47 protein-coding genes and 2 pseudogenes (1 of these 49 running past the window's edge) are annotated in these 57,671 nt (G+C 70.2%); 27 read left to right on the forward strand and 22 right to left on the reverse strand.

From position 1 onward, the window contains the following. Positions 1–105: 105 nt before the first annotated feature. The 4 genes from GWK61_RS08400 (at position 106) to GWK61_RS08415 (ending at position 2,621) form a co-directional block, all read left to right on the forward strand. Positions 106–783 carry a Crp/Fnr family transcriptional regulator gene (locus GWK61_RS08400; RefSeq protein WP_194906774.1) on the forward strand — a complete coding sequence of 226 codons (678 nt, stop codon included), beginning with the start codon at positions 106–108 and terminating at the stop codon, positions 781–783. Positions 784–1,190: 407 nt separating this feature from the next. Further along, positions 1,191–2,021, forward strand: a complete 831-nt coding sequence (locus GWK61_RS08405) for a hypothetical protein (protein ID WP_194906776.1) — start codon at positions 1,191–1,193, stop codon at positions 2,019–2,021. After that, positions 2,005–2,361 carry a PadR family transcriptional regulator gene (locus GWK61_RS08410; protein WP_194906778.1) on the forward strand — a complete coding sequence of 119 codons (357 nt, stop codon included), beginning with the start codon at positions 2,005–2,007 and terminating at the stop codon, positions 2,359–2,361. Before GWK61_RS08405 ends, GWK61_RS08410 begins: the two co-directional genes overlap by 17 nt. Next, a complete protein-coding gene (locus GWK61_RS08415; protein WP_194906780.1) occupies positions 2,358–2,621 on the forward strand; it encodes a hypothetical protein in 264 nt (87 codons plus the stop codon). The genes GWK61_RS08410 and GWK61_RS08415 overlap by 4 nt, the downstream gene beginning before the upstream one ends. A 111-nt stretch (positions 2,622–2,732) precedes the next feature. Here the strand turns inward: GWK61_RS08415 and GWK61_RS08420 are convergent, their stop codons facing one another. From GWK61_RS08420 to GWK61_RS08430, 3 genes are all read right to left on the reverse strand, one after another. Then, a complete protein-coding gene (locus GWK61_RS08420; protein ID WP_194906782.1) occupies positions 2,733–3,947 on the reverse strand; it encodes a DUF5667 domain-containing protein in 1,215 nt (404 codons plus the stop codon). Positions 3,948–4,202: 255 nt separating this feature from the next. Next, positions 4,203–4,949 carry an ECF subfamily RNA polymerase sigma factor, BldN family gene (locus tag GWK61_RS59365; protein ID WP_194906866.1) on the reverse strand — a complete coding sequence of 249 codons (747 nt, stop codon included), beginning with the start codon at positions 4,947–4,949 and terminating at the stop codon, positions 4,203–4,205. A 434-nt stretch (positions 4,950–5,383) separates the two neighbouring features. Beyond that, positions 5,384–6,181 (reverse strand): HAD family hydrolase, encoded by a 798-nt coding sequence (locus GWK61_RS08430; protein WP_194906784.1) that lies wholly within the window; start codon positions 6,179–6,181, stop codon positions 5,384–5,386. A 70-nt stretch (positions 6,182–6,251) separates the two neighbouring features. Here GWK61_RS08430 and GWK61_RS08435 point away from each other — a divergent pair, with 70 nt between their 5' ends. The 15 genes from GWK61_RS08435 to GWK61_RS08505 all read left to right on the forward strand — a co-directional run bounded on the left by GWK61_RS08435 (position 6,252) and on the right by GWK61_RS08505 (position 26,037). Then, positions 6,252–6,539 (forward strand): glutaredoxin family protein, encoded by a 288-nt coding sequence (locus tag GWK61_RS08435; RefSeq protein ID WP_194906867.1) that lies wholly within the window; start codon positions 6,252–6,254, stop codon positions 6,537–6,539. Positions 6,540–6,872: 333 nt separating this feature from the next. Further along, the gene (locus GWK61_RS08440) at positions 6,873–7,715 is read left to right on the forward strand and encodes a redox-sensing transcriptional repressor Rex (RefSeq protein ID WP_194906785.1); all 843 of its coding nucleotides are present in this window, start codon (positions 6,873–6,875) and stop codon (positions 7,713–7,715) included. Continuing rightward, complete coding sequence (locus tag GWK61_RS08445) at positions 7,712–9,034, forward strand: glutamyl-tRNA reductase (protein ID WP_194906786.1); 1,323 nt, start codon at positions 7,712–7,714, stop codon at positions 9,032–9,034. The genes GWK61_RS08440 and GWK61_RS08445 overlap by 4 nt, the downstream gene beginning before the upstream one ends. Beyond that, positions 9,031–9,984 carry a hydroxymethylbilane synthase gene (gene hemC, locus GWK61_RS08450; RefSeq protein ID WP_194906788.1) on the forward strand — a complete coding sequence of 318 codons (954 nt, stop codon included), beginning with the start codon at positions 9,031–9,033 and terminating at the stop codon, positions 9,982–9,984. The genes GWK61_RS08445 and hemC overlap by 4 nt, the downstream gene beginning before the upstream one ends. After that, positions 9,981–11,768 (forward strand): uroporphyrinogen-III synthase, encoded by a 1,788-nt coding sequence (locus tag GWK61_RS08455; RefSeq protein ID WP_323747467.1) that lies wholly within the window; start codon positions 9,981–9,983, stop codon positions 11,766–11,768. The genes hemC and GWK61_RS08455 overlap by 4 nt, the downstream gene beginning before the upstream one ends. Before the next feature lie 76 nt (positions 11,769–11,844). Further along, positions 11,845–12,303 carry a DUF5709 domain-containing protein gene (locus tag GWK61_RS08460; RefSeq protein ID WP_194906790.1) on the forward strand — a complete coding sequence of 153 codons (459 nt, stop codon included), beginning with the start codon at positions 11,845–11,847 and terminating at the stop codon, positions 12,301–12,303. A 147-nt stretch (positions 12,304–12,450) separates the two neighbouring features. Next, positions 12,451–13,422: a porphobilinogen synthase gene (hemB, locus tag GWK61_RS08465; protein WP_194906792.1), complete on the forward strand. Its 972-nt coding sequence runs from the start codon at positions 12,451–12,453 to the stop codon at positions 13,420–13,422. Between the two features lie 494 nt (positions 13,423–13,916). Beyond that, positions 13,917–15,815, forward strand: a complete 1,899-nt coding sequence (locus GWK61_RS08470; RefSeq protein ID WP_194906794.1) for an ABC transporter substrate-binding protein — start codon at positions 13,917–13,919, stop codon at positions 15,813–15,815. Positions 15,816–15,858: 43 nt separating this feature from the next. Then, positions 15,859–16,806, forward strand: coding sequence for an ABC transporter permease (locus tag GWK61_RS59370; protein WP_194906797.1), 948 nt, complete (start codon positions 15,859–15,861; stop codon positions 16,804–16,806). Beyond that, positions 16,806–17,741 carry an ABC transporter permease gene (locus GWK61_RS08480; protein WP_194906799.1) on the forward strand — a complete coding sequence of 312 codons (936 nt, stop codon included), beginning with the start codon at positions 16,806–16,808 and terminating at the stop codon, positions 17,739–17,741. The genes GWK61_RS59370 and GWK61_RS08480 overlap by 1 nt, the downstream gene beginning before the upstream one ends. A 7-nt stretch (positions 17,742–17,748) precedes the next feature. Further along, the gene (locus GWK61_RS08485) at positions 17,749–19,773 is read left to right on the forward strand and encodes an ABC transporter ATP-binding protein (protein ID WP_194906801.1); all 2,025 of its coding nucleotides are present in this window, start codon (positions 17,749–17,751) and stop codon (positions 19,771–19,773) included. A gap of 323 nt (positions 19,774–20,096) precedes the next feature. Next, entirely contained in the window at positions 20,097–21,080 is a 984-nt protein-coding gene (locus GWK61_RS08490) for an ABC transporter permease (protein ID WP_194906803.1), read from the forward strand. Between the two features lie 58 nt (positions 21,081–21,138). Continuing rightward, positions 21,139–22,065: an ABC transporter permease gene (locus GWK61_RS08495; RefSeq protein ID WP_194906805.1), complete on the forward strand. Its 927-nt coding sequence runs from the start codon at positions 21,139–21,141 to the stop codon at positions 22,063–22,065. Beyond that, positions 22,062–24,233 (forward strand): ABC transporter ATP-binding protein, encoded by a 2,172-nt coding sequence (locus GWK61_RS08500; RefSeq protein ID WP_194906807.1) that lies wholly within the window; start codon positions 22,062–22,064, stop codon positions 24,231–24,233. The genes GWK61_RS08495 and GWK61_RS08500 overlap by 4 nt, the downstream gene beginning before the upstream one ends. 76 nt (positions 24,234–24,309) lie before the next feature. Next, on the forward strand, positions 24,310–26,037 hold the full coding sequence (locus GWK61_RS08505) for an ABC transporter family substrate-binding protein (RefSeq protein ID WP_194906809.1): 1,728 nt from the start codon (positions 24,310–24,312) through the stop codon (positions 26,035–26,037). Positions 26,038–26,201: 164 nt separating this feature from the next. Here the strand turns inward: GWK61_RS08505 and GWK61_RS08510 are convergent, their stop codons facing one another. The 7 genes from GWK61_RS08510 to GWK61_RS08540 all read right to left on the reverse strand — a co-directional run bounded on the left by GWK61_RS08510 (position 26,202) and on the right by GWK61_RS08540 (position 34,592). After that, a complete protein-coding gene (locus GWK61_RS08510) occupies positions 26,202–26,594 on the reverse strand; it encodes a hypothetical protein (RefSeq protein WP_194906811.1) in 393 nt (130 codons plus the stop codon). Between the two features lie 88 nt (positions 26,595–26,682). Beyond that, entirely contained in the window at positions 26,683–28,404 is a 1,722-nt protein-coding gene (locus GWK61_RS08515) for a choice-of-anchor P family protein (RefSeq protein ID WP_194906813.1), read from the reverse strand. 101 nt (positions 28,405–28,505) lie between these two features. Continuing rightward, the gene (locus GWK61_RS08520; protein ID WP_194906814.1) at positions 28,506–29,216 is read right to left on the reverse strand and encodes an ABC transporter ATP-binding protein; all 711 of its coding nucleotides are present in this window, start codon (positions 29,214–29,216) and stop codon (positions 28,506–28,508) included. Beyond that, positions 29,216–30,112 carry an ABC transporter ATP-binding protein gene (locus tag GWK61_RS08525; protein WP_194906816.1) on the reverse strand — a complete coding sequence of 299 codons (897 nt, stop codon included), beginning with the start codon at positions 30,110–30,112 and terminating at the stop codon, positions 29,216–29,218. Before GWK61_RS08525 ends, GWK61_RS08520 begins: the two co-directional genes overlap by 1 nt. Then, positions 30,109–32,103, reverse strand: coding sequence for a branched-chain amino acid ABC transporter permease (locus GWK61_RS08530; RefSeq protein WP_194906817.1), 1,995 nt, complete (start codon positions 32,101–32,103; stop codon positions 30,109–30,111). The genes GWK61_RS08525 and GWK61_RS08530 overlap by 4 nt, the downstream gene beginning before the upstream one ends. A 15-nt stretch (positions 32,104–32,118) precedes the next feature. Further along, the gene (locus tag GWK61_RS08535; protein ID WP_194906819.1) at positions 32,119–33,789 is read right to left on the reverse strand and encodes an ABC transporter substrate-binding protein; all 1,671 of its coding nucleotides are present in this window, start codon (positions 33,787–33,789) and stop codon (positions 32,119–32,121) included. Between the two features lie 269 nt (positions 33,790–34,058). Further along, positions 34,059–34,592 carry an RNA polymerase sigma factor gene (locus tag GWK61_RS08540; protein WP_194906869.1) on the reverse strand — a complete coding sequence of 178 codons (534 nt, stop codon included), beginning with the start codon at positions 34,590–34,592 and terminating at the stop codon, positions 34,059–34,061. Between the two features lie 454 nt (positions 34,593–35,046). Here GWK61_RS08540 and GWK61_RS08545 point away from each other — a divergent pair, with 454 nt between their 5' ends. Next, positions 35,047–35,415 (forward strand): type II toxin-antitoxin system RelE/ParE family toxin, encoded by a 369-nt coding sequence (locus tag GWK61_RS08545; RefSeq protein ID WP_194906821.1) that lies wholly within the window; start codon positions 35,047–35,049, stop codon positions 35,413–35,415. Further along, complete coding sequence (locus GWK61_RS08550; RefSeq protein ID WP_194906823.1) at positions 35,412–35,735, forward strand: helix-turn-helix domain-containing protein; 324 nt, start codon at positions 35,412–35,414, stop codon at positions 35,733–35,735. The genes GWK61_RS08545 and GWK61_RS08550 overlap by 4 nt, the downstream gene beginning before the upstream one ends. Positions 35,736–35,857: 122 nt before the next feature. Here GWK61_RS08550 and GWK61_RS08555 read toward each other — a convergent pair whose 3' ends face one another. From GWK61_RS08555 to GWK61_RS08565, 3 genes are all read right to left on the reverse strand, one after another. After that, the gene (locus GWK61_RS08555) at positions 35,858–37,444 is read right to left on the reverse strand and encodes an ATP-binding SpoIIE family protein phosphatase (protein ID WP_194906825.1); all 1,587 of its coding nucleotides are present in this window, start codon (positions 37,442–37,444) and stop codon (positions 35,858–35,860) included. A gap of 193 nt (positions 37,445–37,637) precedes the next feature. Next, positions 37,638–40,805 (reverse strand): helix-turn-helix transcriptional regulator, encoded by a 3,168-nt coding sequence (locus GWK61_RS59375; RefSeq protein WP_194906827.1) that lies wholly within the window; start codon positions 40,803–40,805, stop codon positions 37,638–37,640. A gap of 34 nt (positions 40,806–40,839) precedes the next feature. Then, on the reverse strand, positions 40,840–41,013 hold the full coding sequence (locus GWK61_RS08565) for a hypothetical protein (RefSeq protein ID WP_194906829.1): 174 nt from the start codon (positions 41,011–41,013) through the stop codon (positions 40,840–40,842). A 322-nt stretch (positions 41,014–41,335) separates the two neighbouring features. Here GWK61_RS08565 and GWK61_RS08570 point away from each other — a divergent pair, with 322 nt between their 5' ends. After that, complete coding sequence (locus GWK61_RS08570; RefSeq protein WP_194906831.1) at positions 41,336–41,530, forward strand: hypothetical protein; 195 nt, start codon at positions 41,336–41,338, stop codon at positions 41,528–41,530. Between the two features lie 402 nt (positions 41,531–41,932). Here GWK61_RS08570 and GWK61_RS08575 read toward each other — a convergent pair. From GWK61_RS08575 to GWK61_RS08595, 5 genes and pseudogenes are all read right to left on the reverse strand, one after another. Then, positions 41,933–43,324: pseudogene (locus GWK61_RS08575) on the reverse strand (ATP-binding protein); the annotation flags it as partial. 16 nt (positions 43,325–43,340) lie between these two features. Further along, entirely contained in the window at positions 43,341–44,870 is a 1,530-nt protein-coding gene (locus GWK61_RS08580; RefSeq protein WP_194906833.1) for an SCO6880 family protein, read from the reverse strand. A 252-nt stretch (positions 44,871–45,122) separates the two neighbouring features. Continuing rightward, complete coding sequence (locus GWK61_RS08585) at positions 45,123–46,457, reverse strand: hypothetical protein (protein ID WP_228561966.1); 1,335 nt, start codon at positions 46,455–46,457, stop codon at positions 45,123–45,125. Between the two features lie 7 nt (positions 46,458–46,464). Further along, positions 46,465–47,370: a DUF8175 domain-containg protein gene (locus GWK61_RS08590; protein WP_194906836.1), complete on the reverse strand. Its 906-nt coding sequence runs from the start codon at positions 47,368–47,370 to the stop codon at positions 46,465–46,467. Positions 47,371–47,553: 183 nt separating this feature from the next. Continuing rightward, on the reverse strand, positions 47,554–47,889 hold the full coding sequence (locus tag GWK61_RS08595; RefSeq protein ID WP_194906871.1) for a DUF8827 family protein: 336 nt from the start codon (positions 47,887–47,889) through the stop codon (positions 47,554–47,556). Between the two features lie 250 nt (positions 47,890–48,139). Here GWK61_RS08595 and GWK61_RS08600 point away from each other — a divergent pair, with 250 nt between their 5' ends. After that, positions 48,140–49,303 carry a C40 family peptidase gene (locus GWK61_RS08600; RefSeq protein ID WP_194906838.1) on the forward strand — a complete coding sequence of 388 codons (1,164 nt, stop codon included), beginning with the start codon at positions 48,140–48,142 and terminating at the stop codon, positions 49,301–49,303. A gap of 138 nt (positions 49,304–49,441) precedes the next feature. Here GWK61_RS08600 and GWK61_RS08605 read toward each other — a convergent pair whose 3' ends face one another. Next, complete coding sequence (locus tag GWK61_RS08605) at positions 49,442–49,807, reverse strand: nuclear transport factor 2 family protein (RefSeq protein ID WP_194906840.1); 366 nt, start codon at positions 49,805–49,807, stop codon at positions 49,442–49,444. Between the two features lie 130 nt (positions 49,808–49,937). On the opposite strand from GWK61_RS08605, the gene GWK61_RS08610 reads away from it, so the two are divergent. Further along, the gene (locus GWK61_RS08610; RefSeq protein WP_228561967.1) at positions 49,938–51,455 is read left to right on the forward strand and encodes an MFS transporter; all 1,518 of its coding nucleotides are present in this window, start codon (positions 49,938–49,940) and stop codon (positions 51,453–51,455) included. Positions 51,456–51,523: 68 nt separating this feature from the next. Here GWK61_RS08610 and GWK61_RS08615 read toward each other — a convergent pair whose 3' ends face one another. The 3 genes from GWK61_RS08615 to GWK61_RS08625 form a co-directional block, all read right to left on the reverse strand. After that, entirely contained in the window at positions 51,524–53,380 is a 1,857-nt protein-coding gene (locus tag GWK61_RS08615; RefSeq protein ID WP_194906842.1) for a cell wall-binding repeat-containing protein, read from the reverse strand. Between the two features lie 88 nt (positions 53,381–53,468). Continuing rightward, the gene (locus GWK61_RS08620; RefSeq protein WP_194906844.1) at positions 53,469–54,629 is read right to left on the reverse strand and encodes a sensor histidine kinase; all 1,161 of its coding nucleotides are present in this window, start codon (positions 54,627–54,629) and stop codon (positions 53,469–53,471) included. Further along, positions 54,622–55,431, reverse strand: coding sequence for a response regulator transcription factor (locus tag GWK61_RS08625; protein ID WP_438939760.1), 810 nt, complete (start codon positions 55,429–55,431; stop codon positions 54,622–54,624). The genes GWK61_RS08620 and GWK61_RS08625 overlap by 8 nt, the downstream gene beginning before the upstream one ends. 397 nt (positions 55,432–55,828) lie before the next feature. Here GWK61_RS08625 and GWK61_RS60640 point away from each other — a divergent pair. The 3 genes and pseudogenes from GWK61_RS60640 to GWK61_RS08635 form a co-directional block, all read left to right on the forward strand. Then, positions 55,829–56,710: pseudogene (locus tag GWK61_RS60640) on the forward strand (glycosyltransferase 87 family protein); the annotation flags it as partial. A gap of 273 nt (positions 56,711–56,983) precedes the next feature. Further along, entirely contained in the window at positions 56,984–57,661 is a 678-nt protein-coding gene (locus GWK61_RS60645; RefSeq protein WP_369125569.1) for a glycosyltransferase family 2 protein, read from the forward strand. After that, positions 57,658–57,671, forward strand: the start of a protein-coding gene (locus GWK61_RS08635) for a TIGR04282 family arsenosugar biosynthesis glycosyltransferase (RefSeq protein WP_194906848.1). 679 nt of this gene lie beyond the right edge of the window; the window shows 14 of its 693 coding nt (coding positions 1–14); it begins with the start codon at positions 57,658–57,660; the stop codon falls past the right edge of the window. The genes GWK61_RS60645 and GWK61_RS08635 overlap by 4 nt, the downstream gene beginning before the upstream one ends.

Here is a 57,671-nt window from a genome sequence, read left to right on the forward strand (position 1 = left end):
GCCGGGGGGATACACGGGGTCACGGGGGCACAATCGTACGCGGCGGAGGCGCCATTCCTCAGGCCGAGCTTTGCCTGCGGGCCGGGCTCGGCTAGTTTGCGGGGAATGGCGCGCGACGAAGACGGCTGCAGGTTCTGGGATCTCCTCGACGCTTTGGCGGCCGAGGAGATCCGTGCACGGACCGTCTACCAGGTGTTCCGGACCGGCGATTCGCTGACCGGCGAGGGGGAGGACACACATCGCGTGTTCTTCATCCAGTCCGGGTGGGTCTCGGTGATCCAGCACAGCACCGTCGGGGCCACCCGGATCCTCGCGGTCCGCGGCCCCGGGGACGTGGTGGGGGAGCTGGCCAGCCTGTCCGACCGGCCGCGCAGCGCCACCGTCCGGGCCCGCAGCACCGTCGAGGCGCGCGGGATGAGCGGCGAGGCCTTCATCGACCTCGCCGAACGCACCCCCTCCATAGCCCGGGCGCTCTTCCGCATCCTCGCCGACCGGCTCCACGACGCCGACCGCCACCGCACCCAGCTGCACGGCTCCGTGGCCCTCGGCGCGGTCGCCGACAAGCTCCTGGAGATCCACTCCTACGCCGGCAGCGGTCAGGACCGGCCGGTGTTCACCCAGGAGGAGATCGCCTGCTGGGCCGGGGTCAGCGTGCCGGCCCTCGCACGCTCCCTGCGCACGCTCCGGGAAGCCGGCGTCATCCGCAGCGCCCGGCAGCGCATCATCGTGCTCGACGAAAAAGCGCTGGGCGTGGTCGCACAAAACGGTCGAGTCGCTGACTGATAACTATCCAGCAACGCTCTGCGGGCATCCGCGGGGACGTTCGCCTCTCGCCCGCCTCGGGCACAGTTCGCGGCGCGTACTTGTGACTTCGTGAAACCGCATGTGCGGGTCCTGGGAAGCCCGGGTTTGTCAGTGCCGACCGATAGCTTTATTTCCGAACGGATCCGTTTCCGCACTAGTGAAAACACCGGTGCGGAGATCTTGCGCATCGGAGTATCTTGCGATACATGTCGGGGGGCTCGGAGGGTCGTCATCAAGGGCCTGTTCTCATGAATCCGTCGCTGGAACCGCGTAGTCGCGCTGGTAGGACGCCGCGCAGCTTCCACGGGCGGTATGCGCAACCGATCAGCCACCAACCACTTCCCCAAGCCGTCGCCAATCTCCCCACCCACCGGTCGATCGTCGTCGTGGACGTGGTCTCGTTCACGCGGCCGGACAGGGACAACGTCGATCAGTTGGCTATTCGCGCCGCGCTTTACGACACGCTGCGCGACGCATTCGAGGATTCCGGAATCCCGTGGCGGCAGACCGTCCGGGAGGACCGCGGCGACGGCGTGCTCATCTTCGTCTCCGCCGAGGTCTCCAAGGTCCTGCTGCTCGGCCCGATGCCGGCGCGGCTGGCCGAACTGCTCGAGCGCGGCAACACCGGGCGCACCACGCGCCAGCGGTTCCGGCTGCGGGTGGCGGTGCACGCCGGAGAGGTGCACCACGACGCGCACGGCTACGCCGGGTACGACGTCAACCTGGCCTTCCGCCTGGTCGACGCCCGGCCGCTGCGCGAGGCGATGGAGCACAGCGCGGCGGCCGTGGGGCTGGTCGTGTCCGAGGGCGTGCACGACGGGGTGCTGCGCCACGGCTACGGCGGCCTGGACGCCGCGGCTTTCGAGCAGGTCCGGGTACAGGTGAAGTCCGCCGACGTGCCCGGCTGGATCCAGCTGTTCGCCAGCGGTGCGGTGCTGCCGGTGCCGCGCCAGGTGGCGCGGTCGGTTCCGGGGACGGAGCCGGACGGCGGGAGCGGGAACGGAGACGGACTGGGAGGTGGGCTCGGGAGCGGGATCGGACGCGGCGACGAGGGACCGGTGGCGGTCCTGCTCGCCGACGAGGCCTCGCTGCTGGACGAACTGGCCGGGCTCGGGGTGCGCACCGTGGTCCTGGTCGGCGGGGCGGCCGGACTGGCGGCCGGGCTTGCCCCGATAGTTCGACAGCCGATATATGTCGACCATGAGTTCATCGAGTAGCCGGACGGAGCAGACGTTCCAGATCCTCACCGCGCTCGTCGACGGACCCCTGCACGGTTACGGGATCATCCAGGAAGTGGGCCGCTTGTCGGACGGCCGGACCAGGTTGCGCGTGGGCACGCTCTACGGCGCCCTGGACCGGCTGTCCGGCGAGGGTCTGCTGGTCCTGGACCGCGAGGAGACGGTCTCCGGGCGTCTGCGGCGCTACTACCGCCTCACCGACGCCGGTGCGCAGGTGCTCGCCGAGGAGGCGGAGCGGATGGCTCGGCAGGCTGCGGTGGCGCTCGGACGGCTGAAGAGGCGGGGGACGCCCCGTGCGTCCCTGGGAGGGACGGCATGAGCGGCGGGCAGGAAGACCGGGGCGGGCAAGGCGAACACAGCGACAGCGAACACAGCGAAGGGCTTGAGCGGCGCTATAGAAGGCTTCTGCGCATACTGCCGAAGCCCTATAGGGAGGCGCGCGCAGAGGAACTCCTCAGCGTGCTGATGGAAACCTCCGCGCAGAGGCGCCGGTGGCCCGAGGTCCGAGAGGCGTTGAGGGCCGTGATCAAGGAGTGGCTCACCGAGCGTGGCGGGCGGCCGCCGGTTCCGATCGGCTGACCGCCGCGGAAGAACGGGGGGCCGGAGGGACCGGGTGCTGCCGCACCCGGTCCCTCCGGCATCGTGGCTCGCTTCTCGGGCCAGGCCTCAGCCCGGCCCTCGGGCCAGGCCTCAGTTCGGGTTCGGGTCCGTGTTCGGCGTCCCGGTGGTCGTCGGCCCGGTGGCCGGCGCCGTGTTCCCGAGCGTGATCCCGATCGGCGGCAGCCCGCTGATCAGCGGCGGCACCGTGACCGTGGTGTCGGTGGAGCCGATCGGGACCTGCAGGTGCACGCTCGACGGGTCGCTGGACGGGGTGCCGCTCGGCGTCGTGGCGGGGCCGCCGGAGTCGGTGCCGGTCGGGCCGGCGGAGCTCGGCGTGTGCGGGCCCGGCGCGGCGTGCGAGGGCGACGGCGTGCCGGTCGGCGTCGGGCTGGTCGACGGGCTCCCGCGGTGCGAGGTGGAGTCCGCGCTGGTCGGGTGCTGCTCGGCCGCGCGCTGCTTGTCCAGGTTCGCCTGCGCGACCACCAGCCGGGAGTGCAGCCCGTCCATCAGCGCCACCAGGCGGCGCGCCTCGTCCTGGGTGTCCGGGGCCAGCAGCGTCTCCAGGTCCTGGACCTGCGGCTCGTAGGTGTCCAGGAAGTTCTGCAGGTTGGCCAGCGCCTCGGCGTTCCCGGACTCGGCCAGCGGCGCCAGCAGCTGGCCGGCGCTGTCCACGTCCTTGTACAGGTTGTCCGTGGTCTCGGCGATGAGCTTGCTGGTGTCCGAGCCGTCCACGTTCGAGTCGTGCCGGCCCAGCAGCTTGTGGATCTCCTCCAGGCGGGTCTTGGCCTGCCCGAGGTACTGCTCGCCGCGCTCCAGGTCGGAACCGGAGACCGAGACCCGCATGTTCTCCAGACCGCGCTTGACGCCGTACAGCGGATCGCCCGGCAGCGCGCTGGACGCCGCCCACGCCACTCCGCCCAGGCCCCCGGACAGCACGCCGACCGCGACCCCGCCGCCGATCAGCCGCCGCCGCCACGGTCCCCGGCCCCGGGCCAGCACGTCGCCGTCGCCCGGCCCGCCGTCCACGTCGGCGTTGAACAGGACCTGGAAGTCGCGGTGCAGACGCGCCCCGAGCTGCTCGCGGAACTCCGGCCGCGCCGTCGGGGCGTGGAGCCGGCCCTCGTCGATGACGCTCTCGACCACCCGCAGCATCGCCGTGAGCTCCGGATCGCCCTTCAGGACTGCTGACCTAGGCGGCGGGATCAGCGTGGCGACACCCGAGCCGCCGTCCCGCGAGCCGTCGAGGCCGTCGAGCAGCGTGGCGAACTGCTCGGCCCGCTGGCGCTCGCCGAATGCTGCGGCCATGTGTCTTCCTTCCTGTCCCGTACGCAGGGAAGCCCCAACCGTCGCCCACCGCCGCCCAGCCGTCAGGTGACGATGCTCGCCGCAGTGTTAGACACCGACAGACGACAAAGGTTGTGCCCCCGGCTTCCACCGGCATGTCTTTCGGCCCTTCATTCACCCTTCAGAGTGAGTTGTTGGACCGCTACCGGGAAAACGACCGTCCCAGTTTGATGGTTACGGCGTGTCCCGCATACGGGTGGTCCGCGTTTAGGAGTATTAGAGGGCTTCCGCGGGCAGCAATCGCGCTAACGTACGAACAGCGCGGTACTGGAGCGTCTTGATCGCCCCCTCGTTCTTCCCCATGATGTCGGCCGTTTCCGCCACCGACAGCCCCTGCAGGAAACGCAGCGTGACGCATTCGCGCTGCTGGTCGTTGAGCCGGTGGACGGCGTCCAGCAGCGCCTCGTTCGACAGGTGCTCCAGCACCGAGTCCTCCGGGGAGGCCTCGACCTCGTTGGAGTCGAGCATCTCGCCGGTGGAGACCTCCATGCGGTGCCGGCTGGACTTGAAGTGGTCGGCGACCAGGTTGCGGGCGATGGTCACCAGCCAGGCCCCGAAGTCCCGGCCCTGCCAGCTGAAGGTGGTGATGCGGCGCAGCGCGCGGACGAAGGTCTCGCTGGTCAGGTCCTCGGCCAGGGCCCGGGTGGAGACGCGGTAGTAGATGTACCGGAAGACGGTGTCGCAGTAGATGCGGTAGAGCTCGCCGAAGGCGTCGGCGCTGCCCTCCTGCGCCTGGTGGACCAGGTGGACCATGGCCTCGGACTCGCCGTCGCCGGCGACCGGTCCGCCGGGCCGGTCCGCGGCGCCGGACCCGGAGCCGCCGCCGTGCCGCGCGCCGCCGGAGCGGGTGCCGGCCGCGTGCGCGCCGCGCCCGCCGCCCTCTCCGGCCACGACCCGGATCGCCTCGCGCAGCATGAGCAGGCCGCGCTCCTGGCGGTCCAGCAGGGGTGCCGGCACCGGCATCGGCACATGCGTGGACAGCACCTGCGTGGACAGCGCGCCGGTGCCGGCGAACGGGTCGCCCCCCACCTTCGTGCTGTAGCCGTTGAGTCCGAAGTTGTCCCGGTACACGTGTCTCCCGTGGCTCGGTTCTTTAGCGGGCCTGGTTCGCTCTTTGAGAAGCCTCTTAGTAGCAGAGTGTTCCGCCTCGATCACCGATCGTAGGGTTCACCATCGTACGTAATGAGGGTGGACCCGTGCGGGTGATTCCGGCTATTACACCCACAGGAAACACCCTCCTGTACAGGAAGTCCGGTTTAGGTCCGCTCACTGGACCACGTGTGTCCGCAGGACTTTAGAGGACTTCGAGGGGTCCTGTGCAAGGGTTGCGCAGGGGACCTTCGGGAGGTCGGAGCCCCTGTGCCCATCAATAGACGGACAGTAACGACCCGTCGCTCTCAGTCGCGGTCGCCGGACCAGTGTGCCGCAGCCGCGGCCGCTCCGGCAGCAACTGCGCCGACCGCCGCGGCGGCGCCGGCGACCGGCACCTTCCGGGTGTGGCGCGTCGTCCGGTAGTCGACTATCGCCCAGTCGTGATGCCGCGCGTGTCGCCGCAGGGCGCGGTCCGGGTTCACGGCGACCGGATGTCCGACCAGCGACAGCAGCGGCAGATCGTTCGCGGAGTCGCTGTAGGCGTAGCTGTGCGCCAGGTCCAGGCCGCGCTCGCGGGCCAGCCTGGCGACCTCGTGGGCCTTGTCCGGACCGTGCAGCAGCGGGCCGGCGATGCGGCCGGTGTAGCGGCCGTCCACGGACTCCGGCCGGGTCCCCAGCGCGCCGGTCAGCCCGAGCCGGCGGGCGATCACCTGGGCCAGCTCGAGCGGCGCGGCCGTGACCAGCCACACCTCTTTGCCGTTGAGCAGGTGCGCCTCGCTCAGGGCGCGGGTGCCGGGCCAGATCTTGTCCGAGAGGTAGTCGTCGAACACCGACTCGCAGATCTTCTCCATCCGGGCCACTTCCTGGCCCTTGACGAAGTCCAGCGCGTGCTCCTGCACGTCGTCCAGCAGCCCGGACTGTTCACCGAAGACCCGGAAACGGACCTGGCGCAGGGCGTGGCCGGCGATCTCGCGCTTGCTCACCATGCCGTGCGCGGTCAGGCCGCGGGCGAGATGGAAGAGGGAGGCGCCCTGGACCAGTGTGTTGTCCAGGTCGAAGAACGCCGCGGAGTGCACAGTGCGCCCAGCAGTCTCGGTGCCCATGGGGCCAAGCCTAAGCCCCCTGCGTGACCGTCAGATGTCGAGTGCGTGTTCTCCGTAGGCTTTTGCCGTGATAAGACTCCGCAAGCGCTCCGGCGGCACCCCCGTGACCGTGACCCTCGTCGGCAAGCCCGGTTGTCATCTGTGTGACGACGCGCGCGTGACCGTCCAGGCCGTGGCCGCCGAGACCGGCGCCGCCGTCGAGGAACTGGACATCACCGCCGAGGACTTCGACCCGGCTCTGAAAGCGGAATACTGGGAACAGATCCCCGTCACTTTGGTGAACGGCAGGCGACACGACTTCTGGCGGGTCGACGCGGACCGTCTCCGCAAGGCGATCGCCCAGGCCGCCAGGGGCTGACTCGGGGCCGCGCGGGCCCGGTGGAAGCCTCTGGAGCAGAGTGATCCACGGCACTGCCGTGCCCGGTTTGGTAACTATTCGGCCTTCAGTTGTGCCGACAATTGGGGCATCTGGCCATCTGGTGACCGCCGGGACTTTGTGCGTGCGTTCACAAACGCCTATCGTGCATGACGAGAGGAACATGCGCGCAAACGCGGCGCGGACGCCTCTCGGGCCAGCGTGGCCCGGGCACCCGCCGAGGGGCCCGAGGCTCGCGGTGGTGTGAGCTCCACCACGGGGACACTGATCCACAGCACGACGGCAACGCCGAGCGCGAGCGCGATGAGGAGCAGCGTGGCCAGCACGAGCAACAACGCGTCGGGCGGCACCGGTTCGGACTCCCGTTCCGGCAACGGATCCTCGCTGCGCTCGCACCGGCAGGGCATCCCGGAGGCCACGGTCGCGCGCCTCCCGGTCTACCTGCGAGCCCTGATAAGCATGCAGGAGCGGGGGATCATCACGGTCTCCAGCGAGGAGCTCGCGGTCTCGGCGGGGGTCAACTCCGCCAAGCTCCGCAAGGACTTCTCCTACCTGGGCTCCTACGGCACCCGCGGCGTCGGGTACGAGGTGTCCTTCCTCGTCTACCAGATCTCCCGCGAACTCGGCCTGACCCAGGACTGGGCCGTGGCCATCATCGGCATCGGCAACCTGGGCCACGCCCTGGCCAACTACGGAGGGTTCGCCTCCCGCGGCTTCCGGGTGGCGGCCCTGTTCGACGCGGACCCCGCCCTCACCGGCTCGGTGGTGGCCGGGGTGCGTGTCCGGCATACGGACGAACTGGAATCGGCGATCCGCGGCCTTGGAATCTCGATCTTCGTGATCTCCACCCCCGCCCCCGCCGCCCAGGACGTCGCCGACCGTCTGGTCGCGGCCGGGATCACCTCGATCCTGAACTTCGCCCCGGTGGTCTTGAACGTGCCCGAGGGGGTGGACGTGCGCAAGGTGGACCTGTCCATCGAGCTGCAGATCCTCGCCTTCCATGAGCAGCGCAAGGGCGGGCACGCGCTGCCGCAGGCCGGCGAGGAGCCGGCGGCCTCCGACGGCGGCGGGAAGACCGCCGGCGGACCGGCCGCGAGCGCCCCGCCCGACCGATCAGCGCTCGACCCTTCCTTGATCGACACCGGGATCCCCTCGTGAGCCTTCTAGCCGTAGGACTGTCCCACCGGTCCGCACCCCACGCGCTCCTGGAGCGCGCGGCCCTGAGCACCGAGCGCACCGGCAAACTCCTGGCCGACCTCGCCGCGTCGCCGAACGTGCACGAGGCCGCGGCCCTGGCCACCTGCAACCGCATCGAGGTCTACGCCGGCGTCGACAAGTTCCATGCCGCGGTGACCGAGATCACCGAACTGCTCTGCTCGCACACCGGCGTCGAGCCCGGCGAGCTGACCCAGCACCTGTACGTGCACTACGACAACCGCGCGGTGCAGCACCTGTTCACCGTCGCCTGCGGCCTGGACTCGATGGTGGTCGGCGAGCCGCAGATCCTCGGCCAGATCCGCACCGCGCTGGCCACCGCCCAGGACCACGGCACCGCCGGGCGCGCGCTGAACGACGCGATGCAGCAGGCGCTGCGGGTCGGCAAGCGCGCGCACAGCGAGACCGGCCTGGACCGGGCCGGGCAGTCGGTGGTGTCGGTCGCGCTGGACGCCGCCTACCAGGCGCTCGACGGCGACGGCCCGAACGACCTGCGGGTGCTGATCATCGGGGCCGGCTCGATGGCGGCGCTGGCCGCCGCGTCACTGAATCGCGCCGGGGTTCGTCATATGGTCGTGGCGAATCGGACCGAGGAGCGAGCCGAGCATCTGGCGGCGCAGTACGGCGGCGTCGCGGTGCCGATGGCCGAGATCGTGCCGGCGCTCGGCGAGGCCGACCTGGTGGTCGCCTGCACCGGCGCGCCCGGGCACGTGATCACCGGCGAGATGCTGAACCGAGCCGCGCACAGCCACCCGGTGGCGCTGGTCGACCTGGCGCTGCCGCGCGACGTCGACCCGGCGGTGCGCGAGCTGGCCGGGGTGCACGTCGTGGACCTGGAGCGGGTCGCCGAGGACGGCAGCGCGCAGGCCGCGGGCGCCGCGCAGGAGATAGCCGCGGTCCGCGACCTGGTGCTCGACGAGGTCGAGGCGTACGCCGCCGCGCAGCGCGCGGAGGCCGTCGCGCCGACCGTCGCGGCGCTGCGGGTGATGGCCGCCGACGTGGTCCGCGCCGAACTGGAGCGGCTGCGCGGCAAGACCCCGGCCCTGAGCGACAAGGACCGCGCCGAGGTCGAGCGGACCGTGCGGCGCGTCGTCGACAAACTTCTCCACGTGCCCACGGTGCGTGTGAAACAGCTCGCCGGCGCGCCCGGCGGGTCCTCCTACGCCGAGGCGCTGCGTGAGCTCTTCGGCCTCGATCCGGCCTCGGTGGAGGCCGTCAGCGCGGCGAACGCCGCGGGCACGACGAATGAGGTGTCAGCATGAGCGGGACTCCGGCGGACCAAGGATCGCCAGCGCCCGGTCCCGGCGGGGCGTTACGGCTGGGCACGCGCGCCAGCGCCCTGGCCCTGGCCCAGTCCGGGATGGTCGCCGAGGCGTTGACCGCGGCCACCGGGCGCTCCGTGGAGCTCGTCCACGTGACCACCTACGGGGACACCTCGCGCGAGGCCCTGTCCGTGATCGGCGGGACCGGCGTGTTCGTCAACGCCCTGCGGGACGCGCTGTACGCGGATGAGATCGACTTCGCGGTGCACTCGCTCAAGGACCTGCCGACCGCGGCGCCCGAGGGCCTGCACCTGGCGGCGGTGACCGAGCGCGCGGCGGTGAACGACGCGCTGGTGGCGCGGGACGGCCTGAAGTTGGCCGACCTGCCCGCCGGGGCGAAGGTCGGGACCGGCGCGGCGCGCCGGATGGCGCTGCTGAGGATGATCCGGCCGGACCTGGAGGTCGTGCCGATCCGCGGCAACGTCGACACCCGGGTGAAGCACGTGAGCTCCGGCACCCTGGACGCGGTCGTGGTGGCGCTGGCCGGACTGCAGCGGCTGGGCCGCGCCGAGGAGGCCACCGAGGTCTTCGGACCCGACGTGATGCTGCCCTCGCCGGGGCAGGGCGCGCTGGCCGTGGAGTGCAGGGACGACGAGCTGGCCGGTGTGCTCGCGGTGCTGGACGCGCCGCTCACCCGGGCCGCGGTGGTCGCCGAGCGCACGATGCTGGCGGTGCTGGAGGCCGGGTGCTCGGCTCCGGTGGGCGGCCACGCGGTCGTCTCCGATGACAACGTTTTGTCGTTGACCGGCCTGGTTGCTACCGTCAGCGGGTCCCGCGGCCTGCGGCTTTCCGACAGCGGAGCGGTGTCCGAGCCGGAGGCCCTGGGACGGCGGGTGGCCGAGGCGCTGCTCGCCGAGGGCGCGGCCGAGCTGATGGAGGCCGGCGCGTGACGGAGCTGGTGAAGGTACTCGAAGTCCTGGAGGGCGCCGGAGGCGGCGTCCGGGGGGTTTCCGCGCAAGATGAGAAGACGGACGGTGGGGGTGAGGCAGGCATGGTGACGACTACTCAGCGAGGTTCGGCCTCTGCGCTCGATACCTGTGCGACGACGGCGCTTCTGGCCTTCGTCGGTGCCGGCCCCGGGGACCCGGAGCTGCTGACCCTGCGCGCGGTGACGCTGTTGCAGGGCGCTGACGTGATCGCCGCCGAGGCCGGGCTGCTGGCGCGGCTGGCCACCCACCTGAACCCGGACGCCACCCTGGTGCCGGTGGTGGAGAGCGAGCGCGGCGAGCTGGGCGAGCTCGGGGACGCGACGGTGTCGCTGACCCCGGCCTCGCGGATGAAGAACCTGCTGACCGAGGTCTCCGCCGGCCGCCGGGTGGTGCGCCTGACCTCCGGCGACCCGGGCCTGTCCGGCGTGGTGGCGGCCGAGGCCGCGCTGTGCGCCAAGGCCGGCGTGGTCTACGAGATCGTCCCCGGCGTCGCGGTCTCCACCGCGGTGCCGCTGTACGCCGGCATCCCGCTGGGCCGCTCCTCGGGCCAGGGCGGCATCCGGATCCGGTCGCTGGCCGACGTCGCGGACTCGGCCGGCAAGCCCGGCGCCGGACCGCTCGGCGCGCACGAGACCCTGGTGATGGTGGGCCCGGCGCACCTGCTGGAGGCGGCCGCGGCCGCGCTGCAGGCGACCGGTCTGGCCAAGGCGACCACCCCGGTCGCGGTGACCGCCGACGGCTCGATGACCACCCAGCGCACGGTGGGCTCCACCCTGGCCCGGGTCGCGATCGAGGCCTCGGCGCTGATCGCGGCCGGCGGCGAGGTGGTCGTGGTGGTCGGCGCCGCCGTGGCCGACCGGGCCGCGCTGTCCTGGTACGAGACCAAGCCGCTGTTCGGCTGGAAGGTCCTGGTGCCGCGGACCAAGGAGCAGGCCGAGGGCCTGTCCAACCGGCTGCGCACCTACGGCGCGGTCTCGCACGAGGTGCCGACCATCGCCGTGGAGCCGCCGCGCACCCCGCAGCAGATGGAGCGGGCCGTCAAGGGCCTGGTGACCGGCCGCTACGAGTGGGTCGCGTTCACGTCGCAGAACGCTGTGAAGGCGATCCGCGAGAAGTTCGAGGAGTACGGCCTGGACGCCCGGGCGTTCGCCGGGATAAAGGTCGCGGCGGTCGGCGAGCAGACGGCGCAGGCCCTGGTGGCCTTCGGCGTGCAGCCGGACCTGGTGCCCTCCGGCGACCAGTCGGCGGCCGGGCTGCTGGAGGACTTCCCGGCCTACGACCCGGTCTTCGACCCGATCGAGCGGGTCTTCCTGCCGCGGGCCGACATCGCCACCGACACGCTCATCGCCGGCCTGATCGAGCTGGGCTGGGAGGTGGACGACGTGACCGCCTACCGCACGGTGCGCGCCGCGCCGCCGCCGGCCGAGGTCCGGGAGGCGATCAAGGGCGGCGGCTTCGACGCGGTCCTGTTCACCTCCTCCTCCACGGTCCGCAACCTGGTCGGCATCGCCGGCAAGCCGCACGCGGCGACCGTGATCGCCTGCATCGGCCCGCAGACCGCGAAGACCGCCGAGGAGCACGGCCTGCGCGTGGACGTCATGGCGCCCTCGGCGTCGGTGACCGCGCTGGCCGACGCGCTGGCCGCGTTCGGCGAGACCCGGCGGCTCTCGGCGCTGACCGCCGGCGAGCCGCTGTACCGGCCCTCCGAGCGCAGGCCAGGCGGACGGCGGCGGTCCGCGCGCTGATCTCGCGCTGATCTCGTGCCGGGCTCGCCGCGGCGATGAGTTGCGCCCGTGGGGCGGAAGTGGTCAGGTAGTCGCTATGAGCAGTGGCTTCGCGGACGACGTCTATTTGCCGCAGCCGGATCCGGACGCCCAGGATCCGCTGGAGCAGTTGGACGGCTCCGACACGTTGATCCCGGGCCCTGACGAACTGGACACCGGCTACTCCCCGCCGGAGCGGCCGATGGCGCTGCGCGACTCGGAGACCATGGACGAGCGCCTGGCCGAGGAGAACCCCGACGTCGAGGACCTGCCGGAGGACTGGGACGGGCTCGGCGACTACGCCGGCGGCGACGGCGAGCTGCTGGGCGACCAGGTCGGCGGCCGGCGGTCCGGCCGGCTGGTGGCGCCGGACGAGGGCTCGCACTCCGGGGGCAACGCCGATCTGTCGGCGCAGGACGTCGGGATCGACGGCGGTGCGGCCTCGGCTGAGGAGGCCGCGATGCACCTGGTCGACGACGAGGAACTGGACGAGGAGTTCGACGACGCCGTCGACTGAGCTGTGCCGGACTGTGTGGGGCTGAGCTGGACTGGGCTGGTTCGCGGGAATCCGATCTTCCGGCGGGCCGTGGCGTCCGCCACAACGTCTCCCACAGAGCACGTAGGCACGTCTCGCGCGCGAATGACCGCGAGTACCCTCAAATGTATGAGCTTCCCGCTGGACCGCCCGCGCCGCCTGCGCACCACCCCCGCCATGCGCCGCCTGGCCGCCGAGACCCGTCTGCACCCCGCCGACTTCATCCTCCCGGTCTTCGTCAAGGAGACGGTGAGCGAGCCGACGCCGATCGCGTCGATGCCCGGCGTCCTGCAGCACACCCTGGCCTCGGTGCGGAAGGCGGCGGCGGAGGCGGTCGCCGAGGGGCTCGGCGGCATCATGATCTACGCGATCCCCGCCGAGAAGGACGCGCGCGGAACGCTGGGCACCGATCCGCACGGGATCCTGCAGCGCGCGATCTCGGAAGTCCGCGACGAGGTCGGCGACAGCATCGTGACGATGTCGGACCTGTGTCTGGACGAATTCACCGATCACGGACATTGCGGCGTCCTCCGGGAAGACGGCACCGTCGACAATGACGCCACTTTGGAACGTTATGCGGAAATGGCGGTCCGGCAGGCGGAAGCCGGCGTCCATATGGTCGGCCCGAGCGGGATGATGGACGGACAAGTCGGTGTCGTCCGCCGCGCATTGGACGAATCGGGCTTCCAGGACACCGGGATCCTCGCCTATTCCGCGAAATACGCCAGCGCCTTCTACGGTCCGTTCCGCGACGCCGTGGAGTCCAGCCTCAAGGGCGACCGCCGCACTTATCAGCAGGATCCGGCCAATGCCCGCGAATCCCTGCGCGAAGTCCGCCTCGATATCGAGGAGGGCGCGGACATGGTCATGGTCAAGCCCGCCATGTCCTATCTGGACATCGTCCGCCAGGTCGCGGACGCGGTCGAGGTCCCGGTGGCCGCCTACCAGGTCTCCGGCGAGTACTCGATGGTCGAGGCCGCGGCCGCCAACGGCTGGCTGGACCGGGAGCGGACCATCCTGGAGACCTTGACCTCGGTGCGCCGGGCCGGCGCCACGTCTGTCCTGACTTACTGGGCCGTGGAAGCTGCGCGAATGCTTTAGGAACAAGTGTCCCGCCTCGGGACATCCCCTCCTGCGAACCCCCTCATCCCTTGCCGGACCCTTGCCGGGCCCCAGGTGCGGGATGCGGGGGTTCGTCTGGTCTCGGGAGGGCGTTCCATACAGTGGTAATACCTGGATATCGACGGCGCTGCGGACGCTACCGGTTCACCTGCGGCAACAGGTGAACGATCTTGGAATTTCAAGATCGGCGACAGTTGTGAGTCGATCTTGTTAAATTCCCTCGGCAGGCATACCTAGCAGGTCCGTAGGTCATTTGACATCGATTTTGTTGCCGATCCGTGATCGCTTTTCCCCCTATGTTGGGCCACTGTATGCAGGAGTGGTCGTGAGCCACCCTCGGCGCCACTGCCTGTCTTTCGCCGTGCTGTCGGCTGCGCTCACAACCGCGACCGGCCCGGATCCACACACCGAGCCGGCTCCGTCGAAGGGGAGGGCTCTTGATGGCCGTCAGAAATACTCGAAAAGTCGTGGCGATGGCAGGTGTCATCGCTGTTCTCGCGTCCGCCGCAGCATGTGGGAGCTCGAAGAAGAGCTCCAGCGGCAACAGCGCGACGAACCCGGTCACCACGGCGACCAGCTCCAGTGCGCCGATCAAGCCTGGCGGCACCGCGCACGTCTCGGAGTGGCCCCCCGGGTCGAGCCCGAACGCGATCTGGCCGTTCATGACCAGCAGCCAGCTGAGCACCCAGAACGCGGGCCAGTTCCAGTACTACTTCTACCGCCCGCTGTACTTCGTCGGCCTGAACGACAAGCTGGCCGTGAACTACGACATGGGTCCGGCCTCCCAGCCGACCTGGAGCTCCGACGGCCTGACCGTCACCGTCCCGCTGAAGTCGACCTGGGGCTGGAGCAACGGCGAGAAGGTCACCGGCCAGGACGTGCAGTTCTGGCTGAACATGCTGAAGGCCGAGGAGAAGCAGTCGGGCTACTACAGCCCGCCGAACCAGGCCGCCGCGGTCAACTACCTGCCGGACAACATCAAGTCCACCTCGGTGACCGACTCCGGCATCAGCATCACGTTCGACCAGCAGTACAACCAGAACTACATCATCGGCAACGCCTTCCAGACGGTCACGCCGATGCCGCTCGCCTGGGACGTCACCGACGCCAAGGGCACCAAGGGCAAGTGCTCGACGGACACCCTGACCTCCCCGACGCTGCAGGCTGACTGCGACGCGGTGTTCAAGTACCTGAACGCGGCCGGCCAGGACGTCAAGAGCTTCGCGACCAACCCGCTGTGGAAGATCGTCGACGGCCCGTGGGTCCTGAACTCCTTCAACGCCACCTCCGGTGCGTTCACCATCGTGCCGAACACCAAGTTCACCGGTGAGCACAAGCCGTACCTGAACGAGGTCGACTTCGACTCCTTCCAGAGCCCGGACGCGGAGTGGACGGTCCTGAAGGCCGGCAGCACCGGTACGAACGCGCTGCAGATCGGTGTGTTCCCGAGCGCGGACACGCCGCATTACAACGGAAGCGACCTGCAGGCGGGCAACCCGCTGGTGAGCTCCGGCTACAGCGTCGAGAAGGGCGCGCTGCTGGACTCGATCGGCTACTACCAGCTGAACTTCGGTTCCAAGAACCACGGGAACCTGTTCAAGCAGGCGTACTTCACCAAGGCGCTGCAGGACGAGATGGACCAGCAGGGCGCCATCAACGGTCCGTACAAGGGCTGGGGCTACCAGACGACCGGCGTCGTGCCGGGGTTCCCGGAGGGCAACACGCTGTCCCCGGCCGCCAAGTCCGCCGCGGCCAAGTACGACCCGGCCGAGGCCAAGGCCGTCATGACCGCTCACGGCTGGGACCTGTCGACGACCCCGGCGACCTGCAAGACCCCGGGTACCGGTGACACCCAGTGCGGTGCGGGCATCAACGCCGGCGACAAGGCCCAGTTCACGCTGGAGTACCCGTCCTCGCACCCGGCCATGGACACCATGCTGGCCGCCTACAAGCAGGCCGCGGCCGGTGCCGGCATCGCCGTCAACCTGGTGACCAAGACCCAGAACACCCTCGGCGGCGAGCTGACCGCCTGCTCCACCACCACCCCGGCCGGCTGCCAGTGGGACGCGATCCTGTACGGCGGCTGGGTCTTCTCCCTGCTGCCGACCACCGACTCGCTCCTGACCACCGGTGCCGGCTCGAACATCTTCTCCTTCTCGGACCCGAAGTTCGACGCCGCGGTGGCCAAGACGATCAAGAGCAGCGACCCGCAGGCCTGGTACGACTACGAGGCCTACGCGGCCAGCATCTCGCTGCCGCTGATCTGGATGCACAACGACATCTGGGCCTGGGCCGTGGCGAAGAACTTCCACGACTCCGGTCAGGACGCCTTCCAGGGCTTCGAGCCTGAGTTCTGGTACTACACCCAGTGATCCACCGCACTGACGTCACCGCGACCCCCGGCGGGGGGTCGCGGTGACCACTTACCTCATCCGCCGCTTCTTCCAGTCGATCGTCACGCTGTTCATCGTCTCGATCGCCACGTTCGGCATGATGCACCTGATGCCCAACGGCGTGGCACGGGCGATGCTCGGGCAGAAGTACAACCCGGTGAGCCTGGCCGCGCTGAACCACAAGCTCGGTCTGGACAAGCCGTTGTACATCCAGTACTGGCACTGGCTGGACCGCCTGGTGGTGCACTTCGACCTCGGATTCAGCTACCAGCGCAACCAGAGCGTCAACGATCTGCTGAAGGAGACGCTGGGGCAGTCGATCTACGTCGTCGGCCTGTCGCTGTTCTTCACCATCGTCCTGTCGGTCCCGCTGGGCGTGCTGCAGGCCACCCGCCGCAACACGGTCACCGACTACACCATCACCACGTTCTCCTTCATCGGCTACGCGGTGCCGGTGTTCTTCCTCGGCGTCGTGCTGCGCGACGTGTTCCAGGTGCAGTTCCACCTGATCCCGATCGCGAACCAGATCACCTCCTTCCACTCGGCGTTCACGCAGCCGGCGCAGATGATCCTGCCGGTGGGCACGCTGGTGGTCAGCGGGGTCGCCGGGTACAGCCGGTACATGCGCTCGTCGATGCTCGACGAGATCACGCAGGACTACGTGCGGACCGCGGTCGCCAAGGGCGCGACCAAGCGCCGCGTGCTCTACGGGCACGTGCTGCGCAACGCGATGATCCCGATGGTGACCCTGATCGGCCTGTCCCTGCCGGCCCTGGTGGGCGGCGCGCTGCTGGTGGAGCAGATCTTCAACATCGGCGGCATCGGGGTGCTGACCATCAACGCCGCGCTGCAGAACGACTTCGTGATCGTTCTGGGCACCACGATGCTCACCGCGATCGTGACGGTCATCGGGTCGCTGATCGCCGACGTGTCCTATGCAGCCCTGGACCCACGAGTAAGGCTCACCTGATGGACGAGATCATCGCCGAATCCCCGGAAGTGGGGGACCACGTCCCGTCAGCGGAGCAGATGCTGGGCCTGGAGCCGACCGAGAAGCCGCGCTCGATGTTCCGCCGCGGCCTGGAGGTCTTCCTGGAGAACCGGCTGGCCGTGGTCGCCTTCGGTGTGCTGGTGTTCTACGTCCTGATGTGCTTCTTCGGGCCGCTGATCTACCACGGCAACACCTCGCAGGTGCAGATGGACCAGATCACCCTGCCGCCGGGCCCCAGCCACCCGCTGGGCACCGACCAGAACGGCGTGGACGAGTTGGGCAAGCTGATGAAGGCCGGCCAGATCTCGCTGGAGATCGGCATCGCCTCCGGCGTGCTCGCCTCGGTGATCGGCATGCTCTACGGCGCGATCGCCGGCTACGTCGGCGGCTGGATCGACGCGGTGATGATGCGCACGATCGACGCGCTGCTGTCGATCCCGCTCATCTTCGCGCTGATCTACCTGGCCTCCACGATGGGCCGCACCAAGACGGTGTTCATCATGGTGATCGCGCTCACCAGCTGGTTCAGCCTGACCCGCCTGACCCGCGGCGACACCCTGACCATCAAGGTGCGCGACTACGTGGCCGCGTGCCGGATGATGGGCGGGCGCAGCCCGCGGATCATCTTCCGGCACATCCTGCCGAACACCATCGGCACCACGATCGTGAACACCTCGCTGTCGATCGCCAACTCGGTCTTCGCGCTGTCCGTGCTCAGCTACATCGGTCTGGGCCTGCAGGCGCCGAACGACGACTGGGGCGGGATGTTCGCGAACGGATCCAGCTACCTGGACCAGAACTACTGGTGGATGATCTATCCGCCGGGCGTGTCCATCGTGCTGATCATCATCTCCTGCAACTTCATCGGAGACGCGCTGCGCGACGCCTTCGAGACCCGGCTCCAGAAGCGGTGAGACGGCCATGGCACTACTAGAGGTCCAGAACCTCCATACCCAGATCAAGCTGAAGCGCTCGACGGTCCAGGCCGTCGACGGCGTCAGCTTCACGGTCGAGGCCGGCGAGACCATCGGCATCGTCGGCGAGTCCGGCTCGGGCAAGACGATGACCGCGATGTCGATCATGCGGCTGCTGCCCAACGGCGGCTCCAGCCCGGACGGCAGCATCTTCCTGGACGGCCGGGACCTGCTGCAGCTGGACGAAGAGCAGATGTCCAAGGTCCGCGGCAACGACGTCGGCATGATCTTCCAGGACCCGATGACGTCGCTGAACCCGACGATGACGATCGGCAAGCAGATCGCCGAGTCGGTCCGGATCCACCGCGGCGCCAGCAAGGCCGAGGGCCTGGAGCGCGCGATCGAGGTGCTCTCCCTGGTCGGCATGCCCAGCCCGCAGCAGCGCGCCCGGGACTACCCGCACCAGCTCTCCGGCGGCATGCGCCAGCGCGCGATGATCGCGATCGCGCTGGCCAACGAGCCGAAGCTGCTGATCGCCGACGAGCCGACCACCGCGCTCGACGTGACCGTGCAGAAGCAGATCCTGGAGCTGATCGACGGCCTGCGCGAGCGCCTGGGCATGGCGGTCATCCTGGTGACGCACGACCTCGGCGTGATCGCCGGCCGCGCGGACCGGGTGAACGTGATGTATGCCGGCCGGATCGTGGAGACCACGACGACCGAGCGGCTGTACTCCAACCCGCGGCACCCGTACACCGAGGCGCTGTTCGACTCGCTGCCCGAGCGCGGCGCGGACAGCGGCACCCGGCTGTACTCGATCCCCGGCATGCCGCCGGACCTGACCAAGCCCCCGGCCGCCTGCCGCTTCGCGGCGCGCTGCCGGTACGCGCAGGACGACTGCCGCGCGCAGGACCCGCCCTCGCGGCTGGACGAGGTCGGCCACGAGTTCGCGTGCTTCCACCCGGTCGGCGCCGCCGAGCGCTCCGGGAACGAGATCGTGGTCACGCTCACCGACCGCACCACGGCCGAGGAGCTGCCCGCCCCGGAGTTGGGCGGCGTGCTCCTGGAGGTCAACGACCTGGTCAAGGACTACCCGATCACCAAGGGCTTCCTGCGCCGGCAGATCGGCTCGGTCAGCGCGGTGGCCGGGGTCTCGTTCAGCATCCGCAAGGGCGAGACCGTGGGCCTGGTCGGCGAGTCCGGCTGCGGCAAGACCACGGTGGCCAAGCTGATAGTGGGGCTGGAGGACACCACCGCCGGGGCCATGCGCCTGGAGGGGGCGGACCTGGCCGCGATGAAGTCCGGCGAGCGGCGCAAGAAGAGCCGCGACGTCCAGATGATGTTCCAGGACAGCTACGCCGCGATGGACCCGCGCATGCGGGTGCGCACCGTGGTCCGCGAGCCGCTGGACATCCAGAAGGTCGGCGACAAGGCGGCCCGCGACGCGCGGATCGCCGAGCTCTTCGAACAGGTCGGTCTGCCGGTCTCGGCGCTGGAGCGGTACCCGCACGAGTTCTCCGGCGGCCAGCGCCAGCGCGTCGGGTTCGCCCGGGCCCTGGCGCCGGCGCCGAAGCTGATCGTGGCCGACGAGCCGGTCTCGGCGCTGGACGTGTCGATCCAGTCGCAGGTCCTGAACCTGATGAAGGACCTGCAGGCCGAGCACGGGCTGTCGTACCTGTTCATCTCGCACGACCTGTCGGTGGTCCGCTACGTGTCCGACCGCATCGGCGTGATGTACCTGGGCAAGCTGGTGGAGATCGGCCCGGCCGAGTCGGTGTACTCCCGGCCCATCCACCACTACACCAGGGGTCTGCTGGACACCATCCCGGTGGCCGACCCGGAGGTGGAGAAGGCCAAGGCCAGCAGCGGCATCGTCGGCGAGCTGCCGAGCGCCATCAACCCGCCCTCGGGCTGCCGGTTCCGCACCCGCTGCCCGGCCGCGCAGGAGATCTGCGGGCAGGCCGAGCCGCCGCTGGTGCCCTACGGCACCGAGGGGCATCAGGCCGCGTGCCACTTCCCGTTGTGGGAGTAGCGCGCGTCACACCGCCGCGGTAAGGACTGCACGGTGGGTAGGGCCTGACGCTCTCTCACATTGTGGACACAATCGAAGATCGCTACGGTGAGGACACCGGGTCGCGTGAGCAACTGCGCACCCGGTGTCTTCCTTTTCCGATATGAGTGTACTGCTTGTATTGAGTGCTTCACCGGGTGTGCTGTGATTTAGATCAAAAAACAGCATCTTGGCCGTTTCGTGATCGAAATCGCCGAGCGCCTCCGCCAATCTGTTGGCCACGGGCTCGATCAGATCTACGCCCGCTTCACCGGGTTGTGGGTTTCGAGCACGGAGGGTCAGGCATGGGTGCCTTCATGGTTCGCAGGCTTCTGAACTATGTGGTCTTGGTGTTCGTCGCCACGTCCCTGGCGTACCTGGGGGCCTCCACGGCCTTCCACCCCAAAGACATGTACCTGCAGAAGAACCCGCCGACCAAGCCCGTCGTGATGTACCAGGAGCTCAACGAGCGCAACGAGAACCCGGAGAAGCCGGTGTTCGAGCGCTACGCGCACTGGGTCGACGGCGTCGCGCACGGCGACTTCGGCAAGACCTGGCAGCTGGACTCCGTCAACAAGCACTTCTCGATCAGCGTGTGGGTCACCGTGCGGCTGGTGAGCGTCGCGGCCGTGCTCTCCGCGATCCTGGGCATCCTGATCGGGTCCTTCCAAGCGGTCAGACAGTACAAGTTCAGTGATCACGCGATCACCTTCGGGTCCTACATCGTGTTCGCGATGCCGGTCTTCGTGCTGGCGCCGCTGCTGAAGCTGATCGCGGTCCAGGTGAACAAGGCGGTCGGCGGCGACACCCCGTTCCTGCAGTACCAGGGCGAGATCGACCCGAACGCCACCGGCTTCTGGGGCCAGCTGTTCAGCCGCGCCGACCACCTGCTGCTGCCGACCATCTCGCTGACCCTGGGCCTGATCGCCTTCTACAGCCGCTACCAGCGCGGCCAGATGCTCGACGTGCTGGGCTCGGACTTCCTGCGCACGGCGCGGGCCAAGGGCCTGACCAAGGGTCGGGCCATCCTCAAGCACGGCGTGCGCACCGCGGTCATCCCGGTCATGACGCTGGTGACCTACTCCACGATCCTCACGTTCGCCGGCGCGATCATCACCGAGCGCGTCTTCGGCTGGAACGGCCTGGGCTCCTGGTTCACCGACGCCACCAACCACTCCGACGTGAACTCGGTGGCCGTGATCACCCTGTTCTCCGCGGTGCTGGTGCTCGTCGCGGGGATGCTCTCGGACGTCATCACCGCCCTGCTCGACCCGCGGGTCCGGCTGTGACCGCCGCCCTGACACCCGCCGCCTCGTACGACCGCACCAGCCATCGAAGGGCTCTGTGATGACCGCTCCGACCCCCGCTGGTACTGCCGTCGAGACCGTCCAGCCGCAGTCCGCCGCCCCCGCGGGCTCCGGACGCGCCGCGCTGGTCTGGCGCCGGTTCCGCCGCAACAAGATGGCCATGGTGGGACTGGTCGGCCTGGTGCTGCTGTTCGCGTTCGCCTTCCTGGGCCCGCTGCTGACGCACTGGTCGCCGACCGACATCGACCTGGTCAACACCCAGTCCGGCCCGACCGGCGACCACTTCTTCGGCACCGACGACGTCGGCCACGACATGTTCGCGCAGACCGTCAACGGGATGCAGAAGTCGCTGATCATCGGCCTGCTGGTGGCGGTGCTGTCCACCGGCTCCGCGGGCCTGCTGGGCACCGCGGCGGCTTACTTCGGCGGCTGGTGGGAGAAGGCCATCGTCTGGCTGACCGACCTGTTCCTGGTCGTGCCCTCGCTGCTGATGCTGATCATCCTGTCGCCGTACTTCCAGGGCGCGGACTGGCTGGTGCTGGTGCCGATGATCGCGCTGTTCAGCTGGATGATCACCTCGCGGGTGGTGCGCGGCATGACGCTGACCATCCGGGAGCGGGAGTTCGTGCGGGCCGCCCGGTACATGGGCGTGCCGGCCTGGACCATCATCCGCCGGCACATCATCCCCAACATCTCCTCGATCCTGATCGTCGACTTCACGCTGAACGTGGGCGCGGCGATCGTCACCGAGTCGTTCCTGTCCTTCCTGGGCTTCGGCATCCGCTCCCCGAACGTCTCGCTCGGCACCGTGATCAACGACGGGGCGCAGTTCGCCTCCACCGACCAGTGGTACCTGTTCGTGTTCCCGGCCTCGGTCCTGGTGCTGATCATCCTGTGCGTCAACTTCATCGGGGACGGCCTGCGCGACGCCCTCGACCCCAACTCGACGGGAGCCTCGGCCCGATGAGCCAGAACTTGCTGCTGCCCCACTCCGCCGGGCGTTCCGGCGAGCCGGCCAAGACCGGTGGCCCGCTGCTGTCCGTTCGGGACCTGTTCGTCACCTTCGCCTCCGAGGCCGGCGACGTGCGCGCGGTGCGCGGCGTGAGCTACGACCTGCACCCCGGCGAGGTGCTGGGCATCGTCGGCGAGTCCGGCTCCGGCAAGTCGGTGTCCTCGATGGCGATCCTCGGCCTGCTGCCGGACAACGCCCGCGTCACCGGCTCGATCAAGCTGGACGGCCGGGAGCTGCTGGGCCTGAACGACAAGCAGATGTCGAAGATCCGCGGCAAGGACATCGCGATGGTCTTCCAGGACCCGCTGTCCGCGCTGACCCCGGTGTTCACCGTCGGCGACCAGATCGTCGAGGCGCTGACCGTGCACCAGAGGCTGTCCCGCGACGCCGCGCGCAGGCGGGCGCTGGAGCTGCTGGACGTGGTCGGCATCCCGGACCCGGAGCGCCGGTTCAAGAACTTCCCGCACGAGTTCTCCGGCGGTATGCGCCAGCGCGTGATGATCGCCATGGCGATCGCCAACGATCCCAAGGTCATCCTCTGCGACGAGCCGACGACCGCGCTCGACGTGACCATCCAGGCGCAGATCCTGGAGGCGCTGAAGAACGCGCAGGAGCTGACGGGCGCTGCGATCCTGATGATCACCCACGACCTCGGCGTGGTCGCCGGCTTCGCCGACAAGGTGGCCGTGATGTACGCCGGCCGCCCGGTCGAGCAGGGCCCGGTCGACGAGATCTACTACAGCCCGCGGATGCCTTACACCATCGGATTGCTGGGCTCGATCCCGCGCCTGGACGCCACGGTGAAGCACGGGGAGCACGGGGAGCACGGCGGGCACGGCGGGCACGGCCGCCGGCCGCTGACCCCGATCGAGGGCAACCCGCCGTCGATGGTGGGCCTGCCGAACGCCTGCCCGTTCGCCGACCGCTGCCCGATCGCGACCGAGATCTGCCGGGACTCCGAGCCCGAACTGCTCGCGGCCGGCGGGAACGCGCACCTGTCGGCCTGTCACCGCCGCGCCGATCTGCAGAGCGGGACCATCCCGATCGACGAGGTCTACCCGATCCCGGAGATCCCGGCGGCGGAGCTGGACACGGTGCCGCGTGAGCAGCGCGCGCCGGTGCTGGCGGTCAAGGGCCTGCAGAAGCACTTCCCGCTGATGCGCGGCGCGGTGTTCAAGCGCCGGGTCGGCACGGTCAAGGCCGTGGACGGCATCGACTTCGAGATCCGCGAGGGCGAGACCCTGGGCCTGGTCGGGGAGTCCGGCTGCGGCAAGACCACCACGCTGCTGGAGATCCTGGAGCTGGTGGCCCCGCAGGCCGGCTCGATCGCGGTGTTCGGCCGCGAGGCGGCGAACCTGTCCGGGCGCGAGCGCATGGAGATGCGCAAGGACATCCAGATCGTGTTCCAGGACCCGATGGCGTCTCTCGACCCGCGGATGCCGGTCGGGGAGGCCATCGCAGAGCCCTTGCGCACCCACGGCTGGTCCGCGGACCGGGCCGCGGCGCGGGTGGCGGAGCTGCTGGAGCTGGTCGGCCTGGAGCCGTACCACGCTTCGCGCTTCCCCCGGGAGTTCTCCGGCGGCCAGCGGCAGCGCATCTGCGTGGCCCGGGCGCTGGCGCTGAACCCGAAGGTCGTCATCCTGGACGAGCCGGTCTCGGCGCTGGACGTTTCGATCCAGGCCGGCGTCATCAACCTGCTGGACGAGCTGCGGGCCAAGCTGGGCCTGAGCTACCTGTTCGTGGCGCACGACCTGTCGGTGGTCCGGCACATCGCCGACCGGGTGGCCGTGATGTACCTGGGGCGCATCGTCGAGATCGGTGACGTGGCCTCGGTGTTCCACGAGCCTTCGCACCCTTACACCCAGGCCCTGCTCTCGGCGATCCCGCTGCCGGACCCGCGCAAGGAGCGGGAGCGCGAGCGGATCCTGCTGCCCGGCGACCTGCCGTCGCCGGCCGACGTGCCCTCCGGCTGCCGGTTCCGCGACCGCTGCTTCAAGTACGCGTCGCTGAACGCCGCCGAGCAGATGAAGTGCCGGGACGAGGACCCCGTCATCGTCCCGCGCCCGGACCGCGAGGACCACGCCGCCGCGTGCCACTACGCCGACGCGCTGCAGGTGGTCTGACCCAGCCTCGCACCTTCCACAGCTGTGCCTTGCCGGCGCCGCTGGTGCCACCCATCCACACACGGGAGAGAAGATCATGTCTCGCATCACCAAGAAGTCGCCGGCGATCCTGGCCGTCCTGGCGACGGCCGCGCTCGCGGCGTCGGCCTGCTCCTCCAGCAAGAGCTCGTCCTCGGGGAGCTCCTCGGCCGGCGGCAAGTCGATCCCGGTCGCGACTGCCAACGACATCGACGCCAAGGACGCCTCGACGCTCAAGGGCGGCACGCTGACCCTGGCGATCGACCAGTACTCGTCGCAGTGGAACGGCATGACCAACAACGGCAACGAGCAGGACACCCAGAAGGTGCTGTCCACGATGATGCCGCAGCTGTTCCACTTCGACGCCACCGGCAAGGCCACCGCGAACTCGGACTACCTGGTCTCGGCCGACGAGAGCACCGTCAACGGCAAGCAGACGGTCACCTACAAGCTGAACCCGAAGGCCAAGTGGTCGGACGGCACCCCGATCACCTACAAGGACTTCGTCGCCACCTGGAAGGGCATGGAGGGCTCGGCGCAGGGCTTCGACGTCGCCAGCTCCACCGGCTACGACCAGATGCAGTCGGTCGCGCGCGGCGCCGACGACTTCACCGTCGTGGTGACCTACAAGACGCCGTTCTCGGACTGGAAGAGCATGTTCGACCAGTTCGACGGCGCCAGCCTGTACCCGGCCTCGAAGATCTCCACGCCCGAGGGCTGGAACAAGTCCTACATGAACGCGATCCCGGTCACCGCCGGCCCGTTCAAGCTGCAGGGCATGGACGCGACCACCAAGACCGTCACGGTCGTCTCGGACCCGAACTGGTGGGGCGCCAAGCCGATCGTGGACAAGATCGTCTTCCGCGCGATCGAGGACACCTCGGCCCAGGCCGACGCCTACAACAACCACGAGATCGACGCCTTCGAGGTCGGCCCGCAGTCGGCGCTGTACGCGAAGATCAAGGACACCACCGACAGCACCGTGCACTACGCCGGCGGCCCGGACTGGCGCCACATCTCGATGAACACCAAGGCCCCGGCGCTGACGGACGACGCCGTCCGCAAGGCGATCTACCAGGCCCTGGACCGCCAGCAGATCGCGAACGTGGACCTGAAGAACCTGGGCACCTGGAAGCCCACGGTCCTGAACAACCGCTTCTTCGTGAACAACCAGACCGGCTACCAGGACAACGGCGCCGACGTCGCCTACAACCCCACCGCGGCCAACGCCGCCCTCGACGCGGCCGGCTGGGTCAAGGGCGGCGACGGCATCCGCGCCAAGGGTGGCGTCAAGCTGAACCTGAAGTGGATCGAGCCGCAGGGCGTGAAGACCACCTCCAACGAGGCCCAGATGGTCAAGGCCGACCTGGCCAAGATCGGCATCGGCCTGCAGGAGACCCCGGTCAACGGCGACGACTTCTTCGACAAGTACATCAACACCGGCAACTTCGACATCACCGCCTTCGCCTACACCGGCAACCCGTTCCCGATCAGCAGCGGCGCCCCGCAGATCCAGTCGGTGGCGGACCCGAAGAACATCCACAACAACCCCCGCCTGGACAACAACCCGGCGATCGACCAGGCCCTGACCAAGGCCCTGCAGGACACCGACCCGACCCAGGCCGTCACGGACGCGAACGCCGCCGACAAGCTCGCCACCGACCAGGCCAGCCTGATCCCGCTGTACCAGCGCCCGCAGATCTGGGCGACGAAGAACACGCTGGCCAACTTCGGCGCGTTCGGGTTCCAGGACTACGACTGGACGAAGGTTGGGTTCACCAGCTGAGCTGGAGCTGGTGGGGCTACTAGCTACTCAGGTAGCTGAGAAGCGGCCGTCGCTCGACGGGCGCCGCGCTGACCCGGGCCGCCGCTGCCGCGGAGCGGCGCCGGACGTCGGCTGCGCTGCGGGCCCTGTTCTTCGGAACGGGGCCCGCGGTGTCGTGTGGTGCCTCAGTCCCCGCTCTCCAGGGCCAGAATCGCGTCCGCGAGCCGGGCGATCTCCCCGGCCAGCAACTCCGTCTGCTGTCGCTGCTGGTGCGCGATGCGGGCCAGCCAGGATCCGAAGAACAAGAACCCGCCGAGTGTGGTCAGCGCCAGCCCGCCGATCCCGCCGGACACCAGGTACGCCACCTGCTCGAAGGTGTACGGGGTGTGCGCCGCCCCGTACCAGCCGAGGCCGATCGCCAGCAGGCCCAGGGGCATCAGCAGGCTTCCGGCCAGCGACAGGCCTTGCTGCATCAGGCGTTCGGACTCCGTCGTCCGGGTCTTCGGCCGGGCCGCGACGGCGCCGGTGCGCAGCTGGCCGTTCATCGCGCGCCCCGCCCAGGTCTTCGCAGTGCTCATCGATCGCCCTCCAGAGCGTGCCGTGCCGCCTTCGGATGTGCTGCCGCTGACTGTGTCGCCGCTTCCGGTGTGGTCGTCGCCGGGCCCGTCATTCCTCGAACTCCCGCAGGTCCGGCACCCCGGTCGTGCGCCCGGCCTCGCAGCCCGCGCCACCGAACAGCAGCGTGCTGTACTTCCGCAGCCCCCAGGCCGCTACGCACGCCACCACGGCCGCGCCGAGCAGCAGCTGCCCCGGCAGGCCACCGAAGGCCGCCGGCGTCACCTTCGTGGCCGTGTTCTGCATCGGCGGGGCCGGCGCCATGCCGCCCGTGGCGCCGCCGGTCGAGCCGCCGGTCGTGCCGCCGCCCGAGGTGCCACCGCCGACGGTGCCCCCGCTGGTCCCGCCGCCCACGCTGCCGCCGCCGGTCGTGCCGCCGACGGTGCCGCCGGTGCTGCCGCCGGACGTGCCGCTCGTGCCGGAGCCGCCGGTGCTCGTTCCGCTGGTGCTGCTGCCGCCGCCGCTCGTCGATGACGAGGAACCCGCCGCGCTGCTGGACGGCGGCGAGCTCGGCCCGCCGGTGGCGCCGCCCGACAGGTTGATCGCCTGCGAGGCGTTCGCCTTCGACTTCGCCGACCCGATGGTCAGCACGATCTTCGGCGCCAGCTGCGGCAGGGTCTGGATGATGCTGGCCACCGGCGCCGGCAGCCCGCTGGTCAGCGACGGCGGGATCTGCGCGAACAGCTGCGTCAGCACCGGCGTCAGCGGCAGCATCGCCTTCAGCTTCGCGGTGTCGATGGTGACCTGCAGCCCGTGGCTGAACATCTCGCCCGCGGTGTCCTTCGAGACGTCGGCGGCGGCCGGCAGCGCGACCGAGATCCCCAACGGCGCCAGCAGCTGGTTCACCGTGTCCGGCAGCTGCGGCAGCGCGATCGGCCCGAACGGCGTCTGGATCCCGTTCGCCGTGATCCCGAACGTCACCCCGGCCACCGACATCGAGCCGTAGTCGACGTTCCCGGCCGCGGTCCCCTTGACCCCGTCCGACGTGCTCTGCGAGGTGACCTTCAGGCCGTCGAACTCGATCAGCCCGCCGAGCAGCAGCAGCTTCCCGGCGTCCGACTCCGCGGTGGCGACGGCGTGCCCGTCGGTCACCGTCGCCGAGGACTGCGACCGCTCGCCCTGCACGTCCACCAGCGCCGACTGCCCGGTGAGGAACTTGATGAGCGTCCCGAGGTCCGGCAGTTGCAGCGGGGGCAGCGCCCCGCCGCCCAGCAGACCGCCGAGCAGTCCGGAGGGTGCGGACGGTGCCGACGACGGCGCGCTCGTCGGCGACGACCCCGGCAGCGAGGGCCCGGTCCCGGGCAGCGGCAGCCCGAACGTCGAGGTCGACGTCGAGCCGTTGGAGTCGGTGTGCGACTGCATGTAGGAGCCGGGGATCGGCTGCATCGTGGCGTCGTTGGTAGACCCCGGGAACTGCACGTTCGTCAGAATCGGGTACTTCACGTTCGGGCTGTTGAACAGCTGCCCCAGCCCGAACGCGATCGCGTCCCCGGGCCACATCCAGCTGGCCGTCGCCGCCCCGGTCGGCCCGGAGCCGTAGCTCGCCCGGGTGAAGGACAGGTCGAACTCCAGGTTCGGCTGCCCCGGCTGGGCCGGGATCGGGATCTTCGGATCGTAGATCTCCATGGTGATCGGCGCCGCCGAGGCCGAGACGGTCCAGCCGCCCAGGCCCGCCGAGGACCCGCCGTCGGCCGGGCTCGGCGCCGGTGCCGCGGGCGCCGACGGGGCGGGACCGGCCCACACCGCCGGCGCGCCCAGCACCCCGAGCGCCACCGCCGCGGCGGCCGCACCGCCGCGCCGGACACTTGGTCTGTACGAACTTCCAGAACGCTGAGAACGCTGAGAACACCGAGAACGCCGAAAACGCCCAGAACTCACGCTGCCGCACCTCCCAAATACAACGCGGCCAGATCCCGCCGGATGACCTCCGGCTCGTCGAAGGCCACGATCCTGCCGTGCGTCATCACCGCCGCGAAGTCCGCGACCCGCAACGCCATGTCAGCGAACTGCTCCACCGCGACCACGGTCACGCCCTGCTCCGCGATCTGCCCGAGCACGTCGTACAGCTGCCTCACGATCAGCGGCGCCAGGCCCATCGACAGCTCGTCGACCAGCAGCACCGCCGGGTTCGTCACCAGCGCCCGGGCCATGGCGAGCATCTGCTGCTCGCCGCCCGACATCGACCCGGCCAGCTGGTCGTACCGCTCGGCCAGCCGCGGGAAGCGGGTGAACGCGGTCTCGTAGATCTCCGCCGCCGAGGCCTGCCCGGCCAGCCCGGACAGCCGCAGGTTCTCCGCGACCGTCAGGTTCGGGAAGATGCCGCGGCCCTCGGGGATCGTGCACAGTCCGGCGCGGGCCAGCGCGTCCGGCGCCGCGTTGTTCACGTGCGAACCGCCGAGGTGTACGTGCCCTGATGTCGCGCGCAGGCGACCCGAGCAGACCTTCATCAGCGTCGTCTTGCCGGCGCCGTTCGGCCCGAGCAGGGCGACGACGGCGCCGCGCGGCACCGCGAGGTTCACGCCGTGCAGGACCTCGATCCGGCCGTACGCGGCGTGCACGTCCTCCAGCTCCAGGATCGGCGCCATCAGAACCAGCCTCCCGTCCCCGGCCCGGGACTCTTGGGCAGTGGTGGCGGCGACAGCGGGTCGTCGTCGGGGTCATCGAGGTCATCGGGGTCCAGCGGCGGCAGTAGCAGTGTGCTGTCGGGCAGGGCGAGCTTGATCGGATCGCCGTCGTCGTCGGCCGCGTCCTCGCCGGGCTCCGGAGCGTCCTCCTCGCCGAGATACGCCTTGCGCACCAACGGATCCGCCTGCACCTCGGCCGGCGTCCCGGAGGCGATCAGCCGTCCCCGGTCCAGCACGTGGATCCGGTCGGAGACCCGCATGATCAGCCCCATGTCGTGCTCCACGATCAGCACGGCCCGCCCCTGCGCCGCCAGATCCCGCAGCAGCTCGCCGAAGGAATCGGTCTCCTCCTCCGACAGCCCCGAGGACGGCTCGTCCAGCAGCAGCAACTCCGGGTCGATCGCCAGCGCCCGCGCCAGCTCCACGAGCCGCGCGACGCCGGTCGGCACCGCGTCGGCGCGGGCGTTCGCGTAGCGCTCCAGCCCGATCCGCTTGATCAGCCCCCGGGTCACCTGCGCCGGCTTGGCGTCCTTGGTCCGCACGGCGTCCGCGGCGACCCGGATGTTCTCCTCGACGGTCAGCGAGCCGAACGCCTCCAGCCGCTGGAAGGTCCGCGCGATCCCGTGCCGGGCCCGGCGGTGCGTGGGGGTGTGCGTGATGTCGTCGCCGTCCAGGAACACCCGGCCGGAGGTCGGCCGCTGCAACCCGGTGACCACGTTGAACAGCGTGGTCTTCCCGGCCCCGTTCGGCCCGATCAGCGCGGTCACCTGCCCGCCGTCGGCGGAGATCGTGGCCTGGTCCACCGCGGTGACGCCGCCGAAGCGGACCGTCACCTCCTTCACGTCCAACCGGGTCACGCCTCGACCTCCGCGTTCTCCCCGACCGCGACCGATCCGCCGGCTCCTGATCCGCCGGCTCCCGATCCGTCGCTCGCCGACCTGCGAGTCCCAGAACCCTGACTCTCCACGGACCGGGCGGCGATGCCGCGCGCGATCCCCGCCGACCCGATCCCGAGCCGCGCGCCCAAAGGGTTGTCCCGCAAGGAGAACAGCCACCCGGTGATCCCGTTCGGCTGCTTGCCGAGCCCGATCGCGGCGACCGCGAGGATCAGGAACAGGTAGGCCTGCGCGCTCGGATAGCTGTTCAGCGCCATCAGCAACATCCCGCCGAGCAGCGCGCCGCTCACCGACGTGACGCCCGCGCACACCACGATCAGCAACAGCGGCAGGCTGTTGAAGAACTGGAAGTTGGTGCTGCCGACTTGGTTCTGGAGCCCGGCGTACAGTCCGCCGCCGAGCCCGGCCACGGCCGCCGAGGCCCCGAACACCGCGACCCGCGCCGTCCGCGGGTTCAGTCCCAGCGTGGCGCAGGCCGCGGGGGAGTCCCGCAGGGCGATCAGAACCCTGCCGTACCGGCCTTTCCGGAGCACGATGACCGCGGCCCCGAGGACGCAGAAGACCGCCGCGGCCAAGATGGCGTAAGCCTTGTCGGAGGTGAAGCGGTATCCGAACATGTCCAGGCGCTTGGTCGTCAGCGACCCGCCGAACCCGCCGAGCGACGGGTTCTGGAACACCATCGTGTCCATGATCTGCGCGAACGCGATCGTCGACAGCGCCAGGTACAAACCCTGCAATCGCAACGACGGCAACGCCACCAGGATCCCGGCCACCGCCGCGAGCACCGCTCCGGCCAGGACCGCGGTCGGCGCCGAGGAGTGCAGCTTGGCGACCGTCAGCGCGCCGACGCCGAAGAAGCTGAACTGGGCCAGGGACACGTATCCGCTGAACCCGGTCAACGGCACCAGGGACAGCGCCAGGATCGCGAAGCACAGCCCGAGCGCCATCCGGTTCACGTTGACTTCGCTGAGCACTGAGTTGCCGAAGACCACAGCGAGCAGCAGCAACGCCGATGCCAGCGTGACGCGGCGCATCTCCGGCGTCCGCACGCCCGGCACGCCGGCCAGCCGTCCGACGCGCAGCTGCGCCTGCGGCATCAGCAACAGCATCAACAGCAGGAAGATGGCCGGGATCGCCTCACGGAACCCGGTCCACCCCGGACCGGTCCACAAGTACCCGGACGCGTACGCGTTCAGCAGCCCCAGCACCAGCGCCCCGGCGAAGGTCCGCGGCAGGCTGGTCAGCCGGCCGGCCATCGCCGCGGCGTAGGAGTTCACCACCAGGAGCGTCAGGGATATGTAGTTCAGCTCGCTGGGCTGCGAGGAGACCAGCAGGATCCCGGCCAGCGCGGCCAGCGCCGAGCCCATGGCCCAGGCGATCGAGGACATCAGGTTCGGCCGGCCGCCGTGCAGCGCCAGCAGTTCCTTGTCGTCCACCGCCGCGCGCATCGCGACGCCGAGCCGGGTGAACGTCAGGAACGCCCACAGCGCGGCCCCGGTGACCACCGCCAGCGCCACGGTCAGCAGCTCGTTGCCGGTGATCCGCACCATGCCGACGGTGAGGCCGTGCCCGGCGAAGAACTGCTGCACCTGGTGCACGCCCGGCGGCCAGACCTTCTCCGCGGCGCCGATCAGCCCGACCAGCACCGCGCAGGTCACCACCAGCGTGACCCCGACCCCGGAGTCCGCGACCCGCCGGATGACCCAGCGCTCCAGCAGCGCGCCGAACAAGGGCGCCACCCCGAACACCACGATCAGCACCGCGAGCCAGTTGGACAGGCCCTGGTTGTAGGCCAGCTCCCAGTACACGAACGCCATGACCATGGCGGTGGCGCCGTGCGCGACGTTGAAGATGCGGGTGGTGGCGTAGGTCAGGACCAGCCCGGACGCCGCGATGGCGTACGAGGCCCCGATGACCAGGCCCAGGACGGTGTACGTCAGGAAGACGTTCATCCCACGCGGCCGCTCTCAGCTGACGCCGGAGTTGATGAGGTTCCCGCAGGTCCAGCCCGAGCCGGGGGACACGCGCTTCCAGGCCGACCCGGTGAACTGCATGAACAGCGCGCAGGGCGAGGTCTTCTTGCCGCCGATGTCCTGCGGGGCGAACAGGCCGTTGCCGGTGTAGTTGTGCACGCCGGACAACGCCTGCACCATCGCCTGCCGGGTGAGGTTCGGCCCGATCTGGTTGGCCAGCCGGGTGAACAGCTCGGCCGAGGACCAGGCGAACATCCCGAAGTAGGTCGGTACGGCGCCGGGGGCGACCTGGTGCAGCCACTTGGTGTAGAGCTGCAACTCAGGGTTCGAACCCGCCTCCTCGAACATGGCCGCGTTGCTGAAGACGTAGGTGTTGTTCGCTGCCGAGCCGGCCTGCTGGACGTAGTTCGGGTCGTAGCCGGTCGGGTCCAGGACGAAGACCTTCGGCGTGAAACCCTGCTGCTGCATGGCCTGCGCGAGGGTCGCGGCCTCCTGGAAGGCGCCGAGGAACTGCACGTACTGCACGCCGGCGTTCTGCATCTTCACGACGTAGGGCGTGTAGTTCGACTCCGAGATGCCGATCGGCTGGTCCAGGACCCAGGTGAAGCCGTCCTTGGCGTAGGCCTGTTCCCAGGATTTCGCCTGCTGCGAGGTGGTTCCGGTGTCCACGTACAAGAACGCTGCCTTAGCGCTTGCGCCCGGGAACTGCTTGTTCCAGAAGTCCGGTTGCACCTGGGGGACCAACGGCAATTGTTGCGAGTCTGTTCCAAAACAGACCGCGCAGGTCTGGCGTGCGCGGGTGGTGCTCACCGCTTGCAGGTCCGGGATCCCGCACTGAGCCGCGGACGTCGCGCCGCCGGAGTCGAAGGCCGAGACCGAGCCGACCAGCGCGAAGTCGGACTGGCAGGCGGTCAGCGTCTGCTGGTTGTCGCCGGAGTCAGAGGTCTGCGAGTCGTAGGAGTGCACGGTGAGTTTGCGGCCGCAGATGCCGTTCGGGTGGCTCGCGTTGTAGTAGGCCACGTAGGCCTGGACGGCCTGCGGGGCCGAGCTGAACAGGCCGCCGATCGGGCCGGACAGGTCGCTGGCGTTGCCGATGCTGATGCTGGTCGCGGTCACGCCGGTGGCGCTGGAGCCGGTGGCGGTGCCGGCGCAGGTGTCAGAGCCCGGACCTCCGGGTCCGCCGGTGCTGCCGCCGCTGCCGCCGCTGCCGCCTCCCGTGCCGCCGGAGCCGCCCGAGCCGCCGGTGGTGCCGCCTGTGCCGCCCGTGGTCTTGCCGCCGCTGGTGCCGCCGGTGGTCTTGCCTCCGGACGTGCCGCCGGTGCCGCCTGTGGTTCCGCCGCCGGAGCTTCCGCCGGCCGCGCCTCCGGAGGAACCACCGCTGGCGCCGCCGGAGGTACCGCCTCCGGAGGCGCCACCGGTCGTGCCTCCGGTGGTGCCGGTGCCGCCGGTCGTCCCGCCGGTGCCGTTGGCGCCGGAGGTCTGGGAGCCGTCGGCGTTCTGCGAGCCGTCGCCGTGGCCCTGGCCGTACGCGATCGCCGCGGCTCTCTGGTCGGCGGACAGGCGCGCGCCGCAGGCGCCGAGGGACAGCGACAGGGCCGCGACGGTGAGCGCTGTGGCTAGCTGGTGATTATGGAATCGGGATCGCGGGGAGCGCGCGGAGGTCATCGAGTGCTACCACCTGACGGGTCGTCAGAAACGTTGGGTGTAGCAAGGCAGCGTGCTCTAATTCAACAGAGAACTCAATAGGGTTTCGAGAGTCTCACGGCAGAATTTGGCAAACCGTGATACTGATTCACTCCTGGGAGTGACGATGGGCGGGCATTTCAGCCCCCGGGCAGGGTCGGCCCTTGAGTTCGGTCAGGCGCTGGGTGGCTTGAGTGGCTTCAGGCCTTGAGTGACGTCGCCTTTGAGCGGCGTCAGCCTTCCAGGTGGCGTCAGGCCTTGAGCAGCTTCCCGAGCGCTTCCAGCCCGCGGCTCGCCGTGGACTTCACGGTGCCCCGGCTGATCCCCAGCGCGTCGGCGATGTCCGCCTCGGACAGGTCCGACCAGTAGCGCAGGACCAGGACCTCGCGCTGGCGCGGCGGCAGCTTCTGCATCGCCTCCAGCACCTCGCGGTGCTCCTCGGACAGCAGCGCCACGGACTCGGCGCTGGCGGCGTCCGGCACGTGCGGCGGGGTGTAGCCACGCGCGGTCTTGCGCCGGCGCAGCACCGAGCGCGCGTTGTTCACCACGGCGGTGCGCAGGTAGCCGAGCGGGTTCTCCATGCCGGTGAGGTCGTCGCCGTAACGCCGCCACAGGCCGGTGAAGGAGTCCTGCACGACGTCCTCGGCCGACATCTTGTCGTCGACGAGCAGGATCGCCAAGCGAACCAGCGAAAGGCGGTGCGCGTAATAGAGGTCGGCCAGCGAAGGCCCCGCCCCGGGCTGCAACGCCCGGTGCCCGCGCGGAGCGGTGCTCCCGCCGATCATCGCCAGCGGATGGTTCCCGCTCGCGGAAAGGTCGCCCTCGGCGTCCTCGGTCGGGGTGTTCAGCGCCTCCCGCAGCGCGGCCAGCACAGCGGCCACCCCGCTCGCAGGAGCGCCCGCGACGACGGTCGCTCGACGCCGGCGCGGCCACCATATGGTGGTGCGCGCCGGCCAGGCGACAGCGCCCGCCACACTCATCCGTCAGCTCCTGAGATCGATGTCCCCCCGCCGACCGCGCGATGGGCCGGCGGCCGACAACCCGAAGCCCCATGCTATCGCCCGACCCGCCTCGGGCGGCAGGGCGTCTTGAGGGGTTGGCAGCGGCTGCTTGCAATATACGGGCCGCCGGCAAGCCCGGTCGATGCGGCCTGGTGGACGGGGTGGTTTTCGGGGTGGTGAGTACGGAGAGTGAGAGTTGGAGTCGAAATAGGTTTAGCGCCTGCTATACTCGGGGAGCATGAACAACGAAGACCAGTGGGCGATCTACGTTGTCGACGAGGTGCTGGAGTGGATCTGGGCGCTCGACGCCAACACTCGCAAGCGGGTCACCGAGACACTCGACGTACTCGCAGAGGAAGGCCCAAGCCTGGGTCGGCCGTTGGTGGACAGGATCCGTGGGTCGGTGCTTGCCAATCTTAAAGAACTACGCCCGGGTACGATCCGCATTCTGTTTGTCTTCGACCCTTGGCGATCAAGCATTCTGCTGGTGGCCGGCGACAAGGCTGGGCAGTGGCAGCAGTGGTACGACGAGGCGATCCCGCTGGCTGAGCAGCGGTATCACCGATATTTAGAGGACCGAGCGGCTGAGGAGGACGACCAGCGATGACGAAGCCCGGGTACGTGAAGTGGAGCGACATCCGCGCCGAGTTCGTGGAGCGAGCTGGCGGTGAGGAGGCCATTGCGGAGGGCAAGGCGCGCCTTCGTGCCGAGATGATGGGTCACCGGTTGGCGGAGGTCAGGCGTAGCCGAGGCCTGACCCAGCAGCAGGTGGCTGACCACATGGGCGTCACAAAGGGCCGCATCTCGCAGATAGAGCAAGGCAAGATGTCCGGCCAGGAGGTCCTGGCCCGGTACGCGGTCGCCCTCGGCGGCCGACTGCACCAGGCCATTTACTTCGACGACGGCGACATCGCCGCGATCGCCTGAATCAATCGCCGGGCACGCCGCCCGGCTGTAGCTGGTCGTCCGCTGACGCCGTGCTCACCGGCACTGCGCCCGGTCGGCCCGCAGTCGCCGGTGACGCTGAGCTATCGCGCCCTCAGAACCCCTCAGAACTCGAACTCGCACCACACCGACTTCCCCTCCGGCAGCGGCCGCGCGCCCCAAACCGCCGCCACCGCCGCGATGATGCTGATCCCGCGGCCGTCCTCGTCGGTCTCGCGGGCCAGGCGGCGGCGGGGGAGGTGGTCGGACTGGTCGGCGACGTCGATGATCAGGCGGCGGTCGGTGCGGCGGAGGCGGAGCACCACCGGGGCGGTGCCGTGGGTGACGGCGTTGGCGACCAGTTCGCTGACCGCCAGGACCGCGGTGTCCGTCAGGTCGTCGGCGACGCCCCAGGTGGTCAGGACGCCGGCGGTGTAGCTGCGGGCGTGTGCGGCGATCTCCGGGCCGCCGACCAGTTCCACCGAGGCCGAGCGGAACAGCGCGGCGTGCGCGCCGGTCCAGGCCGGGACGTGCGCCACCAGCAGGGCCACGTCGTCCGTGCGGACCGCGCCGGCGGGGTCCAGGCCGCCGCTGGACACCGACAGCGGGTCGATGGAGGCCAGGATGTGGTCGCGCACCAGGTCCACCGGGCCCGCGCCGGGGCGCGGCGTCTCCTCCTCCGGCGCCCGCGCGAACACCCGCCGCAGATCGCCGGTGCCGCGCTCCAGCAGTCCCTGCGTGTAGAACGCCAGATACGACCCCGGCGGCACCGCCACGGCCGCCTCCTGCCACGTCCAGTCCCCGCTGCCCAGCGACGGCCCCGAGGCCCCCTCCAGCACCGCCACGTACCCGTCCGGCAGCCGCAGCAGCGGGGGCAGGTGCCCGGCGTTCGCGTACGTCAGCGAGCCGCTGTCGGCGTCGTGCACCGCGTACACCAGCGTCGCCACCGGCGATCCGGTGCGCTCGCCGTCGAAGTCCAGCGCGTGCCGGTCCAGGTGGTACATCACCTCGCCGGGCGGCAGGTTCTGCGAGGCGTACGCCCGCACCGCCGCGCGCAGCCGCCCCATCACCGCCGCCGCCCGCACCCCGACGCCCCCGGCCTCCGGCGTCACGCCGCCCACCACCAGCGCGGTCCGGCCGGCGCCCAGCGGGATCGCGTCGTACCAGTCGCCGCCGACCTCCAGCACCGGCTCGTCGTCCAGCGAGGCGTCCTCGTAGCGCACCAGCGCCGGCAGGTAGCACGCCGCGAGCCGGATCTCGTCCGGCTGCACGATCCGCTGCGGCAGCAACGACCGCTGCAGCATCACCGCCAGGTTCCGGTTGCGGGTCTCCTCCTCCAGCAGCGCCTGCTCCCGCCGCACCCGCTCGGTCTCGTCCCGGCAGAACACGGCCACGCCGTTCTGCGCCGGCACACACACCAGCGTGTAGTACCGGTCCCCGCCGCGCCGCCGCACCAGCCGGTCCTGCAGCAGCACCGGCCGCCGGGTGTCGTAGGCCTGGTCCAGGGCCGCGGGCAGACCGGTGGCGGCCAGCTCCGGGATGGCGTCGCCGACCGGCAGCCGCAACGCCACCGACCCGAAGTCCGCCAGGCACGCGTCGTTGGCCGCCAACAGCAGGTGATCGGGGCCGTCGGCGAGTACCGCCGGCATCGGCGCGGCGTCGAACGCCGCGTGCAGCAGCTCCTCGATCGCGGGCATGACCGGTGACTTCATGGCGGCCTTTCGACGGACGGCGCAGCAAGACGTAACTCGCGAACCATCAGTGTGGACCTCTCCCGGGGCGCGTCACGGGAACGGCGCGGGGCGATCCATCCGAATGAGGGATCGCGCAGGGTTCCCAAACGATCGCAGGACGTGACCGGCACTCGCGTCCTCGATATTCGTCCCCTGAATCGCGGCGCGAACCTTAGGCCTGTTCGAAAACCCGCAGCCGATGTGCCACCGCGGCGGCCTCGCCGCGTCCGGAAACTCCCAGTTTGGCAAGGATGTTGGACACGTGCACACTGGCCGTCTTCGTCGAGATGAACAGCCGCTCGCCGATCTGCCGGTTGGAAAGCCCCTGCGCCACGAGCGACAGCACTTCCAGCTCGCGAGCCGTCAGTCCCAACGGCGAGCCGGAGTCGTTGCCCCGGCCGCCCTCGGGCGCCGGCGCCGCCGGCATGCAGTCGCTGATGTCCAGCCGCGCGCGCCGGGCCAGCGCCTGCACCTCCAGGCACAGCGGCCCTTGCGGCATTGTGGCGATCGCCTGCACCGCACGGCGCAGCAGCTCGGCGGCGTGGTCGCGATCGCCGTTGGCGGCACACGCCTCGGAGGCGCGGAAGTTGATGTACGCGGCCTGATGCGCGTGCACACCCTCCCGGGCCGCCAGCTCGCTCGCCGTGGCCCACTCCGTCGCCCCCGCGACGCCCCGCCAACGTGCCAGCTCCGCCGCCACCTGCGCGGCGGCCGCGGCCTGACTCGGCGTCAGCGCCGGAAGCCGCCCGGCCCGCTCGGCGAGCGCCGCGACCATCGCCGACCCCGCAGCGTCGGCGGCCGACGTCCCGGAACGCGCCGCGGCCCGCGTCGGCTGTATTGATCGAGAAAGCTCTGCGTGGTCGGCCTCGGCCATCGCCATCGCGGTCAGCACCCGCCAGGCGTACCGCTCGTCGCCGAGGAACTGCGGCTTGTCCAGGAAGACCTGGAACGCCGTGCGCGCCTCGCCGATCGAGCGGGTCAGCCACACCGCCTTCTCGATCTCCCGACGGATCCCCGGCAGCGCGTATTGGTGCTCGAAGGTCCGGCTCGGGATCCGCGCCCCCAGCGCCGCCTCACCGCGCGCCTGCTCCGCGTCTCCGCTGAGCAGCGCCAGATCGGCCAGGTACTCGTGCGTCGTGGCCCCGTGGATGCCCGGCGGGTCCAGGTCCAGGCTGGAGTTCAGCGCGGCCTTGGCGCGGTCCCAGTCGCCGAGCGCGATCAGCGATTCGGCCATGTTCAGCCACAGCATGCTCTCGGCCACCCGCAGCCGCACCCCGCGCCGCATCAGCTCGCCCAGCCCGGCCCGGGCCACCTGCACGGCCTCCTGGTGCCGGTCCAGCGTCTCCAGCGCGCTGCACAGGTTGATGTAGCCGCGGCCGATGATGCCCGGGTCGCCGTAGCCGAGGCTGTCGATGATGGCCTGCCGCAGGATGGCCAGGCCCTCCTCGTGCGTGCCGAGCGAGACCTGCCCGGCCAGCACCGTGCCCTTGGTGATGGCCGCCGCGATCCGGTACAGGTCCGAGTCGATCTTGTCCGCCAGGACCGCCGTCTCCTCGGCGAAGCGCAGCGCGGCGTCGATGTCGTCGGACGTCAGCATCTTGATGAACGAGGCGCTGTTGGTGATCTGCACGCGCACCTGCGGACTGGACTCGCCGTCGACCAGGTCCAGCGCGGCCCAGATGTCGGCCATGCCGTCGCCGCGTCCCAGGATGTGGTGGTCCCGGCTGCGCAGGTGGTGCAGCAGCGCGGCCAGCTCGCGGTCCTGATCTGGCTCGACGCGCTTGAGGGCCTTGTCGGTCAGCGACAGCGCACGATGCGGATCCCCGGCCAGATGCGCGGCGCAGGCGGTCTTGTAGAGCAGCCGCGCGTAGTCCAGGCCCGGCGAAGGCACCTGGTCCCACAGGTCCAGCGCGCGTTCCAGCATCTGGTGTTCTTCGACGTACGCATAGCGCGCGTCGGCGGCCTCGGCCGCACTCAACGCCGCGTCATAGGCGCGCGGATAGTCCCGTGCCGAATACCAGTGGTGCGCCAGCTCCACTTCGCGGGCCTCGGCCGCGACCAGCGACGGCTCGGCCTCCAGTAGCTCGGCGTACTTGCGGTGCAGGGCGGAGTGCTCACCCGGCAGCAGCTCGTTGTGCACGGCCTCGCGCAGCAGCGCGTGCCGGAACCGGTAGCTCGTCGGCGTCTCGCCGGGGATCAGGATGTGCGCCTGGAACGCCGGCCGGATCTGCTCGTTGAGCTCGTCGTCCGTGGCCCCGGTGACCAGGAGCAGGAAGCGGTGGTCCACCGGCGGCAGCGCGGCCGACAACAGCCGCAGCATCCGCTGCGTGGGCTCGGGAAGCTGCTCCACCTTGATCAGCAGCAGGTCCCGCAGCGTGTCGGACAGCGCGAAGCCGCCGACGTCGGAGGGCATCAGGCTCGAACCGTCCGCCGCGCACGCCAGCTCCTCGGTGAAGAACGGGTTCCCCTCGGCGCGCGCGAACACCTCCTCGGCGAACCCCGGCGGCAGGTCCCGGCCGGTCCGGCCGTAGATGGCGGCCAGCTGCTCGGCGGTCTCGCCGGTGGTCAGCGGCCCCAGATCGATGCGCCGCACGCCCCGGATCCGGTCCAGCTCGGCCAGGAACGGCCGCAGCGGATGCCCGCGGTGCAGGTCGTCGGTGCGGTAGGTGCCGACGATCAGCACCCGCGAGTCGCGCAGCGAGCGCGACAGGAAGCCCAGCAGGTCCCGGGTCGACCGGTCGGACCAGTGCAGGTCCTCCAGGACCAGCAGCAGCGTCTCCGCCGATCCCAGGTCCTCCAGGAGCCCCAGGACGGCGTCGAACAGGTGCCCCCGCACCGACTGCTCGCCGGCCCGCGTCACGGCCGGCAGCGCGTCGCTGTGCCGCTCCATACCGGCCGGGCGCATCATCGCGCCGCGCGGCGAATCGTCGACGGACAGCCCCTCGGCCAGTTCGGGCAGCAGCCACGCCAGCTCGCGGCGGCGCACGCCGTCGCCGTCCCCGAACGCGCCGGGCCAGTCGCGCAGCAGCTGACGGAGCGCCGCGACGAAGGGGGCGTAGGCCACTCCCTCGTCGCCGAGCTCCGCACAGCCCCCGATGAGTACGCGAACGTCCGTCACAGGAGTCCCGCCGGCATCATCCGCACGTCCGGCACCGGACCCCATGGGATCCGGGCCGAGCAGCGGCCGGACGAACTCCTCGATCAGGCGGGACTTGCCGATCCCGGCGTCCCCGCCGACGACCACCACCGCAGGTTCGCCGTCCGAAGCGCTGGCCAGCAGAGAGCGGAGCTTGGACAGCTCCGGCCCGCGGCCGACGTAGACGGGGCTCACCTGGCGCATCGACACATGGTCGAGCATCGCACAGGGGTCCCGCTCAGGTCATCGACCTTTCACCGGAACGTGATCCACCGTGCACGGTATGTACCTTGTCCGCGGATATGTCCTGGCACCGGCGGGCACGCTTGGCCAGTCCGTACCGGCGGGCCTGGTTGATCAGGTCAGTGCGGTGGGCGTTGGCAATCTCGACGGTGAAAACGGTGTTGTTCATGATGTTGGTTCCCCTGCCTCTCGAAGGTCCCCACTTCGGTGACATGTACTAGTCTCCAGCCGGAGGTGCCACCTACACATGAGGCATCCGGCCAGTCCTTGGGGGGTGAGGTACCTTAGGTATGGTGCTCGGGTACCTCAGGGGGCCTTACTGCACAGGTCGCGGGGTTTGTCGAAGGCTTATCGGGACCGGCCGTACCTGTCGGCGGTCTCCAATAGCGTCACCCCCAGAATTCACCCGTCACCCGCACCGGCCGTCGTCGTTGCACACGGTGTCTGGAAGACGGTGTCGCCGGACGTCGCGGAGACTGGAGGACATACAGATGAGTGTCGCAAGTCTTGACGAGTACATCGCCCCGGACTACCGGAACTGGGTGGGGGTGTTGTTCGCGGTGCACCAGAAGGTCGAGGTGCGGGGGCTGGACGGGGAACCGGGGCCCGAGTTCTGCACGTGCGGGGACGTGTGGCCGTGCCGCAGCGAGGTGATGGCGTCGCGGATACTGGATTTCCCCTTATGAGCGACCAGATTCAGGCGACGGACTTCTGACGCCCGTCAGGCTCCTGATACTGGAGGATGCTCCTGATGTGCTGCCGAGTCGGCCGAGGCTCGATGTCCGCGACGGCTGGCCAGGACCACGTCGGCATCGCGAACATCGGCACCCTGCTCGGCGCCGCCGGCAGGGCGATCACCAACCCTGGTTCTCCGGCGTTTCGACAGCCTGCTGATACGGAAGCTCGGCCTTCTTCCCGAACAGCGTCCCGGCGATGGCCGTCAGCTCGTCGTCGCCGTCCGCGTCGATCGGCTCCACCGCCCACCGCCGTTCGCGCTCCAGCGGCTGCTGGTTGCCCGAGGCGATCGCCCGCACCGGCGCGGCGGGCGCGGGCAGGGCCGCGATGCGCTCCGCCTCGGCCGCCTCCAGTGCCGCCGTCTCCTCGGCCGAGCCGGGCGGCAGGGCCGCCGCCATGGCGTTCGCGGCCAGAATCGCGGCGGCGTCCGCCGAACTCTCGGTCATGGCGCGGTCGGTGAACACCAGCGGCCGCTCGTGCTCGGTGATGATGTGCTTCACGACCTGCACGTCGCCGTTCACGTCCCAGACCGCGATGCCCGGCGTCAGCGACGGGATGATCTCCACCGCCCAGCGCGGAAGTCCCAGGACCTTGCCCGTGGTGCGCGCCTCGTCGGCCTTCTGCATGTAGACCGTGCGGGTCGAGGCCATCTTCAGGATCGCCGCCGCCTCGCGGGCCGCGGCCCCGTCCACGACGTCGGACAGGTGGTGCACCACCGCGACGAACGACAGGCCGAGCCGCCGTCCGAACTTCAGCAGCCGCTGGAACAGCTGCGCCACGAACGGCGAGTTGATGATGTGCCAGGCCTCTTCGACCAGCAGGATGCGCTTCACCCGGTCCGGGCGCAGCCACGTGTGCTCCAGCCAGACGCCGACGATGGCCATCAGGATCGGCATGCCGATCGAGTTGCGGTCGATGGCCGACAGGTCGAAGACGATCAGCGGCGAGTCCAGGTCGATGCCCTGCGTCGTGGGGCCGTCGAACATGCCCGCCAGGTCGCCGTCGACCAGGCGGTCCAGGACCAGCGCGACGTCCAGGCCCCAGGCCTGCACGTCCTCTATGGTCACGTTCATGTCCTCGGCGGCGCTGGTCAGCGGTGTGCGCAGGGCCTCGACGACATCGGACAGGATCGGCTGGCGGCCGTACTTCAGCGCCGCCTCGCCGACCCGCAGGTGCGCCGCCTTCAGCGCGTAGCCGGCGCGCTCGTCCAGCGGCCGGCCCTGGGCCACCTCGACTATGGTCCGCAGCAGCGCGAGCTGGCCGGTGGTGGCGATCGCGGGGTCCAGCGGGTTCAGGCGGATGCTGTCGCCGCGCACGCCGTGCGGGTCCAGGCGGACCGGGGTGACGCCGAGGGATTCGGCGATCAGGTGCCACTCGCCGACGCCGTCCTCGCCCTGCGCGTCCAGGACCACCACCTGGCGGTCCTTGAAGCGGAGCTGGCGCAGCACGTACGTCTTCTCCAGCGCCGACTTGCCGTTGCCGGACTCGCCGAGCACCAGCCAGTGCGGGGCCGGCAGCTGCTGGCCGTAGAGCTGGAAGGGGTCGTAGACGTAGCCCTTGCCGGAGTACACCTCGCGGCCGATGATGACGCCGGAGTCGCCCAGGCCCGGCGCGGCGGTGGGCAGATAGACCGCCTGCGCCTGCGAGGACGAGGTGCGCACCGGCGGCCGGGTGGTCTCGACCTTGCCGAAGACCAGCGAGGCGAAGCCCTCGGTCAGGGAGTCCATGATGGAGCGTCCGGCCATGGCGTGTTGCGTCTCCTTACTTCCGCAGCCCGGTCGCGAACGGCAAGGTGTTGGTGAACGCCCTGTGGTGTTCGCGGTCGCACCACTCCAGCTTGAGGAACGACTTGCCCGCCGAGGCCCGGATCGTGCGCTTGTCCCGGTTCAGCTGCTCCGGGCCGCGCGCCGAGACGGTGATGTAGCCGACCAGGTTCACCCCGGCGGCGCCGGAGGCCAGGTCCTCGCCGCGCTGGTCGACGCGGCCGGCGTGGGCCCGCTCCCGCGGGTCGTCGACCCGGCCGAGCTTGGCCTGGCGGGAGGCCTCGGCGTCGGTGTTGATCTTCTCGGTGAGCATCCGCTCGATGGCGATGTCGGTGGGCTCCAGGTCCATCGTCACCCCGACCGTGCGGATCACGTCGGGGGTGTGAACCAGCAGCGGCGCCAGGAAGTTCACGCCGACCGGGGTCAGCGGCCACTCCTTGATCCACGCGGTGGCGTGGCACCAGGGCTCGGCGGTCACCGACTCGCGGGTCTTGGCGCGCAGGAACTGCGGATGCGTGGCGTCGAGCTCGGCCGGCCAGGCGTTGCGCCGGGACATGGCGTGCAGGTGGTCGATCGGGTGATCGGGGTCGTACATCGAGTGGATCAGCGAGGACAGCGCGACCGGGCCCAGCGGCTGGCGCACCTTGATGTCGGCGTCGGCCAGCCGGGCGCAGATGTCGGCGAGCTCGCGGGCCATGATGATGCCCAGGCCGACGTCCACGGCGCCGCGGCCGATGACGTAGGCCTCGGAGGCGAGGTCCTTGGTGTAGGGCATGCAGGCGACCAGATAGGCCCGGTGCTGCTCGGAGGAGGTCGAGACCATGGACAGCAGGTGCTCGTAGGACTCCTGGAGCCAGCGGGGGGACTGTTCGTCGCCTCTTCTCGCCACGTCTTTGGCGTGCGCGTCGGGATCGGCCGGCAGCGTGCGGGCGAGCATCTGCAGCCGGGTGACGAAGCCGTCGCCGTTGGCCACGTGCCGCAGCAGCGTGCCGAACCGGTCGACCAGCGCCTCCTGGTCCTCGGAGTCCCGCGAGCCGACGCCGGGTCCCTCGATCTCCAGCGTGGCGGTGACGGTCCGGCGGTCCAGGTGCATCAGCACCGCGATCTCGTCCGGCCCGAACTGCGCCCGCAGCCACCGCAGCCGCCCCACCCCCGGCGGGGGACCGATCTCGACCTCGGCGCCGTCCATCCGGGTCCCGGCCTCCATGGCGCGCGACCGCCAGGTGCCCTGCGGCGAGCGCAGCAGCCGCTTGTAGGAGCGGTTGATCTCGAACCACTTGTAGATGGTGCGGCCGTTGTAGGGCATGAACACGACGACCAGCGCCAGCGCGGGACCCGCGAGGATGCCCAGGACCTTCAGGAAGGTGGTGGGCACGAAGAAGCCGGAGAGCAGCGAGAGCCCGCAGCAGACCACGATGACGCCGATCTCGCCGGTCTCCCGGTTGCGGCCGATCAGCGCGCTGGGCTTGGCCTTGCCCAGGAGGTAGGCGCGGCGGTACTGCGGTGGCTCCTGCTGGGTGGTGCTCATGGCCGGGCCCCCCGTCGGCTCCCGCCCGCGGCTCGGGTCGCTGCGGGGCGGTGGTCACTGCTTGGCGTGGTGCTCACGGCGGTGCCTTCCAGCGGGGGTGCGGGTGTTCTCGGTGCGCGGCCGGGGGTTCTCCTTGACGCTACCTGGGTGCGGGCGGTGGCGGGGTCGCAGGAGGCGAATTCGGTGGTGGTCGGGTGCCTCTCGGAACTCTTGTTGTCTCTCATCACGTCCTCGCCTCCTTCACCGGTCTCGTCAGGAACCGCCGCGCGGAGGCGGCGGGGGGTTGGGGACGACGGGAGCCGGCGTGGCGCGCAGGCGTGAGGGGGAGGTGGCCGAGCCGCCGTTGCCGCCGCCATTGCCTCCACCGCCGCTGCCGCCGTTTCCACCGGCACCGCTGCCCTGACCGCCGCCGTCGGCACCGGGCCGCACTGTCAGGGCTCTGCCGGTGTGCGCCGCGATCCCGGCTGCAGCACCCGCGCCGCCGGCGAGCGCACCCACCGACATCCCGGCGATCGCACTGCCCATGTTGCCGCCACCCCCGCCACCGGCGAAGGCACCGCTGATGCGGTTGGCGTGCGTGGCCATACCGTTGCGCATCGTGCCGGCCGGCGACGTGAACGCGGCGCTGGTGATCGCGGCCTTGCCGATCTTCGCCGCGCGCTCCTTCTGCAGCGTCAGCATCTCATCGCCGAAAGCGGGCACGAAGCGGTAGACCAGCCCGGAGGCGAAGATCGACAGGATCATGATCGCCAGACCGGACAGCACGGCGCTGAACGAGTCCTGATTCCCCGAGGACACGGCGGTGGCGAGCGACAACACGATCACGATGATCGGCTTGATGAGGTCGATGGAGATCATCAAGCCGATCCACCGCCGGATATGCCCCCACATGGACTTGTCGACGAACCCGGCGTACACGGCAGTGGCGAGTGCGGCCCCGACATAGAGCATCGCAGCCCGGATGATCAGCTCCAACCAGAGCAACGCGGCGGCGATCATCGACAACACGGAGACGAAGATCAGCATGATCGGCCCGCCGCCGAGCCCCGAGTTCGGGTCCAGGGCATGCGAAAACGACGCCAGGAACCCATTCCGATCAGCACTGGACCCATTGCCGATGGCATCAGAGACGCTGTCGGTGATCTTGACCATCCCAGCCAGAATCACCGGCGTGAAAGCCGAGGCCAGCACCGCCATCCACAGGAACCCGGTCGCCTCACCTATCGCAGTGACGATGGAATCCCCCCGCACCGCCCGCTTCACCACAGACAACAACCAAAGCAGCACGGTCAGGATCGCCGACGCGGCGAACACGATCGCATACTGCTTCAGGAACCCCAAGTTGGTGAAGTTGACGGTCGCGGTCTTGGTGATCGCATCCGACAGGTTGTTGATGACCCACTGCGCCGCCTCGGCACAGCCACGGGCGATGGAGCCGAGGGGATCGGTGATCGTGCTGGCGGTGTTGGGGACGCCGTTTTGGGTTCCGGGTGGGGCGGGGGTGCCGTTCACCATCTGCTGGGTGCTCTCGCAGGCGTCCTTGAGCTTCCCCGTGAGCAGCGCGCACGGGTCAGCCGGGTCGGTCAAGCGCCAACTAAGGTGCATAGCGGAGCCTCGCGAACTGCTTGACGGCCTGCTGGAGGTCGCTAGACGAGGACACCTGTTGACCGGCAGGGACCGGCGTGGGGCCATCCGCCTGAGTGAAGCTACTCCACTTCCAGTCTCCGTTTACCCAACTTAGGTTCAACGTGACCGTACTCCAGGTCTCGGATACGGGATGTGTCGAACCCTGACCCGCTGTTCCCGCGATCATGTTGATCCACACGGCCACTGTCGCCTTCGTCGCGCTGTAATTCGTGACCGAAGTCCCGAACGGCACAGCCCGGCTCACAAAGGTCTGACCGGTCGGCGCGTTGCCGTTCTTGTCGAGGCCGAAGCCCTGTGCGGCCAGCGTGAAAGCCTTGTCCAGCTGCTGCTGGAGGTTGCCCTCTATCGCCGGGTCGGCGATCTGGTGGACCAGCTGGTGGCGCGAGCCGGCGGTCATCATCGCCTCGGAGCCGTAGGCCGAGACGAAGTTGGCCGCTGCGGAGACGGCGCCGTTCTGGGTTTCGGTGTATCCGGTCAGCACGTTGTTCGCCCCGGACTGCGTCGGGAAAGCAGGAGTCGAAGCTCCCGCTGACGCGCTCTCCCCGACCGTAGCCGTGGCCGCAGGCACCCCGCCCCCGACGCCCGTGCTCGCGCCCTGGCTCGTGGAGCTGTTGTTGTGCTTGCTGCTGTTGATCGCGATCACCGCCGCGACCACCACCACGATCGCGGCCAGGGCCAGGACGCCGCGGCCGCGGCGTCCTCTGGGGGCCTTGAACTCGCCTTCGTAGGGGTCCTTGGGGAGGCGGATGACGGTTTGCGGCTGCTCGATGCGCGGTGCGCGTCCGGGCCGGCCGCGGCGCGGTCCGCCGTCGCCCGTGCGGCCCGGACCGCCGCTACCGCCGTCGATAACCATGTTCAAGTCTCCCCACCCCGGACGTCCCGGTCGTGTTACATCGTCGTCGTGTCGGGCCACCAGTTCCTAACAAATACCCGGATGGCTTCGTGCGGGTTTGCCGGGCGGCGCGCGGTGGCAGTGCTTTGGGTTGGCCTTGACCTCGGGTGAGGTCGCCTGTGTGATCGCGGGGGGCCGCGCCGGTCAGATCGCCATGCCGTAGACGATGGTGAACAGGGTGCCGAGGGATCCGATGATGAACACACCGGTCAGGCCGGCCACGATCAGGCCCTTGCCCTGCTCGGCAGAGAAGGTGTCGCGCAGCGCCGTGGCGCCGATGCGCTGTTTGGCCGCGCCCCAGACCGCGATGCCCAGGCAGATGATGATCGCGGTGGCCATGATGACCTCGATCATCACCCTGGCCTCGTTGCCGACCTGGCCGAAGGGGCCCCAGTTCGGGGCGATCCCGCCGATGATCGTGTTGATGTCGTTGCCCGACGGCGGTGCCGGCGTCGGCGTAGCGGTGAGGAACGTGGCCACGGTGTGCGCCGCGCCATGCAGAGTTTGCAGTGCAGACACGATGACCGCCTGCCTCCAGTCCTGTGGTTATAACGGTGGTGTTCGTCGTACTCACGATGTGGTGTCACTGCCGGTAGCGTAGGGAACTCAGTCTACGAGGATGACGCGGACGGCAGATACCTTGTCTATGGTGTCGTTTTCCTCGATCCGCCTGCGGCACACCTTGGTTATCGGTTGATCCGATGATCAACTGAAGGGAGGAAGGGTCCTGATGAAGACATCGATCATCATCGGCGCGTCGCTGGTGGCCACTCCCTTCCTTCTGGTAGGCGCGATCGTGGTCGGCACCATGAGCGTGGCCGCCGGCAGCTCCACCCTCAGCCCCGTCGGCCGGATCGCCGACGGCACGGTGCCCGCCGCGGACTCCGTGCTGATGGAGCACTACGGCCACATGTGCCCGGAGCTCACCCCCTCCCTGCTGGCCGCGCAGCTGTACCAGGAGTCGGGCTTCAACCCGACCATCGTCTCCCCGGCCGGCGCCATAGGGATCGCCCAGTTCATGCCCGGCACCTGGCCCAACTGGTCATCACCGCAGGACGGCGACGGCAAACAGGATCCGCGCAACCCGGCCGACGCGATCCCGGCAGCCGCGCGCTACGACTGCGCCATCGCGCACCAGGTCTCCGGCGTCGGCGGCGACGTGGTCTCCAACATGCTCGCCGGCTACAACGCCGGGCCCGGCGCGGTCGAGCAGTATGGCGGAATCCCGCCATACTCCGAGACGCAGAACTACGTGAAGAACATCAAGGCCCTGGAACAGGCCTTCCGCGCCCCGGACCCGACCATCGCGCCCTCCGACATGGCCGTGCGCGCGATCGCCTACGCCTACAACCGCCTCGGCACCCCCTACGAGTGGGGCGGCGACGGCACCGACGGCCGCTTCGACTGCTCCGGCCTGGTCCAGGCCGCCTACACCTCGGTCGGCATCACCATGCCCCGCACCGCCTCCGAGCAGTGGTACACCGGCCCGCACGTCCCGGTCGCCCAGCTCCAGCCCGGCGACCTGGTCTTCTACGCCACCGACCTGTCCAACCCGGGCAGCATCCACCACGTCGGCATCTACGTCGGCGGCGGCGTGATGATCGACGCCCCGCACACCGGCGCCTCGATCCGCTTCGACCCGATCGGCGCCGCCGACTACCTCGGCGCCACCCGCCCGCAGCCGCTGGTGGTCGGCGCCGCGGTGGACGCCGCCACGCCGCAGGCCAAGCGCACGACGAGCCAGCCGGGCGCGATCCCGGGCAACGCGGCGCAGAACACGGCGCCGGCTGGGAACCCGGCGCCGACGACGCCCACGCCGACCGGCAACCCGGCGCCGACCGGCGCGAAGGCGCCCGCCGTGCCCCCGAAGACGACGAAGAGCTCAAAGCGCTGAGGGTCTGACGCCGCGCGACGGGAACATCACAAAACGCTGACCACAGCACCGATCAAGATTCCAACCACAACGCCGAGGGCGGCGGCCCGGAGCCGAAGCCCCCGACCATCGCCCTCCGGCGTAACCCATCGCCACCGTTCACATCGCGGGCACCTTGTCCAGGAACCCGGCGACCGCCCCGATCCGCCCGTCGGGAGCGATCAGCGCCACGTCGAACCCGACCACCAGCGCCTCGTCCGAGCCTGCCGCCAGCTCCCAGGTGAAGCGCACGACGTCATGGTGCGCGTCCGGCTCTCCGGCCAACCGGAACGTCAGCCCGGCGAACTGCCCCTGCGCCCCGCCGATCAGGGCACTGAGCTCCGCGTGCCCGTGCACCGACGCCAGTGGATCGGTGTACTCGACCTCCTCGACGAAGACCTCCGCGACCTTCTTGGCGCGGGCGTCGGCATCGGTCTCGTTCCACGCGGCGATGTAGCCGTCGATCAGGTTCTTGACGTCAGTCATGGGACTGCCTTCCGTTCCGGCCCCGGCTTGCCCGGCGGCCTGTGCCCTCAACGATGCCGCCGGGGCCATGACCTCACGATTACCCGCCAGGTAATCGTCCCCATGACCCCGCGAAGCCATCGTTGATCCCATGACCACCACTGAGATCTTGAAGACGACACAGATCCGGCTGGCGACACCGGCCAGCGAGGCGCACGAGGCGCCCGCAGCGCGCACCGAAGCAGAAGCTCCGCGCGACAGCGCCCGGGCCCAGAACCTGACGCTCCTGGTCCTCCTCGCGGGGGTCTTCATGACCACCCTCGACATCTTCATCGTCAACGTCGCGATCCCCGCCACCCAGCGCGACCTGCACGCCTCGCCAGCCGCGATCCAGTGGATCGTCGCCGGGTACGGCCTCACCGTCGCGGCCGGGGTCATCACCGCGGGCCGGCTGGGCGACATGTTCGGGCGCCGCCGGATGTACGCGCTCGGCATGGCGCTGTTCACCGCCGCGTCGGCCGCCTGCGGGATGGCGCCGACCGCCGACGTCCTCATCGCCTCGCGGGTTGTGCAGGGCATCGGCGCGGCGCTGCTGAGCCCGCAGACGCTCGCCATCATCGGCACCGCCTTCGAAGGCGCCAAGCGGGTCCGCGCCTTCACCGCCTACGCCCTCGCGATGGGCCTGGCCGCGGTCTTCGGCCAGCTGATCGGCGGCGTGCTGATCGACCTGAACTTCTCCGGGCTCGGCTGGCGCAGCTGCTTCCTGATCAACGTGCCGGTCGGCGCCGTGGCCCTGATCCTCGTGCCCCGCGCCGTGCCGGAGTCCAAGGCCGAGGGTGCCGCCCGCACGCGCCTGGACGTTCCCGGCGTCGCGATGGTCAGTGCCGCGCTCGTCGCGACCGTGCTGCCGCTGATCCAGGGACAGAGCCAGGGCTGGCCGCTGTGGACCTGGCTGAGCTTCGCCGCCGCGCTCATCCTGTTCGGCGCTTTCGGCTGGTACCAGGGCCGCCTGGCCGCCGCCCAGAAGTCGCCGCTGATCGACCCGGCGCTGTTCCGCAGCAAGGGCTTCACCCGGAGCATCATCGCCCAGATCGTGTTCTGGATGGGTCAGGGCTCGTTCTTCCTGATCTTCGCCCTCTACCTGCAGATCGGCCGCGGCCTGGACGCACTGCACGCCGGCCTGGTCTTCACCGCGATCGGCGTCGGCTACCTGCTCACCTCGATGGTCGCGCAGAAGCTCACCGCGCGCCTGGGTCGGGGTTTTCGAGGACAAGCACAGACCGCCGCCGTCGGCACGCTGCTGATGGCCGTCAGCCTGGTCGACCTGATCGTCACGCTCCACCTCACCGGCACCCACGGCTCGCTGCTCTGGACGATCCCGGCCCTGGTCGGCGACGGCGCGGGCATGGGCCTGGCGATCGGCCCGCTGGCCGCCGGCGCCATGGGCCGGGTCGCCCCGCAGCACACCGGCGCCGCCTCGGGCGTGGTGTCCACGGTGATGCAGGTCGGCGGCGCGGTCGGGGTCGCCGTGATCGGCATCGTCTTCTACTCCGCCCTCGGCTCCGCGCCCACCCCCGCCGCCTACACCCACGCCTTCACCGCCGGGCTGGAACTCCTGGTCGGCGTGGCGGTCGCGGTGACGGTCCTGCTCCAGTTCGACAAGGACTAGTGGCCGCAGTGCGCAAAAACCGAGTCGGCGGCACCGAATCCCGGTGCCGCCGACCCCAAGCCAAGGTCCTACAAGCTGTTCAGCACCCCGTTCGAAACCGCCGCCGTTCCGCCCAGCACCACGCCGACCTCGATCGAGCCGCCGGCCTGCTCGTCGTTCAGGAACCCGCGGGTGGCGGGGTCCAGGCCGGTGGGCTCGGTCAGCAGCAGCGGGCCGTCCAGGGTGCCCATCGCGGCACCGCCGGAGAGGGCGTCGGCCCAGTTGGAGCCGGTCGCCACGCCGTACATGTGGGGAGTGCCGGTGGAGCCGAAGAACTGGCGGGCGACCAGGGCGGCAGTGCCGTAGCGGGTGTCGCCGACCAGGGTGTTCAGCTTCAGGTTCGCGGCCGGGACGAAGGAGGCGAGGGACTTCGCCGCCTTGTTCGCCGCGCCGCCGACGGGGTAGTAGTTCGCGCCGGCGGTCAGGCCCTGGTTCAGGAACGACGACACCGACGCGGGCATCTGGGTGTCGTTCGTCAGCACCAGGATGGTGTCCGGGGTCGCGCCGGCCGCGGTTCCGGCGGCGAGCGCGTCGGGGAAGTTGTTCGCGGTGGCGAGCAGGACCCGCTGCACGACGTGGTGGCCGTTCGAGTCCAGCATGTCCCTGGACATGGTGCCCGCGATCATCGCGGAGGTCTGGAACCGGTCGCTGCCGCCGACGCGGACCGGGTCGTACCCCAGGCGGGCCACGGCGCTGGCGACGTCGGGCGAGATGGCCTTCTCTCCGCCGAGCAGGTACACCGTGGCGCCCGGCGCCAGCGTCCGCTGCAGTTCGGCGGCGGCCGCTGAGTTCAGGGTCGCGGTCTGGGTCAGCAGCAGCGGCCCGCCGGTGTGCGCGGCCAGCGCCGAGCCGCCGAGGGCGTCCGCGAACTGGTCCGAGCGGCTCAGGACCGCGGCCTTGGCCAGCGGGCGCTTGTCGCCGGGGGCGTAGAAGTCGTTCTTGTTGCCGGTGGTGGTCGGCCACATCTGCTGCGACACCGCGATGGCCGTGCCGATCCGGTCGCTGCCGGCCCAGCGCACCGCGTGCTGCTGCGAGGGGTCGATGTTCACGTGCGCGGTGGCGGCCAGGTCCACCTGGTCCTCGTCCACGTTCAGGGACGTGGAGCCGTAGCTGCGGTTGACGCTCTTGAAGTACTGGTGGATCCGCTGGTGCTTGCCCCAGTCGGTGGACGGGACGTACGGGTCGTTCGTCGTGGCGTTGAAGTTCGCCTGGTCCGCGGTGGTGCCGGCGATGTCGACGGCGGATATCTGCGCTCGCAGGGCCGGGTCCGCGGCGGCGTCGCCGATGGCGCTGTGATCGGTGGCCGGGTTCAGCGAGTTGCCGTACAGGCCCAGCTTGTAGCTGGGATTGCTCTGCTGCAGCGCGGTCGCGAAGTTCTTCAGGTAGGTGTCGACCGCCTGCGCCGTCGCGGTGTCATGGTAGGTCTCGATGTCGACGAAGATCGTCGTGCCCGGGGCGAAGCCGAGGCTGTGGGCCTGCTTCGCCGCGTCGGCGCCGTCGGTGCTGCCCATGGTGGCCGGGTTCGCCCCGGACGCGATCAGGTCGAGGCCCTGCTTGCCCGCGTAGATCGCCCACATGCCCCAGCCGGTCGCGGCCTGGTGCTGCACCCAGTCCGAGGTGTACCCGCCGGACGGCGAAGTCGCGGTCTTGCACAGGTAGCCCGAGCCGCCGATGTAGACGCCGACACCCCGGTACGGCGAGTGCGCGTACCAGTCGTCCATCTGCGCGTTGGTGGGCGCGTTGCAGGTGTCGAAACCCTTGCCGCTGAACGCCGTGTTGGGTGTCGGGGTGGCGGCGTGGGCGCTGGTCGCCCCGATGCCGACCAGACCGAGCGACCCCAGTGACGAGGCGGCGATGGCGGATGCGGTCAAACGAACGCGCTTCATGGACGTGATCCCCTCCGTAGACCCGGACCACCCTAGGCCCGGATCCCGCACGCCTCCGCCGCACCCTCAACGAATGGCGTAGAGAAAATCACACTGGAACCGGCAAAAGCATCTCGAAGCGGCACCCGCCGTCCACGTTGCCGACTGTGACAGCACCCGAATGTGCCTCGGCGATGCCGCGCACGATGGCCAGCCCCAGGCCGGCGCCGGCCCCGACCGGGCTCTCCGTCTCCGGCGTCCGGGCCGCCGTGCCCCGCCACGCCACGTCGAAGACCCGGTCCAGGTCCTCGTCCGGGATGCCGCCGCAGGCGTCGGTGACGGCCAGCAGTACCCGCGGTTCGCCGCTCTCGCCGGCGCGGGCCAGCGCGGAGGCCTCGATCCGGACCGTGCCGTCCTCCGGGGTGTGCCGGATCGCGTTCACCACCAGGTTCGACAGGGCGCGTGACAGTTCCCTGACATCGCCGCGCACCGTGGCCGGGGTGGTCACCACGCCCGACAGCTCGATGCCGCGGGCTCGCGCCAGCGGCTGGCCCTCGGCCAGGGCGCCGTCCACCAGGTCCGCCAGCGCCACCGACTCCAGCGTCAGCCGCAGGGCGCCCGCGTGTATCCGCGAGAGCTCGAACAGGTCGTCCACCATGCCGGCCAGCCGGTCCGCCGCCTGCCGCATCTGCACGTGGTAGCGCGCCGGGTCGGTGGCGACGCCGTCCTCCAGGGCCTCGGCCATGGCACGCAGCCCGGCCAGCGGGGTGCGCAGGTCGTGCGAGACCCAGGCGACCAGTTCGCGCCGTGAGCGTTCCAGCGCGCGCTCGCGCTCCCGCGACTCGGCCAGCTTCGCCTGCGTCGCCCGCAGTTCCCGGTCGAGCTGGGCCAGCTCGCCGGTCATCAGGGCTTTGCCGTTCCGCGCCGGGCTCGGGGCGTCGTCGCCCTCGCCGAGGGCCTGCAGGGCGCTGCGCAGCGTGCGGCTGTCGTGCGCCAGGCTGCGGCCCAGCAGGTAGGCCAGCGCCAGCGTGACCGCCGCGCCGGACAGCGAGACGATCACCGAGACCCCGGCGTCGTGCGAGGAGATGAACATCGCGCGGGAGGCGATCACGATGCCGGCGACCACCGCCAGCGCCGCCGTCGCGGCCGAGGCGAACAACGAGGCGCGCAGCGACCGGCCGCGCAGCGCCCGCAGCGCCAGCCAGCCGATGAGCGAGGCGCCGACCGCGGAGCCGGCGCCCATGGCGATGATCTCCAACTGGTCACGCATCGACGTCCTCCGCTGCTTCGAGCGCTGCTTCGAGCCGGTAGCCGACACCCCAGACCGTCACGATCAGCGACGGCGCGGCCGGATCCGGCTCGATCTTCTCGCGCAGCCGCCGCACGTGCACCGTGACGGTCGACTGGTCGCCGAAGGACCAGCCCCACACCTGCTGCATCAGCTCGGCGCGGCTGAACGCCTGACCCGGGTTGGCCATCAGGAACGCCAGCAGGTCGAACTCCCGGCCGGTCAGGGCCAGCGGCTCGCCGGCCAGCCGGGCCCGGTGCGCGGTCAGGTCGACCTCCAGGCGGCCCAGGACGAGGATCTCAGGGGCCTGTGGCGGCTCGGCGCCCTGGCTCTGGCCCCGTCCGCGGCTCCGGCCGCGCGAGCGCCGCAGCACGCTTCCGGCCCGCAGCACCAGCTCCCGGGGGCTGAACGGCTTGGTGACGTAGTCGTCGGCGCCGACCTGCAACCCCAGGATCCGGTCGCCCTCCTCGCCGCGCGCGGTCAGCATGATGACCGGGACCTCGCCCAGCGCGGTGACCCGCTGGTGCACCTCGTACCCGTCGAAGCCGGGCAGCATCAGGTCCAGCACCATCAGGTCCGGCAGCCGCTCGGCCGCCGCCGCGACCGCGGAGGGCCCGTCGGCGGCGCGGCGGACGCTGTACCCGGCGCGGGTGAGGTAGGCGGCGACGACCTCGGCGACGGTGGCGTCGTCGTCGACGACCAGGACGTCGAGCGCGGGCTCGCCGCCGTCGCGGTCGGTGACGGGATCGTCACCGACGATGCTCGCGGAGTCCGGCGTGCCCATCGGATTGCCGCCTTCCCGGTGATCAGTCATTTCCCGACATTTTGCCTGGAGCTCTCGTCACGGTACTAGGGAACACCGTGTGAAGCGCTGAACGGGGCTTTCCAGTCCTTACGGAACTGTGACGACCCGGCGCGGAGCGTCGCCGGGAAGGCCCGCCGCCGGTCAGTCTGAGCCCATGAGAATCGTGCGGCTCGGTGCTGCGCTGGGAGCCGCGACGCTGCTCACGCTGGGCGTTTACGCGATCGTCCGCGTCCACGGCGCCTCGGAGCTCAGCTTCGGCGGACAGGCCGAACTGGATTTCGGCGCGCTGTTCGCGCTGTACCTCGTCGGCGCGTGGTCGGTGTCGGGGCTGCCGACGCTGTGGGCGCGGTGGGTGACGCTCGGCGGTGCGGCGGCGATGCAGATCGCGGCGTTCACCACGGCGCCGCGCTACTCCGACGACCTGTACCGGTACGTGTGGGACGGCCGCGTCCAGGCCTCTGGCATCGATCCCTACCGCTACGTCCCGGTGGCGACGCGCCTGGTGGGCCTGCGCGCCGGATCCGGCCTGTTCCCGCCGACCGGCCGCGGACTCGACCCGTCCCACTGCGTGACCTCGGCCCCGGGCATCACCGCCGCCTGCACGTCCATCAACCGCCCGCTCGTGCACACGATCTACCCGCCGGTCGCCGAGGCGTACTACTTCCTCGCGCACTGGTGGGGACCGCGCGGCATCCAGATCTCGGCGGCGGTGCTCGCCCTTGGCGTCACGGTCGTCCTCCTGGTGGGACTTCCGCGGATCGGCGTCGATTCCCGGAACGCCGTGCTGTGGGCCTGGTGCCCGACGGTGGCCGTCGAGGCCGGGAACGGCGGTCACGCCGACGTCCTCGCCGTTCTGTTCACCGCCTGCGCGTTCCTGGCGCTCGCCTCGAAGCGCGTTGCGCGCGGCGGAGTCTTCCTCGGGCTCGGCATCGCGGCGAAGGTGACCCCTGCACTGGCCGTGCCCGGAGCTCTGCGCCGCCGGCCGTTCGTTCTGTTGGCGTCCATCGCCGGCGTGGTGGTCGGGGTCTATCTGCCGCATGTCCTGGCCGTCGGCAGTGGCGTCGAGGGCTTCCTCGGCGGCTATCTGAACGAGGAGGGCTACCAGAGCGGCACGCGGTTCGCGCTCCTGGACGCGGTCTTCCCGGGGCCGCTGGTCAAACCGGCGGCGGTGGCCGTCCTGGTGGTGGCCACGATCCTGGTCTGGCGCCTGAGCGACCCGGAGCGGCCCTGGCGCGGCGCGCTGGTGCTGGCGGGCGTCGGGTTCCTGGTCACCGCGCCGCCGTTCGCCTGGTACGCCGAGCTGTTGGTGCTGTTCATCGCGTTCGCGGGCTGGCGGAGCATCGCGTGGATCGGGGTGCCGTACGCCGGGTACGTCGTGCAGTCCGGCGGCTCGCCGGTGCAGGGGTACGGCGGGGCGTTGGGGGCGCTGGTGGTCGTGTTCGCCGGGCAGGCTGTTTTCAAGACACTTCGTCTCCGATCGGCGACACAGCGTCGCGAAACGGATCGTGCCCGTGGTGAGCTCGATCGCGATCTGGTTCCCGTTCTTGTCGGCCCAACGGACGTCATCCTCCCGTGCCTCGACGAAGCAGCGGCGCTTCCCTATGTCCTGTCCCGGATCCCCGCCGGCTACCGCGCCATCGTCGTCGACAACGGCTCCACGGACGGCTCCGCCGAGGTGGCGGAGTCGCTGGGGGCGCTCGTCGTCCACGAGCCGCGCCGGGGCTTCGGTGCCGCCTGCCACGCGGGCCTGCTCGCCGCCACGGCGGACATCGTCTGCTTCCTCGACTGCGACGGCTCCTTCGACCCCGAAGACCTGCCGAAGGTCGCCGACGCCGTCCGCCGCGGCGAGGCCGACCTCGCGCTCGGCCAACGCAGGCCCCTGACCCGCGACGCCTGGCCCCCGCACGCCCGCCTGGCCAACCGGCTGCTGGCGCTGCGGATCCGGAGCGAGACCGGCGTGCGGATCCGCGACCTCGGGCCGATGCGCGCCGCCCGGCGCGAGGACCTGCTGGCGCTCGGGATCGAGGACCGGCGGTTCGGCTACCCGCTGGAGATGGTGCTCAAGGCCGCGCAAGGCGGCTGGCGCATCACCGAGACCGACGTCCCGTACGCGCCGCGCACCGGCAAGTCCAAGGTCACCGGAACGGTCGGCGGCACCGTCAAAGCCGTCCGCGACATGCGCCGAGTCTGGAGGGCCGCGACCCGATGAGCACCCTGAT

The organism is Catenulispora rubra (assembly GCF_015356825.1).
Taxonomy (GTDB): Bacteria; Actinomycetota; Actinomycetes; order Streptomycetales; family Catenulisporaceae; genus Catenulispora; species Catenulispora rubra.

Excerpts from the sequence above, each read along its gene's own strand:
- GWK61_RS08400 (WP_194906774.1), top strand. The coding sequence starts at position 106 with ATGGCGCGCGACGAAGACGGCTGCAGGTTCTGGGATCTCCTCGACGCT.
- GWK61_RS08410 (WP_194906778.1), top strand. The coding sequence starts at position 2,005 with ATGAGTTCATCGAGTAGCCGGACGGAGCAGACGTTCCAGATCCTCACC.
- GWK61_RS08415 (WP_194906780.1), top strand. The coding sequence starts at position 2,358 with ATGAGCGGCGGGCAGGAAGACCGGGGCGGGCAAGGCGAACACAGCGAC.
- GWK61_RS08420 (WP_194906782.1), bottom strand. The coding sequence starts at position 3,947 with ATGGCCGCAGCATTCGGCGAGCGCCAGCGGGCCGAGCAGTTCGCCACG.
- GWK61_RS59365 (WP_194906866.1), bottom strand. The coding sequence starts at position 4,949 with ATGCCGGTGCCGGCACCCCTGCTGGACCGCCAGGAGCGCGGCCTGCTC.
- GWK61_RS08430 (WP_194906784.1), bottom strand. The coding sequence starts at position 6,181 with ATGGGCACCGAGACTGCTGGGCGCACTGTGCACTCCGCGGCGTTCTTC.
- hemC (WP_194906788.1), top strand. The coding sequence starts at position 9,031 with ATGAGCGGGACTCCGGCGGACCAAGGATCGCCAGCGCCCGGTCCCGGC.
- GWK61_RS08460 (WP_194906790.1), top strand. The coding sequence starts at position 11,845 with ATGAGCAGTGGCTTCGCGGACGACGTCTATTTGCCGCAGCCGGATCCG.
- hemB (WP_194906792.1), top strand. The coding sequence starts at position 12,451 with ATGAGCTTCCCGCTGGACCGCCCGCGCCGCCTGCGCACCACCCCCGCC.
- GWK61_RS08470 (WP_194906794.1), top strand. The coding sequence starts at position 13,917 with ATGGCAGGTGTCATCGCTGTTCTCGCGTCCGCCGCAGCATGTGGGAGC.
- GWK61_RS08480 (WP_194906799.1), top strand. The coding sequence starts at position 16,806 with ATGGACGAGATCATCGCCGAATCCCCGGAAGTGGGGGACCACGTCCCG.
- GWK61_RS08485 (WP_194906801.1), top strand. The coding sequence starts at position 17,749 with ATGGCACTACTAGAGGTCCAGAACCTCCATACCCAGATCAAGCTGAAG.
- GWK61_RS08490 (WP_194906803.1), top strand. The coding sequence starts at position 20,097 with ATGGGTGCCTTCATGGTTCGCAGGCTTCTGAACTATGTGGTCTTGGTG.
- GWK61_RS08495 (WP_194906805.1), top strand. The coding sequence starts at position 21,139 with ATGACCGCTCCGACCCCCGCTGGTACTGCCGTCGAGACCGTCCAGCCG.
- GWK61_RS08500 (WP_194906807.1), top strand. The coding sequence starts at position 22,062 with ATGAGCCAGAACTTGCTGCTGCCCCACTCCGCCGGGCGTTCCGGCGAG.
- GWK61_RS08505 (WP_194906809.1), top strand. The coding sequence starts at position 24,310 with ATGTCTCGCATCACCAAGAAGTCGCCGGCGATCCTGGCCGTCCTGGCG.
- GWK61_RS08510 (WP_194906811.1), bottom strand. The coding sequence starts at position 26,594 with ATGAGCACTGCGAAGACCTGGGCGGGGCGCGCGATGAACGGCCAGCTG.
- GWK61_RS08520 (WP_194906814.1), bottom strand. The coding sequence starts at position 29,216 with ATGGCGCCGATCCTGGAGCTGGAGGACGTGCACGCCGCGTACGGCCGG.
- GWK61_RS08530 (WP_194906817.1), bottom strand. The coding sequence starts at position 32,103 with ATGAACGTCTTCCTGACGTACACCGTCCTGGGCCTGGTCATCGGGGCC.
- GWK61_RS08535 (WP_194906819.1), bottom strand. The coding sequence starts at position 33,789 with ATGACCTCCGCGCGCTCCCCGCGATCCCGATTCCATAATCACCAGCTA.
- GWK61_RS08540 (WP_194906869.1), bottom strand. The coding sequence starts at position 34,592 with ATGATCGGCGGGAGCACCGCTCCGCGCGGGCACCGGGCGTTGCAGCCC.
- GWK61_RS08545 (WP_194906821.1), top strand. The coding sequence starts at position 35,047 with ATGAACAACGAAGACCAGTGGGCGATCTACGTTGTCGACGAGGTGCTG.
- GWK61_RS08550 (WP_194906823.1), top strand. The coding sequence starts at position 35,412 with ATGACGAAGCCCGGGTACGTGAAGTGGAGCGACATCCGCGCCGAGTTC.
- GWK61_RS08555 (WP_194906825.1), bottom strand. The coding sequence starts at position 37,444 with ATGAAGTCACCGGTCATGCCCGCGATCGAGGAGCTGCTGCACGCGGCG.
- GWK61_RS59375 (WP_194906827.1), bottom strand. The coding sequence starts at position 40,805 with ATGCGCCAGGTGAGCCCCGTCTACGTCGGCCGCGGGCCGGAGCTGTCC.
- GWK61_RS08565 (WP_194906829.1), bottom strand. The coding sequence starts at position 41,013 with ATGAACAACACCGTTTTCACCGTCGAGATTGCCAACGCCCACCGCACT.
- GWK61_RS08570 (WP_194906831.1), top strand. The coding sequence starts at position 41,336 with ATGAGTGTCGCAAGTCTTGACGAGTACATCGCCCCGGACTACCGGAAC.
- GWK61_RS08580 (WP_194906833.1), bottom strand. The coding sequence starts at position 44,870 with ATGAGCACCACCCAGCAGGAGCCACCGCAGTACCGCCGCGCCTACCTC.
- GWK61_RS08590 (WP_194906836.1), bottom strand. The coding sequence starts at position 47,370 with ATGGTTATCGACGGCGGTAGCGGCGGTCCGGGCCGCACGGGCGACGGC.
- GWK61_RS08600 (WP_194906838.1), top strand. The coding sequence starts at position 48,140 with ATGAAGACATCGATCATCATCGGCGCGTCGCTGGTGGCCACTCCCTTC.
- GWK61_RS08605 (WP_194906840.1), bottom strand. The coding sequence starts at position 49,807 with ATGACTGACGTCAAGAACCTGATCGACGGCTACATCGCCGCGTGGAAC.
- GWK61_RS08610 (WP_228561967.1), top strand. The coding sequence starts at position 49,938 with ATGACCACCACTGAGATCTTGAAGACGACACAGATCCGGCTGGCGACA.
- GWK61_RS08615 (WP_194906842.1), bottom strand. The coding sequence starts at position 53,380 with ATGAAGCGCGTTCGTTTGACCGCATCCGCCATCGCCGCCTCGTCACTG.
- GWK61_RS08620 (WP_194906844.1), bottom strand. The coding sequence starts at position 54,629 with ATGCGTGACCAGTTGGAGATCATCGCCATGGGCGCCGGCTCCGCGGTC.
- GWK61_RS08625 (WP_438939760.1), bottom strand. The coding sequence starts at position 55,431 with ATGGGCACGCCGGACTCCGCGAGCATCGTCGGTGACGATCCCGTCACC.